The 48,055-nt window shown below is 43.5% G+C and carries 45 protein-coding genes and 4 pseudogenes (1 of these 49 running past the window's edge); 28 read left to right on the forward strand and 21 right to left on the reverse strand.

Features of this window, described 5'->3' with window-relative positions; genetic code table 11:
• The 4 genes from AB4517_RS04090 to AB4517_RS04105 all read left to right on the forward strand — a co-directional run.
• A protein-coding gene (locus tag AB4517_RS04090) for a recombinase family protein (protein ID WP_372147928.1) crosses the window boundary here: on the forward strand, positions 1-1,531 show its 3' portion. Its footprint begins 116 nt before the window's first position; the window shows 1,531 of its 1,647 coding nt (coding positions 117-1,647); its start codon lies beyond the left edge, outside the window; its stop codon occupies positions 1,529-1,531.
• A gap of 104 nt (positions 1,532-1,635) precedes the next feature.
• Positions 1,636-2,658 (forward strand): hypothetical protein, encoded by a 1,023-nt coding sequence (locus AB4517_RS04095; RefSeq protein ID WP_372147929.1) that lies wholly within the window; start codon positions 1,636-1,638, stop codon positions 2,656-2,658.
• Positions 2,659-2,663: 5 nt separating this feature from the next.
• Positions 2,664-3,128, forward strand: a complete 465-nt coding sequence (locus AB4517_RS04100; protein ID WP_289887898.1) for a hypothetical protein — start codon at positions 2,664-2,666, stop codon at positions 3,126-3,128.
• Between the two features lie 188 nt (positions 3,129-3,316).
• Positions 3,317-3,892 carry a recombinase family protein gene (locus AB4517_RS04105; protein ID WP_274876534.1) on the forward strand — a complete coding sequence of 192 codons (576 nt, stop codon included), beginning with the start codon at positions 3,317-3,319 and terminating at the stop codon, positions 3,890-3,892.
• Positions 3,893-3,905: 13 nt separating this feature from the next.
• Here the strand turns inward: AB4517_RS04105 and AB4517_RS04110 are convergent, their stop codons facing one another.
• Positions 3,906-5,027, reverse strand: coding sequence for a hypothetical protein (locus AB4517_RS04110; RefSeq protein ID WP_372147930.1), 1,122 nt, complete (start codon positions 5,025-5,027; stop codon positions 3,906-3,908).
• Positions 5,028-5,749: 722 nt separating this feature from the next.
• Here AB4517_RS04110 and AB4517_RS04115 point away from each other — a divergent pair.
• The 11 genes and pseudogenes from AB4517_RS04115 to AB4517_RS04165 all read left to right on the forward strand — a co-directional run bounded on the left by AB4517_RS04115 (position 5,750) and on the right by AB4517_RS04165 (position 17,512).
• Positions 5,750-6,283, forward strand: coding sequence for a hypothetical protein (locus tag AB4517_RS04115; protein ID WP_050642874.1), 534 nt, complete (start codon positions 5,750-5,752; stop codon positions 6,281-6,283).
• Between the two features lie 318 nt (positions 6,284-6,601).
• Positions 6,602-7,312: a hypothetical protein gene (locus tag AB4517_RS04120; protein ID WP_372147931.1), complete on the forward strand. Its 711-nt coding sequence runs from the start codon at positions 6,602-6,604 to the stop codon at positions 7,310-7,312.
• The gene (locus AB4517_RS04125) at positions 7,266-7,538 is read left to right on the forward strand and encodes a hypothetical protein (RefSeq protein WP_372147932.1); all 273 of its coding nucleotides are present in this window, start codon (positions 7,266-7,268) and stop codon (positions 7,536-7,538) included. The genes AB4517_RS04120 and AB4517_RS04125 overlap by 47 nt, the downstream gene beginning before the upstream one ends.
• Before the next feature lie 64 nt (positions 7,539-7,602).
• Positions 7,603-8,082, forward strand: coding sequence for a hypothetical protein (locus AB4517_RS04130; RefSeq protein WP_372147933.1), 480 nt, complete (start codon positions 7,603-7,605; stop codon positions 8,080-8,082).
• A gap of 94 nt (positions 8,083-8,176) precedes the next feature.
• The gene (locus AB4517_RS04135) at positions 8,177-8,779 is read left to right on the forward strand and encodes a hypothetical protein (protein WP_372147934.1); all 603 of its coding nucleotides are present in this window, start codon (positions 8,177-8,179) and stop codon (positions 8,777-8,779) included.
• 755 nt (positions 8,780-9,534) lie between these two features.
• Positions 9,535-9,771 (forward strand): annotated as a pseudogene (locus AB4517_RS04140) (helix-turn-helix domain-containing protein); the annotation flags it as partial.
• Between the two features lie 651 nt (positions 9,772-10,422).
• A pseudogene (locus tag AB4517_RS04145) lies at positions 10,423-10,701 on the forward strand (ATP-binding protein); the annotation flags it as partial.
• Positions 10,702-10,855: 154 nt separating this feature from the next.
• Positions 10,856-13,198, forward strand: a complete 2,343-nt coding sequence (locus AB4517_RS04150) for a hypothetical protein (protein WP_372147935.1) — start codon at positions 10,856-10,858, stop codon at positions 13,196-13,198.
• The gene (locus tag AB4517_RS04155) at positions 13,192-15,603 is read left to right on the forward strand and encodes an integrase (RefSeq protein ID WP_372147936.1); all 2,412 of its coding nucleotides are present in this window, start codon (positions 13,192-13,194) and stop codon (positions 15,601-15,603) included. The genes AB4517_RS04150 and AB4517_RS04155 overlap by 7 nt, the downstream gene beginning before the upstream one ends.
• 11 nt (positions 15,604-15,614) lie before the next feature.
• The gene (locus AB4517_RS04160) at positions 15,615-16,145 is read left to right on the forward strand and encodes a hypothetical protein (protein WP_372147937.1); all 531 of its coding nucleotides are present in this window, start codon (positions 15,615-15,617) and stop codon (positions 16,143-16,145) included.
• Entirely contained in the window at positions 16,145-17,512 is a 1,368-nt protein-coding gene (locus AB4517_RS04165; RefSeq protein WP_168524895.1) for a site-specific integrase, read from the forward strand. The genes AB4517_RS04160 and AB4517_RS04165 overlap by 1 nt, the downstream gene beginning before the upstream one ends.
• A gap of 114 nt (positions 17,513-17,626) precedes the next feature.
• Here the strand turns inward: AB4517_RS04165 and AB4517_RS04170 are convergent, their stop codons facing one another.
• Positions 17,627-18,463, reverse strand: a complete 837-nt coding sequence (locus AB4517_RS04170) for a hypothetical protein (protein ID WP_016786862.1) — start codon at positions 18,461-18,463, stop codon at positions 17,627-17,629.
• 57 nt (positions 18,464-18,520) lie between these two features.
• Positions 18,521-19,570: a hypothetical protein gene (locus AB4517_RS04175; RefSeq protein ID WP_372147939.1), complete on the reverse strand. Its 1,050-nt coding sequence runs from the start codon at positions 19,568-19,570 to the stop codon at positions 18,521-18,523.
• A gap of 302 nt (positions 19,571-19,872) precedes the next feature.
• Here AB4517_RS04175 and AB4517_RS04180 point away from each other — a divergent pair, with 302 nt between their 5' ends.
• Both AB4517_RS04180 and AB4517_RS04185 read left to right on the forward strand, forming a co-directional pair.
• Complete coding sequence (locus tag AB4517_RS04180; protein ID WP_372147948.1) at positions 19,873-21,117, forward strand: ISL3 family transposase; 1,245 nt, start codon at positions 19,873-19,875, stop codon at positions 21,115-21,117.
• Between the two features lie 140 nt (positions 21,118-21,257).
• Positions 21,258-22,289 (forward strand): annotated as a pseudogene (locus AB4517_RS04185) (IS110 family transposase).
• Positions 22,290-23,047: 758 nt separating this feature from the next.
• On the opposite strand, the gene AB4517_RS04190 reads toward AB4517_RS04185, so the two are convergent.
• The 3 genes from AB4517_RS04190 to AB4517_RS04200 all read right to left on the reverse strand — a co-directional run bounded on the left by AB4517_RS04190 (position 23,048) and on the right by AB4517_RS04200 (position 24,639).
• A complete protein-coding gene (locus tag AB4517_RS04190) occupies positions 23,048-23,335 on the reverse strand; it encodes a hypothetical protein (RefSeq protein WP_255985426.1) in 288 nt (95 codons plus the stop codon).
• A 611-nt stretch (positions 23,336-23,946) separates the two neighbouring features.
• Positions 23,947-24,351 (reverse strand): hypothetical protein, encoded by a 405-nt coding sequence (locus AB4517_RS04195; protein WP_372147940.1) that lies wholly within the window; start codon positions 24,349-24,351, stop codon positions 23,947-23,949.
• Positions 24,352-24,354: 3 nt separating this feature from the next.
• Positions 24,355-24,639 carry a hypothetical protein gene (locus AB4517_RS04200; protein ID WP_372147941.1) on the reverse strand — a complete coding sequence of 95 codons (285 nt, stop codon included), beginning with the start codon at positions 24,637-24,639 and terminating at the stop codon, positions 24,355-24,357.
• Between the two features lie 423 nt (positions 24,640-25,062).
• Here AB4517_RS04200 and AB4517_RS04205 point away from each other — a divergent pair.
• Positions 25,063-25,701 (forward strand): annotated as a pseudogene (locus AB4517_RS04205) (ATP-binding protein); the annotation flags it as partial.
• Positions 25,702-25,763: 62 nt separating this feature from the next.
• Here AB4517_RS04205 and AB4517_RS04210 read toward each other — a convergent pair.
• From AB4517_RS04210 to AB4517_RS04235, 6 genes are all read right to left on the reverse strand, one after another.
• On the reverse strand, positions 25,764-26,720 hold the full coding sequence (locus AB4517_RS04210) for a DUF2860 domain-containing protein (protein WP_372147942.1): 957 nt from the start codon (positions 26,718-26,720) through the stop codon (positions 25,764-25,766).
• Positions 26,721-26,860: 140 nt separating this feature from the next.
• Positions 26,861-27,460, reverse strand: a complete 600-nt coding sequence (locus AB4517_RS04215; protein ID WP_017063015.1) for a thiol:disulfide interchange protein DsbA/DsbL — start codon at positions 27,458-27,460, stop codon at positions 26,861-26,863.
• 55 nt (positions 27,461-27,515) lie between these two features.
• Entirely contained in the window at positions 27,516-28,502 is a 987-nt protein-coding gene (locus AB4517_RS04220; RefSeq protein ID WP_017058781.1) for a serine/threonine protein kinase, read from the reverse strand.
• Positions 28,503-28,575: 73 nt separating this feature from the next.
• A complete protein-coding gene (gene ccoG, locus AB4517_RS04225; RefSeq protein ID WP_065584151.1) occupies positions 28,576-29,994 on the reverse strand; it encodes a cytochrome c oxidase accessory protein CcoG in 1,419 nt (472 codons plus the stop codon).
• Between the two features lie 326 nt (positions 29,995-30,320).
• On the reverse strand, positions 30,321-30,584 hold the full coding sequence (locus AB4517_RS04230) for a YihD family protein (RefSeq protein WP_009848104.1): 264 nt from the start codon (positions 30,582-30,584) through the stop codon (positions 30,321-30,323).
• Between the two features lie 131 nt (positions 30,585-30,715).
• Positions 30,716-30,883 carry a hypothetical protein gene (locus AB4517_RS04235; protein WP_004739323.1) on the reverse strand — a complete coding sequence of 56 codons (168 nt, stop codon included), beginning with the start codon at positions 30,881-30,883 and terminating at the stop codon, positions 30,716-30,718.
• A gap of 283 nt (positions 30,884-31,166) precedes the next feature.
• Between AB4517_RS04235 and AB4517_RS04240 the strand changes: the two genes are divergently transcribed.
• On the forward strand, positions 31,167-31,958 hold the full coding sequence (locus tag AB4517_RS04240; protein WP_017058778.1) for a sporulation protein: 792 nt from the start codon (positions 31,167-31,169) through the stop codon (positions 31,956-31,958).
• A 156-nt stretch (positions 31,959-32,114) separates the two neighbouring features.
• A complete protein-coding gene (locus AB4517_RS04245) occupies positions 32,115-32,768 on the forward strand; it encodes a hemolysin III family protein (protein ID WP_017063010.1) in 654 nt (217 codons plus the stop codon).
• On the opposite strand, the gene AB4517_RS04250 is transcribed toward AB4517_RS04245, so the two are convergent.
• The 6 genes from AB4517_RS04250 to def form a co-directional block, all read right to left on the reverse strand.
• Positions 32,765-33,355, reverse strand: coding sequence for a DUF3157 family protein (locus AB4517_RS04250; RefSeq protein ID WP_065584150.1), 591 nt, complete (start codon positions 33,353-33,355; stop codon positions 32,765-32,767). The two genes, AB4517_RS04245 and AB4517_RS04250, sit on opposite strands and share 4 nt — an antisense overlap.
• Positions 33,356-33,381: 26 nt before the next feature.
• Entirely contained in the window at positions 33,382-34,827 is a 1,446-nt protein-coding gene (locus tag AB4517_RS04255; protein WP_029235459.1) for a TrkH family potassium uptake protein, read from the reverse strand.
• Between the two features lie 95 nt (positions 34,828-34,922).
• Positions 34,923-36,299, reverse strand: coding sequence for a Trk system potassium transporter TrkA (gene trkA, locus AB4517_RS04260; RefSeq protein WP_372147943.1), 1,377 nt, complete (start codon positions 36,297-36,299; stop codon positions 34,923-34,925).
• 109 nt (positions 36,300-36,408) lie between these two features.
• On the reverse strand, positions 36,409-37,689 hold the full coding sequence (rsmB, locus tag AB4517_RS04265) for a 16S rRNA (cytosine(967)-C(5))-methyltransferase RsmB (protein WP_372147950.1): 1,281 nt from the start codon (positions 37,687-37,689) through the stop codon (positions 36,409-36,411).
• Between the two features lie 92 nt (positions 37,690-37,781).
• Positions 37,782-38,729, reverse strand: coding sequence for a methionyl-tRNA formyltransferase (gene fmt / locus AB4517_RS04270; protein WP_017058773.1), 948 nt, complete (start codon positions 38,727-38,729; stop codon positions 37,782-37,784).
• A 37-nt stretch (positions 38,730-38,766) separates the two neighbouring features.
• Positions 38,767-39,279, reverse strand: coding sequence for a peptide deformylase (gene def / locus AB4517_RS04275; RefSeq protein ID WP_017058772.1), 513 nt, complete (start codon positions 39,277-39,279; stop codon positions 38,767-38,769).
• 140 nt (positions 39,280-39,419) lie between these two features.
• Between def and AB4517_RS04280 the strand changes: the two genes are divergently transcribed.
• From AB4517_RS04280 to AB4517_RS04295, 4 genes are read left to right on the forward strand one after another with little or no spacing between them, the layout of a single operon-like run.
• Positions 39,420-40,511, forward strand: coding sequence for a LysM peptidoglycan-binding domain-containing protein (locus AB4517_RS04280; protein WP_372147945.1), 1,092 nt, complete (start codon positions 39,420-39,422; stop codon positions 40,509-40,511).
• Positions 40,508-41,620, forward strand: coding sequence for a DNA-processing protein DprA (gene dprA / locus AB4517_RS04285; protein WP_372147946.1), 1,113 nt, complete (start codon positions 40,508-40,510; stop codon positions 41,618-41,620). Before AB4517_RS04280 ends, dprA begins: the two co-directional genes overlap by 4 nt.
• 3 nt (positions 41,621-41,623) lie before the next feature.
• On the forward strand, positions 41,624-42,100 hold the full coding sequence (locus AB4517_RS04290; RefSeq protein ID WP_029235095.1) for a DUF494 family protein: 477 nt from the start codon (positions 41,624-41,626) through the stop codon (positions 42,098-42,100).
• Between the two features lie 12 nt (positions 42,101-42,112).
• The gene (locus tag AB4517_RS04295; RefSeq protein ID WP_017063003.1) at positions 42,113-42,682 is read left to right on the forward strand and encodes a type I DNA topoisomerase; all 570 of its coding nucleotides are present in this window, start codon (positions 42,113-42,115) and stop codon (positions 42,680-42,682) included.
• An 88-nt stretch (positions 42,683-42,770) separates the two neighbouring features.
• On the opposite strand, the gene AB4517_RS04300 is transcribed toward AB4517_RS04295, so the two are convergent.
• Both AB4517_RS04300 and purE read right to left on the reverse strand, forming a co-directional pair.
• The gene (locus AB4517_RS04300; RefSeq protein ID WP_065584145.1) at positions 42,771-43,901 is read right to left on the reverse strand and encodes a 5-(carboxyamino)imidazole ribonucleotide synthase; all 1,131 of its coding nucleotides are present in this window, start codon (positions 43,899-43,901) and stop codon (positions 42,771-42,773) included.
• A gap of 5 nt (positions 43,902-43,906) precedes the next feature.
• Positions 43,907-44,392: a 5-(carboxyamino)imidazole ribonucleotide mutase gene (purE, locus tag AB4517_RS04305; RefSeq protein WP_004735777.1), complete on the reverse strand. Its 486-nt coding sequence runs from the start codon at positions 44,390-44,392 to the stop codon at positions 43,907-43,909.
• Positions 44,393-44,587: 195 nt separating this feature from the next.
• On the opposite strand from purE, the gene AB4517_RS04310 reads away from it, so the two are divergent.
• From AB4517_RS04310 to AB4517_RS04325, 4 genes are all read left to right on the forward strand, one after another.
• A complete protein-coding gene (locus AB4517_RS04310; protein ID WP_017058767.1) occupies positions 44,588-45,145 on the forward strand; it encodes an L-threonylcarbamoyladenylate synthase in 558 nt (185 codons plus the stop codon).
• 19 nt (positions 45,146-45,164) lie between these two features.
• Positions 45,165-46,082, forward strand: a complete 918-nt coding sequence (gene hemF, locus AB4517_RS04315) for an oxygen-dependent coproporphyrinogen oxidase (RefSeq protein WP_372147947.1) — start codon at positions 45,165-45,167, stop codon at positions 46,080-46,082.
• A gap of 77 nt (positions 46,083-46,159) precedes the next feature.
• On the forward strand, positions 46,160-46,990 hold the full coding sequence (gene aroE, locus AB4517_RS04320) for a shikimate dehydrogenase (protein WP_017067739.1): 831 nt from the start codon (positions 46,160-46,162) through the stop codon (positions 46,988-46,990).
• A gap of 17 nt (positions 46,991-47,007) precedes the next feature.
• Positions 47,008-47,277: a DUF1488 domain-containing protein gene (locus tag AB4517_RS04325; RefSeq protein ID WP_017058764.1), complete on the forward strand. Its 270-nt coding sequence runs from the start codon at positions 47,008-47,010 to the stop codon at positions 47,275-47,277.
• Here AB4517_RS04325 and AB4517_RS04330 read toward each other — a convergent pair.
• Entirely contained in the window at positions 47,274-47,819 is a 546-nt protein-coding gene (locus AB4517_RS04330; protein WP_017058763.1) for a gamma carbonic anhydrase family protein, read from the reverse strand. The genes AB4517_RS04325 and AB4517_RS04330 overlap by 4 nt on opposite strands.
• Positions 47,820-48,055 lie beyond the last annotated feature (236 nt).

The raw sequence follows: 48,055 nt of genomic DNA on the forward strand, positions 1-48,055 counted from the left end.
AGCCGACTTAACCCTTAGAGATCTTGGTAAGTCTGCATATCACGGGACTCATTTTAAAGATGGAGCTTTGGGTGAATTCATTGGTGCTGTTAAAGACGGGACTATCCCTAGAGGCTCGTATTTACTTGTAGAGTCTATGGATAGGCTTAGTAGGGAAAAGATATCTATAGCTCTTCGCCGGTTCATGGAATTGCTAGAGCTAGGTATTAGCATTGTTACTTTGCAAGACAGTCGCACATACACGACTGAATCATTAGATCGCATTGAAGACTTGATGTTGTCTCTTGTCTTTATGATGCGAGCGCATGAAGAGTCTCTTACTAAATCTAAGCGTTTAAAAGCAGCTCACGCAGAGAAGCGAAAGCAAGCAAGAGAAAATCTAAAGCCTACTGGCTATAACATGCCTCATTGGATAACGCTTACTGACAACGGATATGAGCTGATGCCTGATAGAGTTGAACTGCTTAAGCGCATCTTTCAGATGACTATTGATGGTCTCGGAGCTATCGCGATTCATAAGCAGCTTAATAAAGAGGGGATAAAGCCATGGGGGCGTTCTAAAACTGGTTGGCACACTACCTATATAAAGAAGATATTAAGAGCTAGAACCGTTCTAGGTGAGTATCAACCATTTAAATCGGAGAATGGCAAGCGAGTAGAGGATGGTGAGCCAATACAAAGTTATTACCCTGCCGCTATTGATATAGATACCTTTAAAAGAGCTAGCCTGGCTATTGAACGCCGTCATGGCAAATCCAGTGGGACCCGAAAGAATGCTATTAATAACCTGTTTACGGGGTTAGTTGTTTGTAAGAACTGCGGTGCGACAATGCATTACCTAAATAAAGGTAGTGGAAGTAAAGGTGGTCAGTATCTAGTTTGTAGCAGAGCACGCCAAGGTGCGCATCATGATGGCGTTAGTTGTAAGTATGCTTCAATGCGTTATCCGGTAATTGAAGATGCGATATTAGGTGTCGCGGCAATTTTGAATTTAAGGTTGCAGACGGCCAACCATGAAGAAGAATCAGCACACATCAAAGAGCAGTTATCTAACGTATCTCGGAATTTAAAAACGGCTGAAGCTTCTATAGTGCGCTTGGTTGATTTGCTTGATTCAAGTACTGGAAGTAAGGCGTTGCTCAATAAATTAGAACAAAGAGAAGCAGAGCAGAAAGAGCTTGAACAGCGTTATAGAGAGCTTGAGAAGCAGTTAGATGAGATAGAGCTTACTCCGAAGTCTAACAATGTCTGGAAAGAGCTAAGAAGCACGCTCAAGAAGCTGAAAGTAGAAGCAGCAGATAGAACAAATGTCACATTGAGAGCAAAGATAAACTCTCAGTTAGTGCAGTGTATCGAGAAGATAGAGTTTGATGCTTTATCCAAGATAGTCACTATCAGAGTCGATGAGAACCGGACTATAGATTTGCGGTTTGACCAAAAACAGAAAAGCTACACTGTGAAGCCGTCATGGGATAAGAGAGAGTTTCTGCCTGCTACTTACATGGTAAAAACTATGGCCAATACTTTGTGAGCAATCATAAAATGAAGTGAAACTTGGCTAATATCATTCAAACTCATACTACTATAAGGTAAAGTAATCCAAACACTTATAAATACCGCACAAAGGGAACACTGATGAAGCTACGCTATTTTGGCTATTATTTGCGTGAGTTTGATTCTCAAGAAACCTTTCTATACAACATCAAACCTATTATTGATGCATTTGTTAGCGCAAACAATATAGAGCTTAAAAGTAGCTTCAAGCGTGGTGATGAAAAACTGTATCTAACCAAGGTCGCAGCACAAAAGAATCTATACTATTTTGTTCGTACTAGCGATGACGATATCATCAAGCGAGTTAATGAGCAGAACATCACAGTAGGTGAAATTTCAGATAACCTAGCTGCAAACGAGAAAGTAGCGTTTGCCTCTTACGTCTACATTTGCCCTGAACGACAAGTGATAGCATGTGCGAGCGGCATGAGCTGCCCAAGATTTGATGACTTAGCTGATTACATCAATGAGATGTTTAAAAAGGTTGGTCTGAACAAATATGAAGTGGGCTTGAGCGCTCTTACAACTACTAGTAGTAAAACAGACTTGCTAGAGATGGAAGTGGTTAACAGCATCTATATCGATGTAGCTGCGGATAGGGATATCAGTCGATACCTATGTAAAAAGCTAACTGGTTCAGAGTCTGGCAGTCTTGGTAACTTGCGTATCACGATTGAGCCTAGTGGATCTAATATGCGTGATGTTTTCAGGAAGATTGTGCATAGACACGATACTACTGGTAATAGTCAGAGCAGTGATGGCATCACGCAGATTGGTGCTAAAGCAAAGCATGATGAGCTGAAAGGTCAGTTAATGGATCATTGGTTAGACAATGAGAATAATCTAGTAGACTCATTGAATCCAAAAGCGAAGCGAAGAAAATTGCCCGATCAGATCAGTGAAAAGTTCGACCAAAACGAGCTGCTAGCACTTCTCTTTAGAGACTATGTATCGAACAATCGATATAAAGAGAAAAGCGTTCCTTTACTTGACCAGTATAAAGAGGTAAAACCGTTCGCCGCTAAGAAGAGCGAAGTTGTTCTAAACAAAGAAGCCGACAATGATGACAATGTGGCTTCCATAGTAGAGGCAGAGAAGGCTTAAAAGTCATGACTAATACAGAGATTGCAAGGGTTAAGAAGCTTATATGGTTAACACCGTTGATTGGTGTAGCTATTGGTTTCGCATACCTTGGAATTAAGCATTACGCTAATTGGTCGGTTGGCTTTAAAGAAGTAAGAACCCTTGCAACAGTAGTAGCTGGCTTTAGCTTTACTATGATGGGCTTCCTTGCTGCGATAGCTGCATTCTTGTTTTCTCTTCAAAAGTACCGTTTCTTTAAGCGTTGGATTCAAGACGGGTACTCAGATATTTTCTTCACTCTATTCAAAGTAACGTTTGCGTGCTTATTCGTTACTTTTGGGTGTAGCTTGTTTGTTTTTACATCTCAAGCAGTAGGCTTTGCATTCAAGCTTATGATGATGTCAGTCACTAACAATATCTTGCAACTTGGTGTGGTGACTTTGATTATCATGGATAAAGTTGCAAAAGCGAAACACAGCGAAGAATCCTAGAAAAGAGGTCGGTTTATCCGGCCTTTTTCATATCTGCAATATCCCCCTTTACTCTAGTATCAAAAAACACTCGTTAAACGATACTAGATGAACTGTACTACCACTAGTATCATAAAAGTAGCGTTGACACTAAATGATACTATCAGTATTATGATGCTACGTTTTTGATACTGATATTGAGATACACAATGACTACTGGTCGCATTTTCGCTTATTGCCGAGTTTCTACTGTAGAGCAAACAACTGATAACCAAATTCTAGCTATACGCAATGCAGGATATGACATTCAAGAAAGCAGAGTAATTTCTGAGACGGTATCAGGCAGTGTTAGGGCAATGGAACGTAAAGAGTTCAAAACTCTAATAGAGCATAAGCTAGAAGCCGGAGATACATTGGTTGTTCTTAAGCTAGACCGCTTAGGTCGTGACAACATCGATGTACAGCAGACAATAGAACAACTAACAGCTAAGCAAATCAAAGTAGTCTCTCTAGACTTACCTGTATCAGATCTAAGTAGTGCTGAAGGTAAGCTTATGCTGCAAATGTTCTCAGCTTTCGCAGAGTTCGAAAGAAACCGTATTAGAGAGCGTACTCAAGAAGGGCTTAATAGAGCGAAAGCTGAAGGTAAGAAGCTAGGTAGACCAGCAGCAAAAGGCACTACTGAAAATGTACAACGATGCAAAGCAGAGGGGTTATCTCAAAGCGCTACTGCTAAAGATCTAAGTATCGGTATAGCAACAGTTAAGCGTCATTGGAATAAGTAAGAGAAAGCTAGGGTTACCTAGCTTCTTTCATTTCATACTCTTTCATCATTTCTTCAAACACCCTTGGGACGTACCCGTCCATAATCAGTTTGTCACGTAAAGCCGCATAGCATGATTCATCTGATAGCTCATCTATAGAGACGATAGCTGTACTCTGAGGCGGGTTTGCTTTAAATGTTGTTTTGGTTGGTTCTGGTAACTCATCACAAAAGATAGTGCATTGCATATCAATAGGCTTATCGGTCTTCACCAATACATACTCATCCGCTTCTAACTCTGTTTGTGCTTGAAGACGATTTACTTTCCACTTGATGTAATAGTTCTTAGCATCTGATGACACTCTTAAATCCGGTCTTGATACGTTGTGAAAGTTAGGCACTATGTGTGAGAACCTATCATTGTATTCTCTTTCTGCCTTAGGTTCTGGAGGATACTTATTATCGGGTACTTTGATTGATAACTCTTTGTGGCGTGGGATGGTGAGCTCCACAGAAACCCCACTAGCTAAGATACGACTATCATTCGAGATGGTTAGATAAAGAATTTCAGCCCCTGCCCATTCTCTCAGTACATCAGCTCGATCTCGATATAAGCCACTATTTAGTTGATCACCAAAGTGAGAGCTTTGGATTGCCTGCATCGTCCGGTAAATGGAAGCGTGATGACCAAGGATAGATTCATCAAATTTCGGTTCTTCTTGATCGGGAATACTATCCCTATCTGGAAGAGAGACTAATTGACCACGTATAGTGAACTCTGAATCTAGCTTTTCCTTGTCACCATTAAGCAGAAAGCAACTGAGAGCGGGGTACTTTGGAAGCTCAGCTTTCTTGGTTTCAATAAACTCATTACCAAGGGTTACAGCTACGTGATACAGCATACCTGTAATGACGAGTAAGACGCCCACTGTGGGATCACTAGAAGCATTAAGAACAGAACGAAGAATCTCTGACTTGCCTATGTACTCTTCGAATAGTGCCACTACTACAGCATGAAGAAAGTTAACCTGTGATTCGACTATTAGACCTATACCAGTAAGAACAACAGCCTTAGCGATAGTGTTGTAAGCCTTGGGTCTGATTAGATTTAGAAAACGTTCAGCAGTATCTAGCCAGCCATTTACTTTCTCTTGCATTTAGCCTCTATAACATCATGTTCAATTCGATGAATATAGATTACCTCAGAAAGAATGATTGATCACTTATTGTTCTATCTATAGCAAAGTGAGTTTGTCATTTCCCCATGTGAGGGCGTTATATAGTGATGCGGGTAATCCCAGTCCCAAGCATGTGATTTGGCTTCGTCCTTATAGTAGTTCTAATAGCGCCACTAGTTCTATTATGTCTTGTAAGTGCATGACTACTTCTCTAACGTCCGGTTTCTCATACCGTAATGGAAGAATAAATGTTTATAAATTTACCAAAAAGGACGTTAATTGATGTTAAGCAACAACTCGACCCTGATTATGATGAGTTAGGTGTTAAATACTTGGAGCTGATTTCTTCGATAGGAAAGCAGGTTCTAAATGACAAGGAAATTCCTAGAGGTTACTCACCATCTCGGGTTCGGGTCGTTCTTAGACCGTACTTAAAGCCATTAGGGTATAGGTTTGGGTATCTCAATAAAGGTGATGAAAAACTATGGGGATTTAGGCGAGTCTATGCTTGATAAGTGCTCTAAACATGATGGTTGTCTCGAAAAAGTGATTTAGTTCTTTGTTTTCTTATAGTAGTCACCCGTGAGCCCTTATAAACCGGTGGATGCAAGAAATCTACCGTGTAAAATTTGTGGTTCTGGTGTCTTAAGACGTTCTTAAGGGGCTTAAAAAGTAGTGAAAGTCTCGTAAAGGATGTGCGTATGGGAAACAAAGCTAAGAATATCGATCAACAAAAATATGAGTACGCTTGCCACCTTTATCAAAGCGGTGAGTGCTCGACTATCAAGGAAGTCTCGGAGATCGTATCAATCAATGCCTCCACTTTGCGTAGCAGATTCAATGAAGACGAAATAAAAAAGCCTACCTCTTTAAAAGCTTCTGATTTGGATGATTCATCTGATCAGGGGAAAAAGCTTAAAGCTGACCATTTAAATTGGCTTAACACTATTACCAGACGAGCTCTTATGTTTGCTCAAAGGAGTGTGACAGACAATATCCCTCTTGGTAATTTCAATGATGATCTCCGCGCATTGAAGCTCATTACAGACATAGCCAATAAAAACTATGCTACCTGTGCAAAAATCCTCAATGTTGACGAGATTGTTGATGCCGAAGAACTACCGGAGTTTACAGTTGTAGAAATGACCGCGAGTGATGTTGAAGAGGTAAGACAATCCCAACGGGAACAGTTCAGAGAACTATCTACCAACGAAGAAGCCGAAAGCCGCCATTAGGGCGGTTTTTTTGTTCAAGTTGAACTCAGATAGAAACCTATTTTTCGCATTGCTATATGCATCTTATACATGACAATTTTCGTTTGTTTTGTCTTTGTTAATCGCTTTTTTAGATTAAGTGGTTCAAGTTCTGAACAATCTTGTGTGATTTGTTCTTATATTTGCGTTTTGTACAATGCGGCTTTCGTCTACTTGCAGAAAATGCATTTAACTTTTTATCGGAGATAGATAAATATCTTCTGACTAACCCTTTCCGAGCGACTGTGAATGGGTTGGATTTAAAGCAGATTGCTTAAATCTAACTAACAGCGGCTCGGTATGGATATTAATAAGATACGAACAATTACATACAGGATGATGACCACCAGCAATGATGAAATGCTGGCGGCTATCACTGTCCGTATCGAAAAAAGTACCTACCGAGCTGCTGTTAACTCAGGCAACCCTATCGATTACCTCGCAAAGAATCTCAAACGTCATCTCAAGACCCACGGTATTAGCCCCGATGAGCTTTGGTTTTCACTAGAGCTGGCATACGAAAACGACTGTCTCAAGAATCCGCATATACACGGCACTATCAAAATCAAACAAAAGCAGCATCAGGCGCTACTAGATGCTCTTTTGGTATCACTTGGTAAACCACAAATCAAGAGTGCAGCACGCAAGCGCCAGGTCACTGAAGTCTACTCTTTAGGGTGGGCTGATTACTGTCTAAAAAACATTAAAAAAACGAGTGTCTCTATCGGAAGAAGAGCCGTTTTTATCGCTCGTTCACTTGTCAAAACTGACCCTCAAGTTTTCGGTAAAAACGATTTTTCAAAAAACGCTCAGAGCCCTTGTTCTAACTGGTCTGAGAGCGGTTCTGAGAAAGTGTTGTCTAGTTATGTATTTAAGCCTCTAAAAATAACTACTAAAAGCCCTCAAATAACACATCAAAACCTATACAGCCCGAACGGGCTAGATGAACAGCTAAGGAAAGCTAATGGAACAAGAATACAATGCAGGCAGCATCAAGGTACTAAGACCTGAAGAAGTTAAGCAATTTGATTGGGTTTTACTGTCAGATCTAGCAGAGCAATACAAACAACCTACTGAATGGCTGCAAAGAGGCTTCGAGGCATCGAGAAGGCTCAACTTGAGCCCTAGGGAGTACTTCGTTCCAAGGTATGTTTTTAAAGAGCCTGTAAAGCCCTGTCCGGAGTTTGCAGAGGTGTTTAAGGAAGTAATGAGAGAGCATCGAGCTACCAAGCATTAAAACACCCGACACCGATTAAATGCCGTCCTAAGATTCGCACCTCACTACACAAAGAGGAATAAAAATGAGAAACGCGATTATTGGTTTATTTGGGGCGGCAATTCTATCTGGCTGTGCTAACCCTATGGTTGAGCAGTATCGAGCAGATACAACAAAACCGATTATCATCACTGATTACTATCAAGCTTATCCAAATAGTGCAGGCGGTATTAAGGTGTATCTAACTGCATTCAACATGACTGATAAGCCTATCAAGTACTTCGATTTTTGGGCTAAGCATTATGATCGAGTTGGAGAGGTTCAAGCTGACGATATCAGTGGAGATACTTCCAAGGGCTATCGGTTTACGGGTCCATATCTAAAAGAGAAAGCTATATCCGGTAACTTCGGTCCATCGTTTTATGATTTTGGTGCTAACTGTATGACGTTAGACAGAGTTGAGGTGACTTACATGGATAACACAAAACAGATTCTTGATGGTGAAGATCTTAAGAACGTTATCGTAGCTAAGGGTGCAAGCTGCCGGAACTTGATGAATAGATAGATACCTCATCAAAAAATTATCCATATATGGTTGATCTATTATCATATATGATCAATCATATGATTGTTCGGTTGTTGAGCAAAAGGAGAATCAAATGACTCGAAATATTGAGGTATCCAACGAAACATACTCTCGCTTAGAGAAGATAGCCGTAGGCTTTGATACACCGGAAGCTGTTATTAAACGATTACTTGATCAAGTTGAGGGTAAACCGGATACGAAACCGACATTAAGTTTCTTTCCTGAAAATGAAACTGATTTTAAGCATGCACTTATTAAATCAAAAGAAGCTGAAGTTGTGCTCTATAAGGTTGACGGCACTAGAGAGATTAACCGCTGGAATGCCACTCGACTGACTGAGTCTTCCAACCTCAGAGGTAACTTATGGTCTGGTCCATTGAGGAACTGGAAAGACAAAGGGATTCAGAAAGCTGAGCTTTTTGTGTTACCTCTAACGATCATTGACTCTGATGGTGATGATGATCGAGTAGGCATGAATAAAGCACTGTCTTTAGAATTGAACCTTACCTATGAAGAGATGCAGCTTTTGGAATATGAGGTGCACTGTCATGAGAGTGATGAAGGTTTGCCATATGGTCACTATGTTGAGTTTGATCTAGATAATAGCGACTCAGAAGTACTTGAAATGGCGGGTATCAACGAAAGTAACAACTCAGTTAGTGTAAATTTAGACTAAGTCTTTTAAGTAAAACGCTCTCAGAAGATCACTGAGAGCGTTTTATATTGAAAAGCTAATAAGTCACGCTTCAATTGTTAAGAAGCTCTTAAAACTTCACTCAGATCGTTTTAGAGCTATATCTACATCAAGTCTTATCTCTTTCTCTCTCAATGAGAAAACAATGCTCCCCTTTTACTATCAAAACACGTCCATTATCGAGCTGGTGGATTGTCAGATCATCGACATCAAAAAGTACTGTTGAGTGACTAGCTATCAAGATATCTGCTGCGGAATTTAAATCCATATTAATCGAGTCTCTATACAAATAATTTAAGTCATTATCTTGTTTAGGTTTTTGTATGTCGATGCTTCACTGGTGACTTAAGTTTATGGAACTAAAGAGAAAATAAGTCACTAGTGACTGAACTGATCACGGTTTGTACTGATTTGATCAATTACTGATCAGTCAGTTATTAGAAGAGTAGATCTTGATTGATCATTGACGAAATTGTGTAGATAGTCGCGCGTGATGCTGAGTTATTTCATTTGCAGCAGATACAAAAAAACCCGCTAGTGTGCGGGTTTCCTGTCACAAGAAAGAGCGCCAACTCGTTCTTGTGGTTTGGTAACAGAAATCAGCTGTCACCAGTTGCCCAAGAGATCAATCTGGGCTTGTTCGGAAGTGTCCAACAACCGAACGAGTCGGATTAAATCATTTATGGGCTACGAATGGCAATAGTTTGCTCTACTCTTTAGAGCTAAGAGATCACTTTGTGTCCGAAACAGTTCAAGAAACACCTCAAGTACGCCACCACAACCAGCTAATCAAGCATCTATCTAAGATTTCCCCTGCAGGCAAGCAAGAGCGCACCGCCATTGAAGTAGCAATTCGCATTGCTAAGTTCTTCAATCCATCGAAGGGGTGTGCTTACCCGTCTACCCAACGCATAGCTGCGGAACTGGGAATCCATAGAAACACTGTTACCAACGCGACAAAGCTATTGGTACAAGTTGGTTTGCTATCTAAAACAGACTCGAATAAACAAACCAAGAAACAACTTAGAACCGGAGATATTGATATCAAAGGGGCTAAGTTTCAGAACAATCGTTACTCATTCAATTTTGAGCTTATCAAGCAGCTAGCTTTCCATTCTTTAAAGTCATTTTTGTGCACGCAGAAACTATCAAAATTGTGCACTAACAGTTCTTCTAAGAAGAACAAATATAAAAACACAGACAGGGCTATACGTAGAGACACGACATTTGATTTAGTTCTCAGTGCAATCAAGCATGATCAGTCTCATAAACTAAAACGCAGAGAGATACACAGAAAAGTTGCTTTGGGTAAACGTTTCAGAAAATACGCACCACCAAAGATTCAGACCGAAGATGAGTATCAAGCTCAGTTTGACAAAGAGAATGCTCAGGTTGAGACACACAAGCAGGTCGCAGAGAGAAACGAAACAGCAGCAAGCTTTGCTGATGGGTTCTTTGCATTCATCGGTGAAACCTCAGCCACTCTCAAACGCAAAGGTATGAAAGCTTTGCAGTACAGAGCGCTACGAAACACGCATCTAGCTCGAATCTCACAGATTCACAGTGAATGCGGGGTTGTTGAGTACACCACAGTTCAAGAGCGTTTAACTAGTTGGGGTGATACCAGTTACAGCAAGTTGTTTCTTGGCCCACCCGGAACCGGAAAAACTATGCTCGCTTCTCGACTGCGTGACCTATTACCTGAAATGAGTGATGACGAAGCGATGGAAACCGCGTCGGTGGCCTCGTTAACGCAACAAGAAATCAATCAATACAACTGGAAGCAACGACCTTTTCGCTCTCCTCACCATTCCAGTTCAATGGCGGCATTAGTGGGTGGTGGTTCGGTGCCTCGCCCCGGAGAGATCTCTTTAGCGCATAACGGTTTATTGTTCTTAGATGAGAGAAATGTAATCCCAATAATTATAGATTATCAAAACCATACTAACTTGTTGAATGATAATGATTAAAATGCTAATTAATGCCTTTAGTTTACATTGACAATGATTACTATGACAACTAGTGTATCTATTAGTTGTCAATTTATGAGGTTTGGTTGTGAATGTAAAAACACTAAATGAGCTTTCTTTATTAAAAACTGCACTGTCAGTCGAATACTCTAACTACCTAGCGCTTGCTGCTGAATCCTCAGTCTCCCCAAACTTTATACAACCAACATTGAATATTTATGCAGCTTACTGCTACTTGGTTAAACAAGGTAACTACAGTGCATTGGAAATACTGAATGATTCAAGCTCACTTAATGCACACTTCCAGTCGCTCATTGGCTTTGTTTATAACTATGATGATATCACTATCAAGCATAGATATAAGATTGGTAATCGACTCAAAAATCTTTTCTGCTACATTGCGCAAGATAAAAATTTAACTCTTGATGAAGTAAAGCTTTCGCATGTAAAAATCACAGAATACGCTTCGACCTGTCTAGCTCAGTTCAGAGAGCTTAATATAGATAAATCAAAATCTGACTACCTTGATGGTTGGCAGGTGCTATCAAAAGAAGGCAAGGAACATGAGGCTCATCTGGATACGCTTTATGTTAATTTTGGTGAGGCGTTTACCAACAAGGTTCATCTAGCTCTTAAAAACTACGCTTTTACACAAAAATCATCATCTCTGACCCAAGCATTAACTTCACTCAAAACACTCTTTGTGGGCATCTCCACGGTTTATAATGACCGAGGCGGACTGACAATAGAAACCCTTCTAAGTCGTAATTATGTGCAGCTACTTTTCCATAAGGTGTTTAAAGTGCTATTTGTGCGCTCCCAAGCAGCCCATAACTGCCCAAAAGGTTTTCATGCTAAGTGGCGAAATACCATTAACTATTATACCGAGTGCTTTATCAATACGGGTGTTTTTGCTGAACCTCACAAACCATTCATCGTTCCAGACTGGAAAGACCCAAAAGATGCAGCGCCCACCTTTTCAATTGGTGGCAATGCAACGCAGCCAGAAAACCTTCGATGGTTTGCTAACATTCCACTCAAAATTAAAGATGAAGAGGCTGTTTCAATTATTCAGCAACGTGTAGACCGAGACATGGCGCACGTCAGGCATGTGTGTCTCTTGAAATTTAAAGAGCTTTTAGAGCGAGAAGATAGAAATAAAGCTTTTCAGAGCACAGGCTTAGTTAAACCATTGAGCGGCATGGCAGGCTATGGAAAATATCAAAACTTTGTCGGTGAAGATAAGCTAGATAATACAGTAGCAACCTTTTATGCGCATGGCATCGCTGCAAAAGGCTATTTCTATTTATCATTTTTGGGATTTCGTCGAAATGCTAGTCAGATCAAAACAGAGTTAAATCTACCAAACAGTTCAACAATGAACGTTCTTTTGACGCTTCTTGTGATGGAGCATCCTCTGATAACACCGTCTTGGTTAGCAAAATGGGACTTATTTGATGTAAATGGCAATATGGTGGGCTATAAGCAAGTTGGTAATCAGCACATTGCGGTCAGTCACAAATCACGCAAAGGGTCTACCAATGCGCAGCAAGAAGTAGTGCTCAATGAGTTTTCTAAAACTATAGTTGAGTTCTTGATGCGCCATACTCGCATGAGCCGTGAATACCTGAAGCAAAAAGGGAATGTGAATTGGCGAAAGATGATTTTGACTTCAACCGCTACCAGTGTGATACGTCCAAGCAATCTCAATAGTACTCTTTATGCAGCAAATGATTTTTATAATTGGCTTCAATGTGAAACACTCTTTGATAAGAGCAGCGACATAACCTTGGAAGATGCCCAAGCCATTTCCGATATCCATTCGTTACGTTCCATTAGACGACACCGAGGCTTTCAAATTTATTTGGAAACACGTTCAATGGATGCTGTTGCCGAGGCGCTTGGTCATGAAAAGAAGGATGTAAACCTACTGACATCTTACCTTCCTAAGCCGTTAGTGGACTTCTTTAATGCACGTTGGATACGTCAGTTCCAGAACGCTATTTTACTTGAAGCCATGAAGGATTCAGTGCATCGACTTGATGCTGTGAACATGAGCGCTCAAGACATTGAGGAGTTCTTGAGTAATCACGGCATAAGCAACATTCCAGAGCACTTCGATCATGGTTTTACTCAGCAGACGACTACTGACAGTGAAGTTTCAGAATCATTAGGGTTTGACCAGTTAACATACACTATATCGACATCACTTTTGCAGTTGTTGATGGCGATACGCTTTGTTGTTGAGAGTAGTGATGATGAGGAATCTTTTTTAGATATTGTTGCTCACTGGTATCAATCAGCGGTGTTTGTTTTAGATACCCTGAGTTCAGGCAAGCATAGTGCGGATGATGATTTGATGGGAATGCTAGATATTGCAACCAATAACACACTAGATACTGACTCGATTAAGGGAGCACTGCTATGTTAAGTGTTGCTATCGACAATTCCTCTATTGCTAACCTCATTGAAAACATCGTGGAAGACCATTCGGTTCTAAATGGTTTAAGTGCCGAGACCCTTGAAGATATTATCAATTTCTCAGTAGCAAATGATGACTATCGAGCATTAGATATCATCACGAATATCCATACTGGCATCTACGGTTACGATGACAGACAGCCCGAATGGTTAGAATCCAGCTTTCCTGAAAACAAGTGGGTACTAACATTTGGCAAAAACCCAAAAACGATACATTGGGACACGGTTTACTTAGATGACGGTAAGAAACTCACGGATAAAAAACACCAAAAGCTGTTAAACAGCTTTAAATACTGGATTACGGCTGCAGATAATCCACTTGAAAACGGTGGGAAGGTTATCAGTCCAACAACTGCTTACTCAAAAGTTAACAGAGTTATTGCTCTCATCAATGCGGTCTTGCTGCACTCGAAAGAATTGAAGCTAGCAAAATATCACCTTCTGAATGTGAATGATGACTTTTGGTTGAACATATTGACGAAATACGCCGAGCACGGAAATTTTCAAGGTGTGTATGAAATTGATAAACATACCAAGGTATTACTTAATAACGCTTCTCAAAGCATTTCTGATACGGACGCACAAACATTTAAAGAAAATTTCCCCTACATTACACAAGACATTGCGCAAGATGAAAGGTTCTTATTTCTAGCAGAGAGAGAGAAGGCGTGTGCTTGGCTTTTTGAGCAAGGTTATTATTACACTGGAGAATGCACAAAATACACTGGCAGAGGTTCTGTGCTGGGTGAGATGTTGTTTAAAGGTAAGATGCTTTACCACGACATCAAGATTCCCAACTACGCAGAACTTCACCTCAAAGCGCCAAGGCGAAACTCAGAGTATCGAGCGGTTGAGAATCAAGACGATTCAATTGGCACGAATCAACAGACTATCTCGACCTACATTGAAGCAATTCGATTGATTCATACCAACCTTGAGCGTGAAGATGCGGCAACCCCTTCAATCTTGTCCGAGCGTGTCAGCTCAGGTCACATTAGCCAGTTAGTTAGCTTTAAAAAAGCAGGGCGCACCCGCACCTTGCCACCTACCTTTGTGTTTAATTTAATTCGTCAGTGCTATGAGTTTGCCAAAGAGCATCTACCTATAGAGAAAGGCTCTACTACTTTACTCGATGAAACATTAAGTGTGCTGTCTACAGCAAGAAGTAAATCTACTGCAAAAAAATCCAACACACTCCGCCCACAACCACACGCTCTAGCTTGGAATGAAGAACTGCATCGGGGGATGTCTAGCACAGAGCGAGGGTACTGGTTTCAAACGGAGGCAATCAACTGTGTGAGTAGTGAATACCTTAAAAAAGGGGTAAAGCAGGTTCAAGCCTTTGCTGATAGCGTTGAAAATCGCTTTAAGCGGATTCGAGCTAATGAGAGCTTGTTTGATTTGTTCTCTGTACTGCAAGGGGCAATACAAGTCTTAGTAGGTGCAATCATGGCTCGAAGACAAGATGAATTAATCAAGTTGAAGTCACATGGCAACCTTTCACCTAATGTAAGTCCCTTTTCAGAAGCGGGTGCAAAAACAGAGTACAACCTGATATTTAAGGTAAAAAAAACTGGCTCAAAAGGGGGGAACGCAACAATAGAAAGACCAATTCCCTTATCTATCGCAAGGTTCATTTGGCAACTGGAGCAATTTAACATCAAAGCGAGTGAGTTGAGGTTATGCAAAGGAAAGTTATCTTTGTTTAACAACCTCGATTCAATGCGCTCGCAGTTAAGTCAGGTACATCACGCTACCTATAATGCGCACCTTGATGCTGTGTGTGATTACTTAGAAACGGACTTGGTAGAGTATGACAACGGTGAGTACCACCGTAATTATGTTCGCCAACACCAATTGAGGCGCTTCTTTGCGATGGCATTCTTCTGGTCAAAAGGATTTGATGGCATGGATGCTCTGCGCTGTATGCTCGGACATTCAGACATGGAACACTTATACCATTATATCTCTGAGTCGGAAACTGGGGCGGTACTAAACGGAGCTAAAGCCAGTGTAATTGTTCGTGGTGTGGTCGATTCAACCTCTGAACTTGCGAAATTAGAAGGGATCGAAGAGGTTCGCAGAATCATTGCAGAACGCCTGACAGGTGATAGTTCAACACCCATCACGATAGAGTCAGTGAGTGAAGCCGCAGAGGATTACGATGATGAGTCTTATCTAACCGTCCCTCATATAAGCCAACTTCAAAAAGAGCAGGACATCGAAACAGAGGTTATTCAGTTTTTAGAAGAAGGTCGAATCACACTTGAACCAGAGTTCCTCTCCATTGAAGATGCTGATGGGAATACAACTCAAACCTTTAATTTAATTTTAAAAATCAAAGACCTTGATTGAGGGTTAGGATAATGAAAGTTTTAGAGAAAAATCAAACAAAGGTACTTGAAACAGAAAAGCTGTTGAGGGAAATAATCACATCTCCCACTGAGTTTAAAGATGATGAGGAGTTGATTAAGGCTCTTAAATCACAATCTGGTATCGCTAAATATCAGAATCAAGAGCGTAATATCACATCATGCTCATTAAACACGGTCAAAAGCATCTCAGAAGCACTTCTGGAAAGAGGCTTCTTATCATTAGATGAGCTTCGTATTAATGCAAAACTGGCGGTAGAGGCTGTACATCACAATGAGAAAGCTTCTAAAGGAAACAAGCAAACTGTCGTGGGTTTAAAGCACAAAGTTTCTGAGCTTGAATCGGAGTTAGATGCTGCACAGCGCAGCAATTCTTTACTGACCGTTATGGTTTCAGAGTTGCGTTCTAGATTAAAGCAACTAGCGAATCATGAAGGAACAGTAGAAGAACGACAGGAGCTTTATCGAGAGCACAATAGGAAGATTGAAGCGCAGATGAACTTCACTTTGAATGGAGAGCTATGATGGCGGTTCGTAAGCTTAAAAACTTTGAGCAATGGAGTCATCTTGGGTTTGATGGGCAGCTTGTCTTTCGTAAACCACTGGATATTCCTTTTGTAACCTACAGTAATCATACTCCTTGCTATGAGGCCAATGCCTACATCCATAGTTTGATAGCGAGAAACTTAAAAAGTGACACTATTCGAGGGTATGCCCACGATATCATCCACTTGGTTCACTTTATTGAAAAACAGCCACTATTGAGCCGATTTAGTCAACTTACTGACGCAACATTCACTCTTTTCGTTCAATCATTACAGGCGGAAAGAACACCACTTGGCGAACTACAACGCAAGAATAACTCCGTTATAAAGATTGCGCATACCTGTTTGGATTTTTTACAGTTTATCCAAGGGTTTCATGATTTGAGTGCTTTCATTGGCAAAGATAAAAGTAACTCAATTCAGATACTTGAGAAGCATTACAAACGCAAACAGGAAGGCTATAAAGGGTTCATTGAAGGCACTAAAATTACGCATTCTGCTGTACCAACTAAAGACGAGATAAAGAAACGTCACCCTGTTTCAGAAGATGATGCCTTGCGTGTTTGGGAGTTTATAAAGACTCAGAAAAATAAAGATAAACGCAGAAGGGACATGGCGCTATATACTGCAATGGAGCAATTAGGTGCTCGTGTATCGGAGCTTCATTTAATTAAATTGACTGATTACGAGGAAGCTAGGCGCACAGGTATGCTCACGCTTACCACTTTAAAACGTAAAGACGACAATGCCACTCGAAAGATACCTGTTCCACATCTTTTGTTATCAGTGATAGCAGATTACATTAAAGTTCGTAAGAAAGTCCTGAGAAAGAAGAAAGGTCAGCATGATTACCTTTTTATCAACTTAAAGTCTGGTCAATGCCTATCTGCCGACTCATGGACAACGTATATGAACCAGTGGAGGAAAGAGCTTGGTATCGAAAGCCCTGTGCATCCGCATCTGTGGAGGCACGCGTTTGTTACCGACAAGCTAAAAGAGCTTATTCTTGCCACTAAAGAAGTGAATGATAAGGACGACTTCCGAAAGCACCTGCTTCATACACAAACATTTAAAATGCAGCTTCAGCAATGGACAGGCCATACAAATCTTAGCTCTTTAGATACTTATATTGACCTCGCATTTGCAGATATTCACGGCTACACAGAGGTTTATAATGCAGTGTCTCTAAAGTCGAGTGTTGATTTGGCAAAGCGTCAGATTGAGTTGTTAGAAGAGCAGATAGCAAGGAAGGAGTTAACGCCTACCGCAGCACTCGGTGAGATGAAGAAACTATTGGGAGCTTTTCAATCTGATATAGATAAAAGCATTGTATCTTCGTTACAGTAAAAGCCCATCATCAAGCGATCATGTAACTCGTTTTTGGACAAAAGCGTGTTAGTTAAAATGCTCTAACACGCTAGTATCAGATAAGAAAAAGTATCTTGAAACTTTAAACGCTTGTTATAACGATTTGTACCGATAGAAACTGTCTTCAGCAAATTCTAAGCCTTCTGATGACAAGCAAATTGCGTATTCTTTAAGCGGGTGGTTATCTATAAGCCTTTCGTGATTGAGTTTATCTGGAGGCACTTCACTTGTTGCTATGTTTTCCTGCAACAACTTGTACGTAGTATGAGACAGAACATCTGCCACAAAAGTTAATGGCGAAACTTCCGTCGATATGCTAAATGAAACATCCCAGTGAGTATGAAACTCCTTAGGTATCGCAGCTACTAACTTGTCGACTCTTCTCAACGAAGGCTCTTTGTTACGAACTGGGTGTAAGAACGTCATCGTCCCCGTTTTAATAAATTCTAAGTAACTTATCAGTTCGTTTTTAAACTTAGCTATTTCACCTGAATTTAAATTGTCACTTATGACTTTAAGCTTGATTGGTACATTAGTGTTTTTTGAATATGCCAGAGCTATTATCTTGATGACTAGCATACCAAATAATGCCTCATGTAGATTTTTCTTACCCCTCCGCTTGTTCATTTGATCATGGAAACCATTCACATAGATTGCAGAGTATGACCAACTAACTTTGTGAGACTCTAAAAACTCAAGAGCATCAGCGCGATACCGTTCTCTTTCTTGTGGAGATAAATCAGTTAAATGTGGCTTTACGCCTCTTTGAAACAGGTGGGAAAACTTACGCTCCAAACTAGAGTTAACATATTCCAGACCATGAGCTGGAAGGCAATAAGCAGCCATTAAACCAAAATCTCTAGCCTGTGTTTCTTTTCTATGTGAGCTGCCTTTCTCACCAGACTCATCAACAACTATAACTAGTTCCAAAATGCTTAATATTCCCGATCGTTATAACGCCAAATTAAGGTAAACAACGCTAACACCTCACCTAAACCATTGTGCCATAAACGCTAAAATCGCTTGGACTGAGGACGCCGAGCGTTGTGAATCACTCCTAAATTTATTGTTAGCATTATCCTGTAGTAATGCCATTTCTAACGAGTCTTTCGATTCACCTTCTAACATCAGCCTTGAATATGCCATATAGTCTCCAACGACCTCTTCATGCTTTAGATAGAACCTTGGGTCATTACAGCAAGTCTCATATAGATACAGTTCTGTCATAGTATCAATTAAAACGAAAAGGCGAATACAGTTATCTTTAGTGGCAAATTGGTCATCCGTGAGCATGTGAGAGGCTAGATGTCGATTGAAGCTTCCATAAGCTAAACCCTGACCCGAATTCAAATAAAAGTGATTTGATAATATTTCGTCACAAGCTTTTGCATACAAATGATAGAATAATGGATTACCTGGGCACGGATTTCGTCGATGTCCATTTCTGAAAAACTTCTTTAATTCGTCAAATTTCGGCTTAGTGTCACCTTTACGATAACCTAACCACTTGAGCAATACACCTTCGATGATAGGAGCTAACGTCAAGAAGCAACTTTGATAATTCTTTCTGTAATAGCATGTTAATGCGGAGTCAATGTACTTCACAAATGACTGAAATACGGGGTAATGCTTAAACCGACCTAACTTTTGATGCGCTCTCATTTTAGGGCTCATCACCAACTTTTCTATAAACAGTATTAGTGCTTTCTCATCAAAGTACTCACGATGTCTAAATGAATTAACTTGCTCATATTGATACAAAGTAACTGTTGTAGGTAGGCATAATGCTTTTGATGCGAGAAAGTTTACTGCCTCAAACATTTGATCGATTGTAGCTAGTTCAGTACACGAGACATTACTTTTAACTTGGTCTTCTAGCCTTTCCTTTCTAGAAAGTTCCAAGTTTTGAGAGTAAACCTTTTCACTAACTCGATGCCAAACCTCCTCTGAAATACTGTATTGCGTTTTAACGCTCTCAACATCAACGTTGTTTCGTAGAGCTTCCAATACAATAGGTACAAGTTCTTTTGCTTTCATCCAACCTCTGAATTCACCGTGTCTGCTCAGAATGCTAACGCTAATTTGACGACAAATTGTCGTCTTTCACCCTTCAATAATGCAGTCTTTTTCATATTCGCTCAACTGATAATCAATAAGTTATGCCACATGAAGGGAAACTAGGCTGCAAGATATCCACCAGTAACGGGAATGCTAATTTGTCAATTCAATCGGATAATTTTGACGGCTCTTCTCCGCTTTGTTGAGTCATAACGCAATACTTATGACTTCTACCATACTGACTAATAACCCTTTTTTAGTCAGTATGGATGAATCCTATTTTGACCCAGTTACTTTCTCAGCTTTTACATATTCAGGGGCAGGCAATCCAGTCGATTAAGGTCGATGAATCCACTCAAACTGTTGACGTTTACTGTCGTCGAGACCGACGATTTAAAGTGACCGACCCAAAGTCTAACCAAGCTTGCACCGTCAATACTTACGTTTCTAGAACCATTTATGACTTGCCGATAAGTGGCCGGTGTTGTCGAATTCATATTGAGCTTGCGCAAATCCGTACAACCGAAGGTGAGCGACGTATTGAAGAGTGTGACTTTGTAGAAAAAGGTGTACGTTATTCCAAACGATTCTGTGAACAAATTAGTGGCTTGTGCCGTCACATGCCCATCAGTGTGATTGCGAGACACTATGGACTTCGCTGGGAAACGATTAAGAATATTGACAAGGCGGCGCTGCATCGAACGTTGCCATCCTCTGAGCCGTCAAAACTCCGTGGATTAAAACGGATTGGCGTTGATGAAGTCGCAAAAGCCAAAGGGCACGACTATATGACTGTGGTGTATAACATGGATAACGGCCAATTGATTTGGGTCGAGCATGGTCGTACACACCGCGTTCTCGAAGCCTTTCTCACTCAACTTACCGAACAAACTGCCCAAGGGATTCAGGCCGTTGCAATGGATATGGGGAAAGCTTACCAAAAAGCCGTCAGAGGAAACCTGCCGAATGCTGACATCGTTTTTGACCGATTCCATGTCGTCCAACAATATAGCCAACTCATTCGACGAGAGCGTTCGTATGAGTTCAAAAAAGCGGTCTGTAGAGAAGATAAAACGCTGATTAAAGGCTCGCTTTACCTTCTATTAAAGAATCCAGAAAGGCTGTCAGAAAACCAAACGGACAAACTGAAAATGTTACTCAAAGCTAATCGGCGTCTGAGTGAAATCTACGTTCTTAAAGAGCAGCTAAAAAGTATCTGGCGAGCGGAAACCTATCAGCAAATGGCTTACCGTTTAGACGCTTGGTGTCAGTTAGCCAAAGCGACAAGAATAATGAGCGTGCAAGGTTTTGTATCGATGCTGCAAGACCACAAAGAAGGCATCTGTAACTTTGCAAAGTATGACCGACTAACCAGCTCTATAATCGAGGCTGGCAATGTATCAATAGGATTGTTGCGCAGAAGAGCTCGCGGGATAAGAGATACCGAATACTTCAAACTGAAGATTAAACAGCTTTCAGTACCTGAGGTAAGTTCAATGTTATACCCTTCTGTCAAGCTCATCTAAGCGGAGAAGAGCCATTTTGACTAGGGCAAACTCAGGTTAACAACATATGAATGAGTAAAAGGTCTAACGTGATGTATGGAATCCACTCCCTCCTTAGCAATCTAGACTTAGGAGTGTGAGAAAAAACCGAGGGTTCCAATATGTTGACTAAAAATGTTATCGCTATCGACTTAGCAAAAAATGTTCTTCAAGCCTGCCATATCAGCATTCATGGTGAGCTAATGTCCAATAAACCTCTGAGTCGCCAGAAGATGAAAGAGTTCTTGGCAAAGGCTAAGCCTTCGATTGTCGCCATGGAAGGTTGTTGCGGTTGCCATTACTGGGGGTAATTAGCAGAAAAACTTGGGCATGAAGTCCGAATCATTAACCCTAAGAAGGTGAAAGGATACCTAGAAGGTCATAAAACGGATCATAATGATGCTCTCGCCATCGCTAACGCCGCTATACAAATTGGTATCAAGTACAGTCGTCCAAAGTCATTGGAACAACAAGCTATGCATTCTTTAGAAACTAGCCGTAGATTCTTATCTCGTAGTGTTGTTTCCCTAGCTCTTCACATTAGAGGGACAATTTTGGGCTACGGGATAGCAAACCCTAGAGGTGAAAAAGGCTTAAAAGCGTCGGTTCAAACCGTGCTTGATGGCGATACACCAATACCCTCCAATGTCGTATCCGTTCTGTCGATGCTTTGGGAGCAATATAAAGAACTTAAAGCAAAACTCATCGCATTCGAAAAAGAGAAAAATGCTTTAACCCGTCAGATAGAGCCGTGCCAACGATTAATGGGCATTGAAGGGGTTGGTGAAACAACTGCTGCGATGCTCTATACAACTCTTGGTGATGGAAAGCAGTTCAAGAATGGAAGACAAGCTTCAGCATTTGTTGGTCTTACACCTAAACAGCACAGTTCAGGAGGCAAAGTTTTTATGATTGGGATCGATAAATGCGGTGGTGTGAAGGAGCTACGCTCGCTTCTTTATCTTGGCGCAATGTCATACGTTGGGCGACTACCCGAAAAACCGAAGACTCAGAAGGACGCTTGGTTGAGGAGCATCATAGATCGTATCGGCTTCAAGAAGGCCTGCATTGCACTGGCTAACAAAGTGGTACGTACTGCGTGGGCAATGCTTCGGTATGAGACTGAATATAAACCAGTATTACTCACTCATTAATCACTACCAAATTTTTAAATTTTACAAAATGATGATGCATAAAAGGTAAGACCAACCTACTGAGAACCTGGCCATTCTGTCATGCTGTAAAAAGCTGCTAGCGCGATAAGGACAGTAGGTGCGCAAAACATCAAAGGCTAGAGGGTAGCTCCTTCAATAAGAAGCCGAATATACGACCGCATCTTAACTTTTATTGCCAAAATCACTTTGTAAATACGTGGATTCCATATACATAAAGGGGCAGATCTGCGTTACGATGTTCTACCCGTCAGCTGTTATTACGTAAACAGCAAAATGAGAATAACGTTTACTGTCGAAAAGCCGCTTAGTAAAGCTTCCTGACCTGCTGGTCTATCTGTCAATTTCACCGTGAAATCCTACACCAAAATCCACCTTAAACTACTGTTTTATAAAGGTTAATTTCAGTTGCAAAAGTTGTCGTTTTTTTCGAAAAAGTATTCCGAACTAAAGGGGCTCAATATCTGCCACTATTGATCGCTGGTAGCGCGTAATTGAGCTACTTTTTGTGGTTATGGTCGTGTCTGTGCTTTAGCTAAGGCTACCCCTTTGTGCTCCATGCGTAAATCAATGTTTTATAGGGGCTTTATGGGAAAAGCAAGTTCATTTCGCAGGTTGCGATTCGCACACTGCGAAATGAGCGTCTAACTCGAAAATGGGCAAATTAACGGATTAGTAAGCTTTAATGAACAAACTGACGGAACACAAATAAGCCTCGCATTAGCGAGGCTTGAAGGTGTTCATTTGTAGTATTGGTGACGTCTTTTCGAGTTATGCTTCCAACACTTAGCAACGTCATATACGTGTGCAGGGTAATCATCCCACGGGTTAGCCAGTGATTTTCCTCTAGCTGCTCGCAGTTTGATGGGGTATTCACGACACTCAACTTTGTGGAGGAAATAGTAGCTCTTCTCCTGCTTGGTTGAAAAATGCTTGTGAGTTCCACTGCGTACGCTAGGGTACACATCCCATAGATAATCCCCTTGCGCTTTGACATAACTTCGGTACTGTCGCTTTAGTTTTTTCATTTACCCTCCAGGTTTACATTACCTAGAAGGGGTCCTCTGCAAAGTAGTTCATTCGTCCACCATGGTTTGCTCTTTACCCAAGTCTAGCAAATTCTGGTTAGGGCCTAAAATTATTGCCAATAGCTTATCAAGCAAACCATTAGTCTTAAAACACTTCGGGGCAGAAGTAAGCTTGCCACATACAGTTCTTAGCTTTAAACTAACGTTGAGAGCCTCGGGTATCCCTGCTTTTTCTTGGAGATACTATTTACTGTCTGGCCAGAAGTAATTGTATCGAATTGAACTTGGCTTAATTGCAAAGCAGACCACCGAGGACATATGATAAGTCTAGGTGCTTTCCCTTCCATATACTTTGGTGATAAAACACCCGACGCTGCACACAGAATGTGTTCCCTCTTCGATTTGAATGACAAACATTCTGTAGCTGTTTACAAAGCCATAGGCATTGCCTGTGGCTTTGTCGTATCTGGGACTAAAAAAACTGGTGCAGCAGGCTTACACAAATTAATCTATTGATAGTTTCTTATGCTCTAAACACGTTTAGGGGCAAAGGTGAGTCAGCCCAGATCTGGCTGACTCGAAGATATACAGAGTGGAGCTAGCAATAACAGCTAGCTCAATGGAATAGGGAGTTGCTGTAACAGACTAAAGTACCCCCATATCACAAGTATGATTTTAGCGAAAAAACATAGCCACGTTGGTACATGCCACCATGAACTAATTTCGAAATCATCAGCTTCAATCTTTACATCATCTTTATTATATAATCGCTTTAGCTCTATTTGTTTCTTTATATCAAGTACTTTTGAAGAAATAGCTCCTAATATATATTGCATTAGGTCAGCAGAAAGTGATGCTACGAAAATCCAAAGGGCACCATTTTGAATAGCCACATCACTATCTTCTTTAACTATGATCCAAATTACCGCTATGCCCGCTAGTGCCATCTGCCGATTTACAGAGCTAGCCCCCCCTGTGTAAGAATCAACTTCTGCTCTAATGTCGCTCAATTTCATATTTTAACAACCTTTAGGCACTTTTGATTTTGGCCCCCCGCTACGCGTATCCTTTTTCATAGTTGAGCCGCAAGGAGAGACTATGCGATACCTTTGACCATGCACCTCTCGAACTAGAATACCTCTCCTAGCATACCAACGCTTAACTGTGGTTTTTGAAGAAACTAAAACCTCAATAGCATCAACCTTAGTTTCCGCATTCCCTCGCACTCTAATACGTTGTGCCTTTTTTTCAGCTCTCGCTAACTTTGCTTTCTGCGCTTTTTGTTTATTGGTTTCTTTATCCAAAACATACTCCCTTATTGAAACCTACCAACTACTGTAGTGAAGTCACGAACTCTAACTTGCACTATACATAAATGCATACCCAACCAAGAGCATAATGATTAATTAGAAAAAGTAGGTCAAATGCTCATCTGTAAAGTGTGATGATAAAGTGCGCTAGCTTGAAAAGGGGCATAACTGTTTTAGCTGGCAGTTTCGCTCCATTTCAATTCTTTGATTAAATCAGTTGTTGTACCTAATGAGTAAGTGAATATTCATTCATGAGGGGGAGTTGGCTGAATACGTCAGATTGAGTGGATAACATAGCAACTTGCTCGACTAAATAGAAAAATGAATGACCTATCTTTCCGCTAGCATCTGAAGCGATGCGCTCCACTAACTCGGACAACACTCATAACATTCAAAGCCTCACATTGACAATATTTATTACTCAAACTCGATATTAGGAAAATGCCGGAGTTTGAGCGCAAGGTGCTTGATTCATTACGAGAGCCACTAGAGTCGGGCGAGATCATTATCTCCCGTGCTGCGGGCAAGACTCGTTTTCCTGCGCGTTTTCAATTGGTCGGTGCACTTAACCCAAGTCCAACGGGTTATTACGAAGGTAACCAGGCGCGCGCCAACCCACAGATCATTCTGCGTTACCTCAATCGCTTATCTGGGCCCTTGCTGGATAGGTTCGATATGTCATTGGAGATACCTCTGTTGCCAAAAGGAATGTTGGCCGAAGGCGGTGATCGCGGTGAAACCACTCAAGTAGTTAAGCAAAGGGTTAGGCAGGCGCGAGAGTTAATGCTATCTCGCAACCATAAATCGAATGCACTGTTAGGTAGCCGAGAAATTGAGAAGTATTGCCCACTGCGACGCGAAGATGCAGAGTTTCTTGAGACAGCACTACATCGCTTGGGTTTATCGATTCGTGCTTATCATCGAATTATTAAGGTGGCACGAACCATTGCCGACCTTGACGGTAACGAGCAGATCGAAAAGAAACATCTATCAGAAGCGCTAGGCTATCGCGCGATGGATCGCTTGCTGAAACAACTCACGGCTCAAGCTGTCTAGCAAGCAGAAAAAGCCTGCTTAGATGCAGGCTTTCGTTGGATTGCAGTTCATACTCGCTAAGGTTAGAACTTGTAGTTCAAGCCAACTGAAACGATATATTGAGACTCGTCGTAGAAGGTAATGTTCGAGTCGCTGGTGCCGTAGCCTGCCAGTGAAATAAACGACCAGTTTTCCCAATCCATGAATTGATCATACTCATAGGCGGCGAATAGGTTGATATTGTCGTCGCTGCGTTTCTTGTCGTAGATCGGGTTGCTCGCATCGTAAGAGCGTTGGCTGTAACCCGCTGTTAGTGCGTACTGGTGACGCCCCATGCCACCAAACAAGCTTACCTCACCACCGAATTGGTCGTAAGATTCAGCTTTACCATCAGCATCACGTGTTTGATAGATGACGGATGGAATAAGCATCATGGTACGACTGAGTGGCAGGCGATATTGACCTTTCAAGTAGAGAGTATTGGCATCTCGTTTGAGCTCTTGATCTTGAATATCATCCTTGTCGACATCTTTGGTCGCATAGGCCATGTCTAGCGAGAAAGCTGAGCCCGCAATGTTGCTTAGCTTCAAACGAAACGCATTGCCAGTTTCATCGGTCTTGGTGCGAGCTGATGTGGTGTTGTATGGATCAGCCCAAGTTTCACCAGACATAATGGTTGGCAGCAGTGAAGCGTCGATCACCATGCCTGACTCAAGTTGGTATTTGTAACCGACTTCGAGAACTACAGTACCTGTTGCTACATCATCTCGCGCGGTACCTGTGTATACCTGATGGTTTAGCTTTTCACCAAAGGTATAAGCAACACTACCTAAAGGAGCAACCAGAAAAGAGCTTTCCGAAGAAGCCTTCTGATCTGTGGATGAAAGATTGCTATCACCATCGGTATTAAAGTTCGAGGTGGAAGAGGTAACCCCGGTATTGAGAGAGATTTCACCACTGAAACCTTGTTGGTCTGCAAGCTTGGCAAAAGCGGGAGAAGCCGCAACGCTCAATGCCAAGAGAGTTATTTTTATTTTCATTCAAGGGCTCCTTGCCCACCGGTTCTTAGGACGGGTTATTAATAGCAGTAAAGCTTTAAACTTCCAGGTTAATTATTTATCAATAATGATTTTTGAACTAGCAAAAAAAAAGGAAGCCGAAGCTTCCTTTCATCAATGGCTTACTTCTTTAATAAGAAGTTCACGAGCTCGAAGTACTCATCAAGAGAGTTGATACCTTGAGCTTCTACTAGGTAGCGGTTGTTAACCACAACAGCGGGTACACCTGAAAGGCCGCTGTCTTTGAATGCTTTGTCGAAGCGACGAACCATAGAATCTACAGCAAAGCCGTTATACGCAGCATCGAATTTCTTCGCATCAACGCCTTCGTCTAGGAAGATTTGACGCAGTTCTTCTTCATCACGTGGTGGCTTGTTCATTGTGTGGATGCGGTTAAACATCACTGGCACCATTTTATCTTCAACTTTCAGTGCAATCATTGTCGCGTAAGCTTTGCTCATTGGCAGACCCATGTTGCCACCCATGAATGAAACATGGTTCTTCTGTAGCTTAGCGTCTTTAGGTAGCTGTTGTTTTAGCTGCTGGATGATTGGCTCAAAGCTATTACAGTGTGGGCAGTAAAAAGAGAAGAACTCTGTCACCATTGGTTTTTTTGATGCTTCTAGGTCGAGAACTTTGTAGTGTTCACCTTCGTTAAATTTCGCAGCGTGAGCGGTAAGGCTCAACATGATCAATGAGAAAAATGCGAATAGCTTTTTCATTTATCCAATCTCCATTATGTTTGAATTTTTATCTAGTTGTATGTTGCGATTGCTGTTACCACTGAGGCATTAACGAAAGTGGTGGCTCTTGCAGGGTAGCAATTTGCTCTTTACAAGCAAGTACTTGTTGCTCCCAATATTTCGGATCATTAAACCACGGGAAGGCCAGAGGAAACGCAGGATCGTGCCATCGTTTCGCCAACCATGCCATGTAATGCACCATACGTAGACCGCGTAGTGGTTCGATTAGTTTCAGTTGTGCGGTATTAAAATCGCAAAACTCTTGGTAACTCTCTAGCAAAATATCCAGTTGCATCAGCTTATCTTGGCGCTCGCCATTGAGCAGCATCCACAGATCTTGTATCGCAGGGCCGTTACGTGCGTCATCAAGATCGACGAACATTGGCCCATCGCGCCACAAAATATTGCCAGGGTGGCAGTCACCGTGCAGGCGGATATTCTCAATGTTGCTCGGCCACTGGCTCTCTAGCTCTTTGATCAGAAGGTCAACGTCATTGAAGAAGGCATTTTCTAGGTGCGTCGGGATAAACTGAGAGTTCTCTAGAATCTTACGTGGCTGATAAAGGTATTCATCTAAGCTGATGGTCGGGCGATGCTGGAATGTTCTTCCCGCGCTGGCTTTATGAATACGACCAAGAAAGCGTCCTACGCCTTCCAATTGATCTAGATTGTCAACTTCATACTGTCTGCCGCCAACACTTTCAAATAGTGCAAATAGGTAGCCTTGGTATTCATGTAAGGTTGCACCGTTGATTCGCATTGGAGGAGCAACAGGCATCTCTTGCTCGATAAGCTCGAGTGCGAAGTCATGCTCTTCTTGGATCTGTGCCTTGTTCCAGCGTTGCGGACGATAAAACTTAACGACGTAGCGCTTACGGTCTTCATCGGTGAATTGATACACCCGGTTTTCGTAGCTGTTGAGAGCGAGAAGCCCGGATTCAGCACGAACTCCAATGCTCTCCAGTGCGTACCACATGAAGTCAGGAGTCAGGTTATCAAAGTTAAAGGCTTGCATCGTCATAGAATAAAAAAGGCTCATTACTGAGCCTTTTTCCATTTATTGGGTTGTTATACCAAGCACTACGGTGCGGGTATCAGAGCTTCTTGATAAAGCGGCTTTCGACTTCCATCGTAAACTCTTCATTATCCGAGAGTATAAACTGAATTGTCGAAACTGGTGAGCTCAGTTTTTCTGGGTCGGCGCCCAAACTGATAGGTAGGTTCAAAACCTCGCCTGGATCGACAGTAATCGTCTGTTTACCATACCAGATAGAATCGGGCAGTCCGCTAACATCGAGTTTGTACTCTTGCTCTTGTTGAGTCTTGTTGATCACTTTCAAGGTGTAGGTGTTTTCAACCAACCCTTGGTTATTGACTCTAAACAGTTGGTTTCGGTCACGCAGAACACTTAGGCCGGCAGGATCAACGCTCGCGATTTGGGCGAAGAACAAGCCCAGCATCACGATCAAGATAGCGCCATAGCCCAACAGCTTGGGACGCATTACCTTGGTCGAGTGACCTTCAAGTCTGTGCTCGGTGGTGTAATTGATCAGGCCTTTCTCATAGCCCATACGCTCCATCGTGTTGTCACAGGCATCAATACACGCGCCGCAGTTAATACACTCGTATTGCAGGCCGTCACGGATATCGATACCCGTAGGGCACACTTGTACACACAGATTACAGTCAATACAGTCGCCTAGACCAAGCTCTTTTGGATCGGCTTTACGAGAGCGAGGGCCACGGCTTTCACCACGTTCTGTGTTGTAACCAACGATGAAGGTGTCTTTATCGAACATTGCCGACTGGAAACGCGCGTAAGGACACATGTGCAGACAAACAATTGAACGCATCCAACCCGCATTGGCATAAGTACATCCAGCAAAGAACAGTACCCAAAACACCGGCCAGAAAGACGAGTTAAAGGTAAAGAAGCCAACCACTAACTCTTTGATTGGGATGAAGTAACCAACAAAGGTTAAGCCCGTCGCAATGGCAATCGCCCACCACGCAATGTGTTTGAGGGTTTTTCTGAGGATTAAATTGCTCGTCAGTTTGCCCGAGTCTTGTTTTCTTCGCTTATTGGCAGCGCCTTCTAGCTTCTCTTCGAACCAGATATACATGAAGGTCCAGACGGTTTGTGGGCATAAATAGCCACACCAGACACGGCCTAAGAAGGTGGTTATGAAAAACAGGCCAAACGCGGCAATCATAAATAGGATCGCGAGTAGGGTCAGATCTTGCGGGTATAAGGTGGTGCCAAAGAAGTTGAACTGTTGGCTGCCGATATCGAGCAAGATCGCTTGACGTTCACCAAAGGGAATCCATGGGATAAGCGCAAAAAGTAAAAGTAAGAACCAACCGCCATAGCGACGCAGTTGTTGGAATTTACCTTTGCTTTCTCGAACATAGATTCGGTTACTTGGGTTAAATCGATCTCCATTACCTTTATGTGTTTTCGGGTTAAAGGTTTTAGGAGTCACATCTTTGATATCGATTTTATCCTGACTCATGGACTATCCTTTTTGTGGCTTATTTGCCCGGTTAAGTCGGGCATGACGACATTACTTGAAAGTATGGTTTAGAGAACCTGTTGAAATTGAGCTTGGTGCATTTGTTGTTATCGCACTCACTCTTATTATTTTAGAAGATTCTTATGGATGGCGATTATAGCGACAATCTTGTTCTCATTTCTTTAACGCTATCAACCTTTAACAACAAAAGTCATAACAGTTGTGACGAAAAAATAGCGAACAGAAACAAAAAAGCGACCTGGTGGTCGCTTTTTAAAATTGAGTGTTTTATCTATACGGCAATTGAGCTCTAAACTAACGGGCGACTAAAGAAGGCCACGTGCTTTTAGAATTGCGGTTTTGAAATCATCTTCTTGGTCTTTTTTCAGGCCCGGGATCATCTCATCTTTTTCGCTGTTGCGCATTTTTAGGTGATAGATAAGAACATCGTCAGTCAGTTCTTCAAGCTTGCCTTGGTAGCCCGCTTCTTTTGATAGCTTAATGATGAACTCTAATAGGTTAAGCTCTTGATCTTTCTGCCACTCAGGCTCCATCAGTTCAAGCAGTTCTTCAATGCGGTGACACTTCATACTTTATTTCTCCACAAATTTTATAATGATTTGTGGCTAAGGTATCAAATCGGGTAGGGAATACCAATGTGTAAACACATTTCAAGATGGGAGCGGGCAAGAAAAAAGCGCAGTAAAAACTGCGCTTTTTGTTAAGCGGCTTTAATCACTTTCGTTGTAGTCGGTGCTAATAAAGCAGTCTTCTCAACTAGAGTCATTGTAGGAGCCAATTTCTTAGCCGTTGGAGCAGCAACAAAGCCACTACGACGACGCATCGCACTACGGTTGGTGTGCGAGAACCTGACAGCTGTTGGGCGCATTAATTTACCTAACGGTCAGGCATATCCATTGCCAATCTAATGGCCTGATTTACCATGAGCTCCACCTCAATTGCTTGAAGCGTCACTCGTCTGGCTTTCGCCAATCCGAAGAATAAATCAGGATAATGATATGCATGCATATCAAGGCTTAGATTATCACTATCTAAGTTATCGATCGACGCCTGAGTGATAAATAGACGATATTAGAGCTAAAATAGTGTGAGCAGTATATTTGAGTTTGAACCTCTTTCAGGCTTAAGATGATGCTTTAAAGGAGGTGCATATGTCGTTCTTAAAGAAAACGTTAGCAAGTTTTGGAATTGGATCTGCCAAGGTGGATTCTGTATTGCAACAGGAAGTGCTTTATCCAGGCAAGAAGGCGAGCATTATTGTGCATGTCTATGGTGGCGCTCAGCCACAAGAGATCGACAATATCGATCTCAACTTGTGCTGTCGTTACGTCAAAGAAATTACTATGAATTCGCAAAGGCAAGAGGGCGGTCAAACACGTCGAATGCACCAGACATACTCGTTGGCCAAATGGAGCCTGCCGTATGCCTTTGTTATTCAGCCGGGTGAAACCCGTGATTTTGAATGTGAGTTTGATGTCCCGCTGAACACACCTGTCACGATTGGTGATTCAAAGGTGTGGCTAGAAACCGGGCTCGATATTGCGATGGCGATTGATCCATCGGATAAGGATATTTTAACGGTTCGCCCAGATGCACTTCTTGATGGTATTTTTAATGAACTAGAAGCTCAAGGTTTACGCATTCGCCAAGTTGAGTGCGAAGCAGTAGAGGGCTTTGAACTGCCATTTGTTCAAGAGTTTGAGTTTGTCCCTACCACTGGTCCATATCATGGCCGCTGGCGTGAACTGGAAGTGGTTGCTCATCGTGATGAAACCGAGCTTAAGTTGTGGTTTGAGATAGACCGTAATCGCGATGGTGCAAAAGGCATGTTGGCGAGCTTGTTAGGCATTGGCCAACTGCAGCGTCAATTGAGTGTGCCATTGGATACGTCACCACAAGATGCGGGCAAGATGGTACTTGAGTATCTAGACAACGCATCTTAGTTAGCTCTTTGGTTCTGTAGCTTTAGAGACCTTAGCTTCATCACACCGTTTAGGCGTTATTAATGTCATAAAAGATGTCATAAAAATTTAAGCTTACACGTGTAAGCTTAATGTGCAATACTAGGCAAATCGAACATTTACTCTAGTAGGATAATCATGTCTGCATCATCGGCGAGCGAATACAGTGACATCGAAGAACGCGCCAATGCGATAACCCATGGCTTGGGTGTTGTGCTTGGCGTGGTTGGTTTAATCCTGCTGCTGATTCGTGCGTTTGACCATCAAGCCGACATACTGACTATTGCGAGTATGGCGGTATATGGCAGCAGTATTATCCTACTCTTTCTCGCTTCCACGCTTTATCACTCGATCACCACAGAAAAGACCAAGCGATTACTGAAAACTCTCGATCACTGTGCGATCTACTTATTGATCGCGGGCAGTTACACGCCATTTTTATTGGTGAGTTTAAGAACACCATTGGCGATGGGTTTGATGGCAGTGATTTGGGGTATCGCGCTAGTCGGAATTATTATGAAGATTGCCTTCGTCTACCGATTTAAGCGTTTGTCATTGGTGACTTACTTGGCGATGGGTTGGTTATCGCTGATTGTGGTTTATCAACTGGCGATGAATATCGAGATGGGTGGTTTGGTGCTACTAGCACTCGGTGGCGTGATTTACTCGTTGGGTGTGATTTTCTATGTGGCAAAACGCATCCCTTACAATCATGCCATCTGGCATTTGTTTGTGTTGGCGGGCTGCGCTTGCCATTTCTTCGCTATTTATTTGTACGTGACTCCGGTTTAGCGAGCCAGTACCTCAGTAATCTCAGCTTTAATCTGATATTCAGGGTGTTGTTCTAGGTCGAGCTTGATGAGCTTGCCTTCTTCACCCGTCTTTGGTCGTAGGTATGTGTCGGCCATTCGTTTGATTGATTTCCACACAGCAACTTCTTCTTCTGCCAACAACTCACCTTCTGCAGTAAATACGCTGATGTTAAGTGATACCAAAATGACCGCTTGAGTGCCTTGGTTAGTGATGGCTGTCGGAATGATAAGCTCACCATCTTCATAGCGACTTGCACCCAGTACAACATCCACTCCTGACTGAGACAGCTGTAAGCTTGGCTTTTTACTATTAACCACAATCGTAGTGCCACGCGTGTTCGTTGCGACAGGTACGGCTACGACAGGGGCTGCTGCAATAGGCGCTTCGATCTCTGATGTTGTCGCTGCTGTTTCCGTTTGCTTCGGTGCCACGTATTGCCAAGTAAAATCATCTTTGAGTAACACTTGCTTGCCATCAGGCAGTGTGACCATTTGATCAGCAAAGGCAGAACTTACGAATACTGAGTTTGCGAGCAATGCGCTAGCGAGAAGTACGTATGATTTCATCTGTGTTTCCTTGATTTTGTGCTTGGTTAACGTCGCCAAAAGGCTGGGAAAAATAGAACAATGAGCGTCAATATCTCGAGTCGCCCCATCAGCATTCCTAAGCTTAGCAACCATTTAGCGGCGTCGGGCAGTGGAGCAAAGTTCCCGGTTGGACCGATAACGCTGCCCATACCAGGACCAACGTTGGCAACGGCTGTGATAGCGCCAGATATACTGGTCACGGGATCAAGCCCCATCGCGCTCAAGCCACCTGCAATTAAGATAATCGTAATAAAGAACATCAAACCAAATGCGACTAGTGAACGCACAATATCGTCATTCACCGGTCGCTGATTGTAGCGTTGAACAAACACGCCCGACGGGTGAATCAGTTTCATCATCTGCTTATGAAGCATGGTCATCGCGATCTGGAAGCGGAAGATCTTGATACCACCAGAGGTTGAACCTGAGCACGCGCCCGCCATCATTAAAAAGGCAAACAGCGTGGTAGGCAAAGCGCCCCACGCGGTGAAATCTTCTAAGCCAAAACCGGTTGTGGTTACGACTGACACAATGTTGAACATCGAAACACGCATCGCATCCATGACTGTGTAGCCATCTCTAACCACCAACCATGTCGATATCACGGCACTAGTGACCAAGAATAGATAGGTGAAACCTCTCACTTGCGCGTCTTTGTAGAGGATTGAGAGTTTTCTACCACGCAGTGCGCTAACAAACAGTAGGAACGGCAGACCACCAAGGAACATGAACAGGGTTCCTACCCAGTGAGCACTGTTAGAGAAGTGGTTCATTGAGCCATCTGATGTTGAGTAACCACCCGTAGACAGTGTTGTGAAGGCATGATTGATTGCGTCAAAGATACCCATGCCTGCAAACAGGTAGCTAATGATGCACAACCCAGTCAGAACCAGATAAACCGCCACGATGTTCTTGGCGACCGTTTTCGCTCGTGGGCTGCTTTTATCTGACCAATCGGATGATTCGGTTTGGAACAGGCGCATACCACCGACGTTGAGCATTGGCAGAACCGCTACCGCCATAACGATGAAGCCGATGCCACCTAACCATTGCAGTATAGAACGCCACAACAGAATACTTGGAGCCATGCTGTCTAAGCCGCTTAATACGGTTGAGCCTGTCGTGGTGATACCAGACATGGTTTCAAAATAGGCGTCAATGAAGCTGATGTGGTTGATGAAGACAAACGGCAGTGCAGCAAAGGCACTGGCTATCGTCCATACCAGAGAGGTGATCAGGAACATGTCCCGTACCCCAAGTCGGAACTTAGCTGAACGGCCTAAGCTCAAGCAGATGAACGCCACAATGTGCGTGATCACTACCGACTGACCAAACTCGAGGAAGCCACCGGTGCCTGTGAAAAAGGCAACCAATGTAGGGATGTACATGAAAAGGGCGAGTTTTGATAACACTAACCCTATCACTAATAATATCGGACGAAAGTTGACCATAGCTTAATAGACCATAGCTTTAATTGATTACAGCTTTGTGCCGGAGCGCCGTTCTCACAAAAGAAAGTTGCGATAAGAAGCTCACGAGAACAAGGCTATAAGAAGAACGGGCTCGGTTGGAATAGAGACTCAACATCCGGTACGTATTTCTTGTCCACTAGGAACATCACTACGTGGTCATCCTGTTCGATTACGGTTCTATCGTGCGCGATAAGTACTTCTTCTCCGCGAACAATCGCACCAATAGTGGTGCCCGGTGGTAACTTGATGTCGCCAATCGCTCGGCCAACCACTTTAGAGGTGGTTTCGTCACCGTGAGCAATCGCTTCGATCGCCTCTGCAGCGCCGCGACGTAGAGAGGATACGTTTACGATATCAGCACGACGAACGTGAGTAAGCAGCGCAGAAATGGTCGCTTGCTGTGGCGAGATAGCAATATCAATCACACCACCCTGAACAAGGTCTACGTAAGCACCACGCTGAATCAGTACCATTACCTTCTTGGCACCCATTCCCTTCGCCAGCATGGCTGACATGATGTTGGTTTCATCTTCATTGGTTAGGGCGATGAACACGTCCACTTGATCGATGTTCTCCTCGGTCAGCAGCTCTTGATCGGCGGCATCACCACAGAATACGATGGTGTTTTCTAATTCTTCAGACAGCTTCTCGGCGCGAGTGTAGCTGCGCTCGATAAGCTTGATACTGTAGCTCTGCTCAAGGCGTTTTGCCAAGCTTGCACCAATGTTACCACCACCGACAATCATGATGCGGCGGTACGGTTTCTCTAGGCGCTGTAGCTCACTCATTACTGAGCGGATGTGGTTACTCGCTGCGACGAAGAACACTTCATCATCGGCTTCAATGATGGTGGTGCCTTGTGGACGAATAGGGCGACCTTGACGGAAAATAGCGGCAACACGGGTATCAATGTGCGGCATGTGCTCACGCAAAGCAGACAATGCGTTACCAACCAGTGGACCACCGTAGTAGGCTTTTACTGCTACTAGGCTAACCTTCTGTTCAGCAAAGCTCACAACCTGCAGTGCGCCTGGGTATTGAATCAGGCGCTCGATGTAGCTGGTCACTAGCTCTTCGGGTGCGATCAGGTGATCGACTGGGATGGCACCTGATTTGAATAACGCTTCTTTCTCTTCTAGGTATTGAGGAGAGCGAATACGAGCAATTCGGTTCGGCGTATTGAAAAGAGAGAAAGCAACCTGACACGCAGCCATGTTGGTTTCATCCATGTTGGTTACGGCAACCAACATGTCGGCATCTTGCGCACCCGCTTCACGTAGTGTGTTTGGGTGGCTGGCATAACCGTTTACAACCCTAAGGTCGTACTTATCCTGAAGTTCACGAAGTCGGTCAGCATTACGGTCGACAATGGTGATGTCGTTGTTTTCACCAACCAGGTTTTCAGCAAGGGTACCGCCAACTTGTCCAGCACCTAGGATAATGATCTTCATAGCCTTTCTCTTTTCTTTACCGTGGTAATTCTAGTTATCTAACTTTATTTTGATAATGCACTAGAAAGAAACAGCGGCTAAGAAATAAATTCTTAGCCGCTGTTAGTTGTTATGCCTGTTTTACTAGAACTGCGTAGTAGAAGCCATCCATATCTTCTTCTCCAGGTAGTATTTGACGACCCGGATTTTCGATATCAGACCCAACCAACGTAGCGTTCTCAGTGCGTGCTAGGAATGCTTTCACTTGCAGCACGTTTTCTTGCGGCGTGATAGAACAAGTCGCATAAACCATGGTGCCGCCTTCTTTCAGCTGACGCCACATTGCATCCATAATCTCGCTTTGCAGTTCAGCCAGCGCATCAATGTCAGACGCACGACGTAGCCACTTGATGTCAGGGTGACGGCGAATGACGCCAGTCGCTGAACAAGGTGCATCAAGTAGGATACGGTCGAACTTATCACCCATCCACCACTCTTCTGGGTAGCGAGCATCACCACAAATTACGTCGGCACGCAGTTGTAGACGCTCAAGGTTATCGTAAACGCGGTCTAGGCGTTTAATGTCGCAGTCAATCGCAACCACTTCAGTGTCTTGAGTGTGCTCAAGAACGTGTGCCGTTTTACCACCTGGCGCAGCACAACAATCTAAGATCAGCTCACCATCTTTTGGTGTTAGGTAGTCAACCGAAAGCTGAGCGGCAGCGTCTTGCACTGATACCCAACCTCTGTCGAAGCCAGGAAGCAAAGTAACATCACAAGGTGCAGCTAATTTTATGGCATCGGCTGCTTCTGGGTGCAATGTGTATTCAATGTTTTCGTTTTTAAGTAGTTCAACATACTCGTCACGAGTGTGGTGTTGGCGGTTAACGCGCAGCCACATTGGTGCCTTACTGTTGTTTGCTTCAACCAGTTGCTCCCATTGATCTGGGTAGCTCTCTTGAAGCATTTTTAGAATCCAGCTTGGGTGGCCGTATTTGCCTGCATTGTGACTAACGGCTTTCTCGTCCAGTTCTTCTTGGTCACGTAGGTAGCTACGTAGCACAGCGTTGATCAAACCACTAAGGCTTGGACCACGCAGTGTTTTAGTGCCCTCAACCGTTTCAGCAACCGCGGCATGCGAAGGGATACGCATGAAGCTTAGTTGGTAAATGCCCACCAAGATTAGGTGGTGGAATACACGCTTTTTACCTTTAAGCGGGTTTTCCATCAGTTCGTTAGCGATTGACTCTAAACGAGGCAGGTAACGAAGTGCGCCGTAGCAAATCTCTTGCAGTAGAGCATGGTCTCGTGGACGGATCGTTTTTTGAGCCGCAGGGAGAGCGTGTGACAGAGAGTGGCCTTTATCGACAACTTGGAATAGGACATTTGCAGCAGCAGCGCGAACATTCATGAGGGGTACCGAATATTTATTTGAATACATGAGGGCATCTCTGCCCTCGTAAAGGTTTTCTAAGCTGCGTAATTAGCAGCTTTAAAAGCGGATTAAGAAAGTTGTGTACCAACTTCAAACCAGCTTGCACGTGAGTTCAAGATATCCTGAACTGACATGGCTTTTTTACCTGGAACTTGCAGTTGTTCAAGAACAAGTACGCCTTGCCCTGTCGCAACATAGATACCAGTTTTATCCGCTTGCAGAATGGTACCTGCAGGCTTATCAGAAGTTTGCTCTGCCACACGGCTTTGCCATACTTTAATGCTGTTCTCAGCAGCTTCAAAGTGACTCATTGGCCATGGGTTGAAGGCACGAACGCAGCGCTCAATATGCGCAGCTTCATCACTCCAGTTGATACGCGCTTCTTCTTTGCTTAGCTTCTTCGCGTAGTTCGCAAGCTCATCGTCTTGCTTTTCTGCAACTGCTTTGCCAGAAGCGATGTCCGCTAGACATTCAACAAGCGCATCAGGGCCAAGGCCCGCTAATTTCTCGTACATAGATGCGCTAGTATCTGTCGCTTCGATAGGCAGCGTCGCGATACTTAGCATGTCGCCAGTATCTAGGCCGATATCCATCTGCATGATCGTCACGCCTGTCTCTTTATCACCCGCCCAAATAGAGCGTTGAATCGGAGCAGCACCACGCCAGCGCGGTAGGATAGAGCCATGTACGTTGATACAACCTAAGCGAGGCGTATCTAATACAACCTGCGGAAGCAATAAGCCGTAAGCGACAACAACCATGATGTCAGCGTTCAATTCAGCTAGCTCTTGCTTAGCCTCATCTGACTTGAAGTTTTCTGGTTGGTAAACCGGAATATTGTTTTCAAGTGCGATGTTTTTTACTGGGCTCGCAGTGAGTTTTTTACCGCGGCCTGCTGGGCGATCTGGCTGTGTGTAAACAGCAACAACTTCATGCTCCGAAGACAACAACGCCGCCAAGTGACGGGCGGCGAAATCCGGAGTACCTGCAAAGACAATTCTTAAAGACTGACTCAAGGTAGGCTTCCTTCTAATTTAGTAATAGCAGCGGTTATTAACCTTGTTTCTCGTTGAAACGTTTAATCTTCGCTAGCTTATCTTGGATACGTTTACGCTTTAGTGGCGATAGGTAATCAACAAACAACTTGCCTTCTAGGTGGTCAAGTTCGTGCTGAACACAGATAGCCAGAAGGTCGTCAGCGTCGAATGTGAATTCGTTGCCGTCACGGTCTAGTGCTTTAACCGTTACTTCTGCAGCGCGAGGTACTAGAGCTCGAGCGCCTGGTACAGATAGGCAGCCTTCTTCGATTCCATCTTCGCCGCGCTTCTCAGTAATTTCAGGGTTGATAAGCACCATTGGCTCATCACGTGTTTCTGAAATATCGATAACAACGATGCGTTGGTGGAAATCTACTTGCGTTGCCGCAAGGCCGATACCTTCTTCGTCGTACATGGTTTCAATCATGTCATCAACGAACTTTTGAATCTCTGGGGTAACTTCTTTTACCGGTTTCGCCACGGTACGTAGACGATCATCTGGTAATGTTAATACTTGTAATACAGACATATACACTCGAAATATTGAACTGTGCCGAAACAGCTTAAACCTTGTTGGCTCAATTCTAGACATTTTAGAGGTCAAATGACAGCATCCTGAAGGTAATTCTCCAATCAGATGTCATATATTCAGACCAAGGAACCTAGGTCATGCGTCATTTATTGCCTGCTTTATCTCTTATTTGTGCCTCGATTTCGTTCGCCGCTACGGCTGAAAATAGTGAGCAACCTTTAACCATTAAACAGGGCGCACCTGAGGCGTATATGGTGGTTAAGGGCGATACTTTGTGGGATATCTCTGCGATGTATCTCGATAGTCCATGGTTGTGGCCAAGGTTATGGCAGGTCAATCCAGAGATAGAAAACCCTCATCTCATTTATCCCGGAGATAAACTGTCTTTGGTTTGGATTAATGGCGAGCCTGTATTGAGCCTCAAGCCTGTTATCAAGCTTAGCCCTAAGATTCGTGTCTCTGAGAAGAAAGCAGTACCTACCGTCAATGAAGGGCTGGTTCTGCCTTATTTACAGTCTGATCGCTTGGTAGAGCAGCAAGATATCGAATCGGCGCAACGAGTATTAGGGACCAGTGATGGAAAGAGATTCTTATCTGGTGCAGACCGGTTATTCATATCAGGTAACCAACAGCATCAAAAGTGGGGTATCTACCGCGCCGTTGAAACCTACCAACGGCAGCAACCCCAAGCGAGTATTACCTCGTTGCGTTTGGTCGCCACTGCGCGCTTAAAAGAGGTAGATGCTGAGTTCAGTAGTTTACAGATAGACACTCAACTGCAAGAGGTACTGCTGAACGACCTGGTGCTACCAGAACTTGGTGTTGATCAGGTGAAGCTCTCTACCACGTTTTACCCTGCACCTAGTGCGGCGGGTCAGTTTGCTAATATCTTGGGTTCGTTAGATGGCAGCCAATACAGCGCGAAGAATCAGGTGGTAGTGATCAACAAAGGTTCACAGGATAACCTTCGCCAAGGCTCTATGTTTACCCTCAGCGAAAGCGGTGCAGTGGTGTTTGGTAAGCAAGGTGAATACAGCTATAAAGAGTCGGCGGCGAGCGATAAGGTGCAATTGCCAAGTACCTCGCTGGGTAGCTTGATGGTTATTCGTCCTTATGAGCATTTTAGCCTCGCGTTGATTACTCAGAGCTCTAAGCCTGTTAGTAATGATATTCTGGCGGTATCGCCTTTGGACCTTGCTTTGACGGAAGAGATTAAGGGTACCGAGTGAATGAGCAACAACTGAGTGCTTGGTTAACTCTAAGTTTTGTTCCGCAATTGGGTGGAAAGCGTCTTGCTCGCCTGCTGAGTATCGATTCCCCTTCGAACATTGTTGGCTACTCAAGCCAGCAGCTGCAAGTGATGGGTTTATCAGGCAAACAAATTTCTTATCTAAGAGAGCAAGCCCCAAGAGAAGTGGAGGCTTGCCTAGCGTGGCAAGCAAGACAACCCAATCATCACATCATTACCCCGAATTGCTCGCATTATCCCAAACTGCTGAATGAGACCGCCTCTGCGCCGAGTGTGCTTTTCGTTAAAGGTCACGTTGAAAAACTGATTGAGCCTCAAATCGCAATGGTCGGCAGCCGTAATGCCAGCCTCGAAGGGCTGCAGACAGCGAAGTCCTTCGCCAAAGAGTTTGTCCAAAACGGTTTGATTGTCACCAGTGGATTAGCGTTGGGCATTGATGGTTATGCTCATGATGGTGCTCTAGATAAAGGAGGGGAGACTTTCGCGGTGTTGGGTTCAGGCTTGGACTCCATTTACCCTGCACGTCACCGAAATCTAGCGGATAGAATTTGTGAGAATGGCGCGCTGATCTCAGAGTTCCGTCCAAGCGCTAAACCTCGACCTGAACATTTCCCGCGGCGTAACCGTATTATAAGTGGGTTATCGCTCGGAACCTTGGTAGTTGAAGCGGCTGAGAAGAGTGGCTCTTTGATTACAGCTCGCTATGCCATGGAGCAAGGTCGAGAGGTGTTTGCGCTGCCTGGTTCAATTCATAGCCCAACCAGCCGAGGAGGTAATAGCTTAATTAAAGCTGGCGCATGTTTAGTGCAAAATGCTCAAGATGTTCTGATTGAAATAAAGAGTCTGTTAAACTGGTCTATAGATCAGCAGCCGAGCTTATTCGAACCTACGCCGAATGAGGGTGAAAATGAACAATTGCCATTTCCACAGCTGTTAGCTAACGTAGGATTAGAGGCGACACCCGTTGATATTTTGGCACAGAGAACCCATATACCTGTGCATGAAGTCATGATGCAGCTTTTAGAGCTTGAGCTCTCAGGGCATGTTGTTGCAGTTTCCGGTGGCTATATTCGAAAGGGGAGAGGCTAAGCTATGATGATGGACATACTGATGTACTTGTTTGAAACCTACATCCATAGCGATTCTGAATTGCAGGTGGATCAAGACGAACTTGAAGATGAACTTCTTCGAGCGGGGTTTCACCAAGATGATATTTATAAGGCTCTCCATTGGTTAGAAGACCTTGCAGCACTGCAAGATACCGATAACCAAGCGGCGATTACTATGTGCTCTAATACCTCGATGCGTGTTTACACAAGTAAAGAGATATCACGTATTAATATGGAGTGTCGTGGTTTCTTGTTGTTCCTTGAGCAGATCAACGTCCTCACGACAGAGATTCGTGAAATGGTGATTGATCGTGTCATGGGGTTAGAGACCAATGAATTTGAGTTGGATGATCTGAAGTGGATTATCTTAATGGTACTGTTCAATGTACCGGGTAATGAAAGTGCTTACACGCAAATGGAAGAGCTGTTGTACACCAAAGAGCAAGGTATCTTGCATTAATACAGGCTTATCATGAGTAGTAAGATTGATAATCAGCTTTTTTCAGCACATGAACATGCGTTAGAGCATGAACCATGTCCACAGTGTGGTGGGGAGCTTCAGCTTCGCCATGGTAAGCACGGCCCATTTTTAGGCTGTAAGCAGTATCCGAGCTGTGATTACATCAAGCCTCTTCATCAAAATGATGGTCATGTGGTGAAAGAGCTGGGCGTTCCGTGTCCAAAATGCCAAAACGAATTGGTATTAAGGCAAGGTCGCTTTGGGATGTTCATTGGCTGTAGCAGTTATCCAGAGTGTAATCACATCGAATCTTTGGACCAACCGAAAGAACAACCTGAAGAGCAGCCACTTGTTGCCTGCCCTGAGTGTGGTCGAGGCCACTTGGTTGAGCGTAAATCTCGCTATGGCAAAACCTTCTATGCGTGTGATAACTACCCTAAGTGTAAGTTCGCCGTTAATCAGCCACCTGTTATAGGTCGTTGTGAACAGTGCCAGTTCCCGTTGTTACTTGAGAAGAAAACAGCCAGTGGTACCAAGAAGCAATGCGCTGATCGCAAGTGTCACCACATTCAATCTCAATAAGTCGATATTATAGACAAAAAAAAACGGCGCTCTCTGAGCGCCGTTTTTGTATCCAATAAACTTTTTATATCAATAAGCCAATGTAGGCTTACTTCATCTGCTCAGCAAACTCATGCACAGCAGGGTAGGCTTGCTTATCAAGAATCTCAGCCAATGAGCACAACGCTCTTTGTAATTCTGCGTTGTAGTCAGCGCTCACGTTAATGTGACCCATCTTACGACCTGCACGCTTCTCTTTGCCATACCAATGAACATGACAACCACCTTGAGCCAGAATCGCTTCAGGTAGGGTATCTTCACCAAGAATGTTGATCATTGCGGTTGGACGAATCAGTTTAGTGCTGCCTAGTGGCATGCCACATACGGCACGTAGGTGGTTTTCAAACTGACAAGTCTCTGCGCCTTGTTGCGTCCAGTGACCAGAGTTATGAACTCGTGGTGCAATCTCATTAACTAGCAGTGAACCTTGAACATCAAAGAACTCAAGTGCAAGCACGCCAACGTAGTCCAAACGTTCTGCAACTGCGGTGAACATGGTTTTCGCTTGTTCTTGCAGTTCAATGTCGTCAATGGCTGTTGATAAGCTCAACACGCCATCGGTGTGAACATTCTCAGCCAGTGGATACACTTGAACCTCGCCATTGGTATCACGAGCACCAACCAGTGATACTTCGCGGTCAAACGGAACAAACTCTTCAGCCACAATCGCTTGGTTGTCGGTCGCGGTAATGCACTCAGCCATTTCTGCCCAAGTCGCGTCAACATTGTCTAATGTCTTTAAGCGCCATTGGCCCTTGCCGTCGTAGCCGCCAAGTGTGCTCTTCAACACCATTGGTAAGCCAACGTGAGCAATTGCAGCGTCAAAGTCTTCGCGAGAGTTAACCACGTAGTACTTAGCATTCTTCACGTTCGCTTCGTCTAACAGGGCTTTTTCAAGACGACGGTCACCGCCAGCTTTGATTGCTTCTGTTGTCGGTAAGAACTTACCGCTGCGCTCACACACCTCAAGTACATCGTGAGGAATATGTTCGAATTCAGCAGTAATGACGTCCGCACGCTCAATCGCATTTTCTAAGCCGTTACCTAGAATCGCTTGCGTTAATGGGTGAACAATATTTTTGCTGCCAACATCAAAAGCAGAAATTTCAATATTCAGCGGTGCCCCAGCTAGGGACATCATGCGAGCAAGTTGGCCCGCGCCTAACACAAGAACATGCATGGAAATTAGTCCTCTGCAGGGTTTGGATTAGCCAAAACCGTTTCTGTTTGCTCAGAACGGAATGCTTCTACTTTTGCCATTACTTCTTCATTGTGTGTACCAATGATTTGAGCCGCTAGGATGCCTGCATTGGCAGCGCCAGCTTCACCGATAGCCAAAGTACCTACCGCGATACCTTTTGGCATCTGCACGATAGAAAGCAGAGAGTCCATGCCTTTCAGTGCTTTAGACTGAACTGGAACACCCAGAACTGGTACGCTTGTGAAAGCAGCAGCCATGCCCGGAAGGTGCGCTGCACCGCCAGCACCAGCAATAATTACTTTAATACCGCGCTCTTTCGCACTGGTTGCGTAGTCTGCAAGCAACTGAGGTGTGCGGTGAGCAGAAACCACTTTTGTTTCGTACGCCACGCCAAACTGATCCAACATTTCTGCAGCTAGCTTCATTGTTGGCCAATCAGATTTAGAACCCATGATAATACCGACAGTCATCTCAAACTCCTTCAGGTACGATTTAATTAGTGATTAGATATTTTGCGCGCATTATACGGGTAAAATTACTTAAGGAAAACGTTTGCGTCAGTCTAAGTTGTTAATTGATACATTTTATAAACAAATAGCTTTAGTCACAGTGAATGATAATTTGTACACTTAGCGAGTTCGATAACTGACTTAATGAGGCAACCCGTGGATAACTTTCAACATACATTGCAGGCATTACAACAAGGTGAAGTCATTGCTTACCCGACCGAAGGCGTTTTTGGGGTTGGTTGTGATCCTGATAATCCACATGCCATCAAGAAATTACTCGAGTTAAAACAGCGTCCAGTTGAAAAGGGCTTGATCTTGATTGCTGCAAGTTACGAGCAGCTGCTTCCTTATATTGATGAAAGCCAGTTGACGGAAGAACAGTTGGTAACAGTGAAAGCGACATGGCCAGGTCCGGTCACTTGGATTATGCCAACCAGCAGCAAAGTTACTGACTGGGTCAGCGGCCAGTTTGATTCCATCGCGGTACGAGTGACGGATCACCCTTTGGTTCAAAGAATGTGTAATGAGTTCGGCAAGCCGTTAACCTCTACCAGTGCCAACCTGACTGGCGAGCCGCCTTGTATGACGACTGAAGAAGTTCAACAGCAACTGGGTCAACACTTAGTCGCGATTCTAGAAGGCCAAACGGGTGGCCGTGAGAAGCCAAGCGAAATTAGAGATGCAAAAACGTCGAAAATATTAAGACAGGGTTAAACCCTGCAAAGGAAGTAAGATGTCAGCAATTGATCAAGAAGCAGTAAAGCAGTTTTTACTGAGCCTACAAGATTCGATTTGCCAGCAGCTTGAGCAAGCTGATGGTGTAGCGTTGTTTGAAGAAGATGCATGGGAGCGAGAACCTGGCGATCGTCTAGGTGGCGGTGGTCGTACTCGCGTGATGACCAATGGTGCTTTATTTGAACAGGGTGGAGTTAACTTCTCTCACGTCGCTGGTAAAGCAATGCCTGCCTCTGCAACCGCTCACCGTCCTGAGTTAGCCGGACGTAAGTTTGAGGCGATGGGGGTTTCATTAGTTATCCACCCTAAAAACCCATATATCCCAACCTCACACGCGAACGTTCGATTCTTCATTGCGGAAAAAGAAGGGGAAGACCCGATTTGGTGGTTTGGTGGTGGTTTTGACTTAACGCCATTTTATCCTGTCGATGAAGATTGCCAATCTTGGCATCAAACTGCTAAAGATCTTTGTGCGCCGTTTGGTGATGATGTTTATCAAGAACACAAAGAGTGGTGTGATAAGTACTTCTATCTTCCTCACCGAGACGAAACACGTGGTGTTGGTGGTCTGTTCTTTGATGACTTAAATGAGTGGGGTTTCGATAAGAGCTTTGCTTATATGCAGGCTGTCGGTGAAGGTTTTGCTGCGGCGTACTTACCTATTGTCGAGCGTCGCAAAGATACACCTTATGGCGAACGTGAGCGTGACTTCCAACTATACCGTCGTGGCCGCTATGTTGAATTCAACCTAGTTTACGACCGTGGTACCTTATTTGGCCTGCAAAGCGGTGGGCGCACAGAGTCTATATTGATGTCGATGCCGCCGTTGGCTCGTTGGGAATATCGCTATGAACCGCAAGCGGGCTCACCAGAAGCTCTGCTTTATAGTGACTACCTCAAACCTCGAGTTTGGTAGTTCTTCCTTCCTTATAGGGATAGTGATAGGGTCATCTATATAGATGACCCTTTTTATTATTTCTGTTAGGTAAGGATATGACACAGCAAGTAGATCGTTATGCCGTTTTCGGTAATCCTATTGGGCAAAGCAAATCGCCATTCATTCACACATTATTTGCTCGCCAAACCAGCCAACAACTTACCTATACAGCATTACAGCCAGAGCACGGTCAATTTATCACTGCTGCCAAAACCTTTTTCAGCGAAGGTGGTCGAGGGTGCAATGTCACAGCGCCTTTTAAAGAAGATGCCTATCAGTTAGCCAATCGCCTAACTGAGAGAGCTGAACTAGCTGGTGCCGTAAATACCCTTAAGAAGTTAGATGATGGAGAGATCATTGGTGATAACACCGATGGTGAGGGCTTAGTTCAAGACCTGCTTCAACATCAAGTCACGCTAAAAGGAGCACGTGTTCTTCTTCTTGGCGCTGGTGGTGCTGCGAGAGGAGTGATTCAACCTCTTCTCGACCAAAAGCCACAACAGCTGGTGGTCGCTAATCGAACCAGCTCCAAGGCTGAACTTCTGGCTGAGATGTTTTCGTCGCATGGCAACATCAAGGGGATGGGGCTAAGTGATGTTAATGAAGGCTTTGATGTCATTATTAACTCTACCTCATCTGGTCTAAGCGGGCAGCTTCCTGAAGTGTCTGAGGTTATTTTCAATTCTACTAGCGCCGTTTATGACATGGTTTATGGATCTGGAACGACGGTATTCAATCAATGGGCATTAGATAATGGTGTTCATGCTGCTTATGATGGTTTGGGTATGCTAGTGGGGCAGGCAGCAGAAAGCTTTATGCTTTGGCGTGGTCTTCGTCCGGGAACAAAACAGATTTTAAGAGAATTACGTAAAAATCTAGAGATGTAATGGGGTGTTTATAAAAAATGAATCAATCAATTCTATTTCCTGATATCCAAGATTGGGATGAAGAGAGCCGAACAATCACGTTCCCAGCACAACAGTCGGGCGCATTGATTGAATGTGTCATGTCTATTGAGGAATTATCACGATTGGCAGGTAAAGATATAGAAGAAGGCGATCAAGCTTTAGTTATCTTTTCAGAGTTACGTTTCGATATTGAAGAGCTAGCGGAAGAGTTAATAGAAGAAGAGGAGTATGACTCCTCTAATCGGATTCAGATCAAAGCGCTTTAGACTGAAATTACAGAGTCTAGATAGTCATTTTTATTCTGAACGTAGTTGTCTGCAGACTTCTGTAGAAAGGCACGCTCTTTATCATTTAATGGGCGAGCTTGTTTTACTGGGCTTCCTACATAGAGGTAACCGCTTTCAAGTACCTTGTTTGGTGGCACTAAGCTACCAGCACCAATCATCACTTCTTTTTGGATAATCACGCCATCCAACACGATCGCTCCCATACCAACAAGTACACGATCCTCAATAGTGCAGCCATGCAGCATTACTTTATGCCCGATAGTGACATCATTACCTATTAAGAGAGGATAACCGTCAGGGTTTTCAGCATTCTTATGGGTGACGTGCAAGACACTACCATCTTGGATATTCGTTCTCTCTCCAATATGAATGTGGTTCACATCCCCTCGAGCTGCAACCAAAGGCCACACGCTAGAGTCGTTACCGATTTTGATATCACCAACCAGTACTGAACTGGTATCTATATAGACACCTTGCCCAATCTGAGGGGATATTCCTTTATAACTGCGTATTGAACTCATAAATCCTCCTTTATATAGGCACCTTAAGCCCTTAATTAAGAGGAATACTAGTGAAAATGGGGTGTTTTGAACAAAAAACGCTCGAACAATCAAAAAAGTAAGAAAAACTTCAAAAAGGGCTTGCCAGTGTGATCGAAATCTCTATAATGCCACCTCGCTGACACGGGGTGGCTTCGTAAGAAACCAAAACGAATCAGCAGGTCAAATTAGCCAAGCTAAGCGCTTGAAAAAAGTTT

The organism is Vibrio sp. 10N.222.52.C3 (assembly GCF_041474195.1).
GTDB classification, from domain to species: Bacteria; Pseudomonadota; Gammaproteobacteria; order Enterobacterales; family Vibrionaceae; genus Vibrio; species Vibrio crassostreae_C.

Excerpts from the sequence above, each read along its gene's own strand:
- AB4517_RS04095 (WP_372147929.1), top strand. The coding sequence starts at position 1,636 with ATGAAGCTACGCTATTTTGGCTATTATTTGCGTGAGTTTGATTCTCAA.
- AB4517_RS04100 (WP_289887898.1), top strand. The coding sequence starts at position 2,664 with ATGACTAATACAGAGATTGCAAGGGTTAAGAAGCTTATATGGTTAACA.
- AB4517_RS04105 (WP_274876534.1), top strand. The coding sequence starts at position 3,317 with ATGACTACTGGTCGCATTTTCGCTTATTGCCGAGTTTCTACTGTAGAG.
- AB4517_RS04110 (WP_372147930.1), bottom strand. The coding sequence starts at position 5,027 with ATGCAAGAGAAAGTAAATGGCTGGCTAGATACTGCTGAACGTTTTCTA.
- AB4517_RS04115 (WP_050642874.1), top strand. The coding sequence starts at position 5,750 with ATGGGAAACAAAGCTAAGAATATCGATCAACAAAAATATGAGTACGCT.
- AB4517_RS04120 (WP_372147931.1), top strand. The coding sequence starts at position 6,602 with ATGGATATTAATAAGATACGAACAATTACATACAGGATGATGACCACC.
- AB4517_RS04125 (WP_372147932.1), top strand. The coding sequence starts at position 7,266 with ATGGAACAAGAATACAATGCAGGCAGCATCAAGGTACTAAGACCTGAA.
- AB4517_RS04130 (WP_372147933.1), top strand. The coding sequence starts at position 7,603 with ATGAGAAACGCGATTATTGGTTTATTTGGGGCGGCAATTCTATCTGGC.
- AB4517_RS04135 (WP_372147934.1), top strand. The coding sequence starts at position 8,177 with ATGACTCGAAATATTGAGGTATCCAACGAAACATACTCTCGCTTAGAG.
- AB4517_RS04155 (WP_372147936.1), top strand. The coding sequence starts at position 13,192 with ATGTTAAGTGTTGCTATCGACAATTCCTCTATTGCTAACCTCATTGAA.
- AB4517_RS04160 (WP_372147937.1), top strand. The coding sequence starts at position 15,615 with ATGAAAGTTTTAGAGAAAAATCAAACAAAGGTACTTGAAACAGAAAAG.
- AB4517_RS04165 (WP_168524895.1), top strand. The coding sequence starts at position 16,145 with ATGGCGGTTCGTAAGCTTAAAAACTTTGAGCAATGGAGTCATCTTGGG.
- AB4517_RS04175 (WP_372147939.1), bottom strand. The coding sequence starts at position 19,570 with ATGAAAGCAAAAGAACTTGTACCTATTGTATTGGAAGCTCTACGAAAC.
- AB4517_RS04190 (WP_255985426.1), bottom strand. The coding sequence starts at position 23,335 with ATGAAAAAACTAAAGCGACAGTACCGAAGTTATGTCAAAGCGCAAGGG.
- AB4517_RS04195 (WP_372147940.1), bottom strand. The coding sequence starts at position 24,351 with ATGAAATTGAGCGACATTAGAGCAGAAGTTGATTCTTACACAGGGGGG.
- AB4517_RS04210 (WP_372147942.1), bottom strand. The coding sequence starts at position 26,720 with ATGAAAATAAAAATAACTCTCTTGGCATTGAGCGTTGCGGCTTCTCCC.
- AB4517_RS04215 (WP_017063015.1), bottom strand. The coding sequence starts at position 27,460 with ATGAAAAAGCTATTCGCATTTTTCTCATTGATCATGTTGAGCCTTACC.
- AB4517_RS04220 (WP_017058781.1), bottom strand. The coding sequence starts at position 28,502 with ATGACGATGCAAGCCTTTAACTTTGATAACCTGACTCCTGACTTCATG.
- ccoG (WP_065584151.1), bottom strand. The coding sequence starts at position 29,994 with ATGAGTCAGGATAAAATCGATATCAAAGATGTGACTCCTAAAACCTTT.
- AB4517_RS04230 (WP_009848104.1), bottom strand. The coding sequence starts at position 30,584 with ATGAAGTGTCACCGCATTGAAGAACTGCTTGAACTGATGGAGCCTGAG.
- AB4517_RS04235 (WP_004739323.1), bottom strand. The coding sequence starts at position 30,883 with ATGCGCCCAACAGCTGTCAGGTTCTCGCACACCAACCGTAGTGCGATG.
- AB4517_RS04240 (WP_017058778.1), top strand. The coding sequence starts at position 31,167 with ATGTCGTTCTTAAAGAAAACGTTAGCAAGTTTTGGAATTGGATCTGCC.
- AB4517_RS04245 (WP_017063010.1), top strand. The coding sequence starts at position 32,115 with ATGTCTGCATCATCGGCGAGCGAATACAGTGACATCGAAGAACGCGCC.
- AB4517_RS04250 (WP_065584150.1), bottom strand. The coding sequence starts at position 33,355 with ATGAAATCATACGTACTTCTCGCTAGCGCATTGCTCGCAAACTCAGTA.
- AB4517_RS04255 (WP_029235459.1), bottom strand. The coding sequence starts at position 34,827 with ATGGTCAACTTTCGTCCGATATTATTAGTGATAGGGTTAGTGTTATCA.
- trkA (WP_372147943.1), bottom strand. The coding sequence starts at position 36,299 with ATGAAGATCATTATCCTAGGTGCTGGACAAGTTGGCGGTACCCTTGCT.
- rsmB (WP_372147950.1), bottom strand. The coding sequence starts at position 37,689 with ATGAATGTTCGCGCTGCTGCTGCAAATGTCCTATTCCAAGTTGTCGAT.
- def (WP_017058772.1), bottom strand. The coding sequence starts at position 39,279 with ATGTCTGTATTACAAGTATTAACATTACCAGATGATCGTCTACGTACC.
- AB4517_RS04280 (WP_372147945.1), top strand. The coding sequence starts at position 39,420 with ATGCGTCATTTATTGCCTGCTTTATCTCTTATTTGTGCCTCGATTTCG.
- AB4517_RS04290 (WP_029235095.1), top strand. The coding sequence starts at position 41,624 with ATGATGATGGACATACTGATGTACTTGTTTGAAACCTACATCCATAGC.
- AB4517_RS04295 (WP_017063003.1), top strand. The coding sequence starts at position 42,113 with ATGAGTAGTAAGATTGATAATCAGCTTTTTTCAGCACATGAACATGCG.
- AB4517_RS04300 (WP_065584145.1), bottom strand. The coding sequence starts at position 43,901 with ATGCATGTTCTTGTGTTAGGCGCGGGCCAACTTGCTCGCATGATGTCC.
- purE (WP_004735777.1), bottom strand. The coding sequence starts at position 44,392 with ATGACTGTCGGTATTATCATGGGTTCTAAATCTGATTGGCCAACAATG.
- hemF (WP_372147947.1), top strand. The coding sequence starts at position 45,165 with ATGTCAGCAATTGATCAAGAAGCAGTAAAGCAGTTTTTACTGAGCCTA.
- aroE (WP_017067739.1), top strand. The coding sequence starts at position 46,160 with ATGACACAGCAAGTAGATCGTTATGCCGTTTTCGGTAATCCTATTGGG.
- AB4517_RS04325 (WP_017058764.1), top strand. The coding sequence starts at position 47,008 with ATGAATCAATCAATTCTATTTCCTGATATCCAAGATTGGGATGAAGAG.
- AB4517_RS04330 (WP_017058763.1), bottom strand. The coding sequence starts at position 47,819 with ATGAGTTCAATACGCAGTTATAAAGGAATATCCCCTCAGATTGGGCAA.